The organism is Tractidigestivibacter sp. (genome assembly GCF_057241865.1).
On record NZ_DBHHPX010000021.1, the window covers coordinates 1 to 48,633 of the forward strand.

General features: G+C 60.0%; 38 protein-coding genes. 9 read left to right on the forward strand and 29 right to left on the reverse strand.

Annotated features, from left to right (window positions below):
• Nucleotides 1-486 precede the first annotated feature (486 nt).
• A complete protein-coding gene (locus ACO59D_RS07955; protein WP_130813099.1) occupies nucleotides 487-774 on the reverse strand; it encodes a hypothetical protein in 288 nt (95 codons plus the stop codon).
• A 969-nt stretch (nucleotides 775-1,743) separates the two neighbouring features.
• Between ACO59D_RS07955 and ACO59D_RS07960 the strand changes: the two genes are divergently transcribed.
• Together ACO59D_RS07960 and ACO59D_RS07965 are read left to right on the forward strand one after the other, a co-directional pair.
• Complete coding sequence (locus ACO59D_RS07960; RefSeq protein ID WP_130813098.1) at nucleotides 1,744-2,139, forward strand: TIGR04076 family protein; 396 nt, start codon at nucleotides 1,744-1,746, stop codon at nucleotides 2,137-2,139.
• Between the two features lie 36 nt (nucleotides 2,140-2,175).
• Nucleotides 2,176-2,736 carry a TetR/AcrR family transcriptional regulator gene (locus ACO59D_RS07965; RefSeq protein ID WP_130813097.1) on the forward strand — a complete coding sequence of 187 codons (561 nt, stop codon included), beginning with the start codon at nucleotides 2,176-2,178 and terminating at the stop codon, nucleotides 2,734-2,736.
• A 66-nt stretch (nucleotides 2,737-2,802) separates the two neighbouring features.
• Here ACO59D_RS07965 and ACO59D_RS07970 read toward each other — a convergent pair whose 3' ends face one another.
• A complete protein-coding gene (locus ACO59D_RS07970) occupies nucleotides 2,803-4,044 on the reverse strand; it encodes a glycosyltransferase (RefSeq protein WP_165443714.1) in 1,242 nt (413 codons plus the stop codon).
• Nucleotides 4,045-4,114: 70 nt separating this feature from the next.
• Nucleotides 4,115-4,900 (reverse strand): SAM-dependent methyltransferase, encoded by a 786-nt coding sequence (locus ACO59D_RS07975; protein WP_485126528.1) that lies wholly within the window; start codon nucleotides 4,898-4,900, stop codon nucleotides 4,115-4,117.
• Nucleotides 4,901-5,798: 898 nt separating this feature from the next.
• On the opposite strand from ACO59D_RS07975, the gene ACO59D_RS07980 reads away from it, so the two are divergent.
• Nucleotides 5,799-6,800 (forward strand): SPFH domain-containing protein, encoded by a 1,002-nt coding sequence (locus ACO59D_RS07980; RefSeq protein WP_485126529.1) that lies wholly within the window; start codon nucleotides 5,799-5,801, stop codon nucleotides 6,798-6,800.
• 18 nt (nucleotides 6,801-6,818) lie between these two features.
• A complete protein-coding gene (locus ACO59D_RS07985) occupies nucleotides 6,819-7,037 on the forward strand; it encodes a type II toxin-antitoxin system antitoxin (RefSeq protein WP_130813093.1) in 219 nt (72 codons plus the stop codon).
• A 169-nt stretch (nucleotides 7,038-7,206) separates the two neighbouring features.
• On the opposite strand, the gene ACO59D_RS07990 is transcribed toward ACO59D_RS07985, so the two are convergent.
• The 6 genes from ACO59D_RS07990 to ACO59D_RS08015 all read right to left on the reverse strand — a co-directional run bounded on the left by ACO59D_RS07990 (nucleotide 7,207) and on the right by ACO59D_RS08015 (nucleotide 13,351).
• Nucleotides 7,207-7,842 carry a flavin reductase family protein gene (locus tag ACO59D_RS07990; RefSeq protein ID WP_371683407.1) on the reverse strand — a complete coding sequence of 212 codons (636 nt, stop codon included), beginning with the start codon at nucleotides 7,840-7,842 and terminating at the stop codon, nucleotides 7,207-7,209.
• Nucleotides 7,788-8,810, reverse strand: coding sequence for a dTDP-glucose 4,6-dehydratase (gene rfbB, locus ACO59D_RS07995; RefSeq protein WP_130813092.1), 1,023 nt, complete (start codon nucleotides 8,808-8,810; stop codon nucleotides 7,788-7,790). Before rfbB ends, ACO59D_RS07990 begins: the two co-directional genes overlap by 55 nt.
• 30 nt (nucleotides 8,811-8,840) lie before the next feature.
• Complete coding sequence (locus ACO59D_RS08000; RefSeq protein WP_485126530.1) at nucleotides 8,841-10,316, reverse strand: sugar nucleotide-binding protein; 1,476 nt, start codon at nucleotides 10,314-10,316, stop codon at nucleotides 8,841-8,843.
• Nucleotides 10,317-10,334: 18 nt separating this feature from the next.
• Nucleotides 10,335-11,237, reverse strand: coding sequence for a glucose-1-phosphate thymidylyltransferase RfbA (gene rfbA / locus ACO59D_RS08005; protein ID WP_130813161.1), 903 nt, complete (start codon nucleotides 11,235-11,237; stop codon nucleotides 10,335-10,337).
• Nucleotides 11,238-11,454: 217 nt separating this feature from the next.
• Complete coding sequence (locus ACO59D_RS08010; protein ID WP_485126531.1) at nucleotides 11,455-12,258, reverse strand: YebC/PmpR family DNA-binding transcriptional regulator; 804 nt, start codon at nucleotides 12,256-12,258, stop codon at nucleotides 11,455-11,457.
• 388 nt (nucleotides 12,259-12,646) lie between these two features.
• Entirely contained in the window at nucleotides 12,647-13,351 is a 705-nt protein-coding gene (locus ACO59D_RS08015; RefSeq protein ID WP_485126532.1) for a DUF6580 family putative transport protein, read from the reverse strand.
• Nucleotides 13,352-13,513: 162 nt separating this feature from the next.
• Between ACO59D_RS08015 and ACO59D_RS08020 the strand changes: the two genes are divergently transcribed.
• Nucleotides 13,514-13,954, forward strand: coding sequence for a hypothetical protein (locus tag ACO59D_RS08020; protein WP_485126533.1), 441 nt, complete (start codon nucleotides 13,514-13,516; stop codon nucleotides 13,952-13,954).
• A gap of 26 nt (nucleotides 13,955-13,980) precedes the next feature.
• Here the strand turns inward: ACO59D_RS08020 and ACO59D_RS08025 are convergent, their stop codons facing one another.
• The 14 genes from ACO59D_RS08025 to ACO59D_RS08090 all read right to left on the reverse strand — a co-directional run bounded on the left by ACO59D_RS08025 (nucleotide 13,981) and on the right by ACO59D_RS08090 (nucleotide 37,009).
• Nucleotides 13,981-15,408, reverse strand: coding sequence for an ABC transporter ATP-binding protein (locus ACO59D_RS08025; protein ID WP_485126534.1), 1,428 nt, complete (start codon nucleotides 15,406-15,408; stop codon nucleotides 13,981-13,983).
• Nucleotides 15,405-16,271 (reverse strand): energy-coupling factor transporter transmembrane component T family protein, encoded by an 867-nt coding sequence (locus ACO59D_RS08030; RefSeq protein ID WP_485126535.1) that lies wholly within the window; start codon nucleotides 16,269-16,271, stop codon nucleotides 15,405-15,407. Before ACO59D_RS08030 ends, ACO59D_RS08025 begins: the two co-directional genes overlap by 4 nt.
• Nucleotides 16,272-16,308: 37 nt before the next feature.
• The gene (locus tag ACO59D_RS08035; RefSeq protein WP_485126536.1) at nucleotides 16,309-17,472 is read right to left on the reverse strand and encodes a DUF4430 domain-containing protein; all 1,164 of its coding nucleotides are present in this window, start codon (nucleotides 17,470-17,472) and stop codon (nucleotides 16,309-16,311) included.
• On the reverse strand, nucleotides 17,473-22,932 hold the full coding sequence (locus ACO59D_RS08040; RefSeq protein ID WP_485126537.1) for a DUF4430 domain-containing protein: 5,460 nt from the start codon (nucleotides 22,930-22,932) through the stop codon (nucleotides 17,473-17,475). It lies immediately after the preceding gene.
• 390 nt (nucleotides 22,933-23,322) lie between these two features.
• A complete protein-coding gene (locus ACO59D_RS08045; RefSeq protein ID WP_485126538.1) occupies nucleotides 23,323-23,805 on the reverse strand; it encodes a hypothetical protein in 483 nt (160 codons plus the stop codon).
• A gap of 920 nt (nucleotides 23,806-24,725) precedes the next feature.
• Nucleotides 24,726-25,568, reverse strand: coding sequence for a prolipoprotein diacylglyceryl transferase (gene lgt / locus ACO59D_RS08050; RefSeq protein WP_485126539.1), 843 nt, complete (start codon nucleotides 25,566-25,568; stop codon nucleotides 24,726-24,728).
• A 14-nt stretch (nucleotides 25,569-25,582) separates the two neighbouring features.
• Nucleotides 25,583-25,885, reverse strand: coding sequence for a NifU family protein (locus ACO59D_RS08055; RefSeq protein WP_130813082.1), 303 nt, complete (start codon nucleotides 25,883-25,885; stop codon nucleotides 25,583-25,585).
• A gap of 97 nt (nucleotides 25,886-25,982) precedes the next feature.
• Nucleotides 25,983-28,520 (reverse strand): peptidase U32 family protein, encoded by a 2,538-nt coding sequence (locus ACO59D_RS08060; RefSeq protein ID WP_485126540.1) that lies wholly within the window; start codon nucleotides 28,518-28,520, stop codon nucleotides 25,983-25,985.
• Between the two features lie 125 nt (nucleotides 28,521-28,645).
• On the reverse strand, nucleotides 28,646-29,863 hold the full coding sequence (gene tyrS / locus ACO59D_RS08065; protein WP_485126541.1) for a tyrosine--tRNA ligase: 1,218 nt from the start codon (nucleotides 29,861-29,863) through the stop codon (nucleotides 28,646-28,648).
• A gap of 274 nt (nucleotides 29,864-30,137) precedes the next feature.
• On the reverse strand, nucleotides 30,138-31,220 hold the full coding sequence (locus ACO59D_RS08070) for an acyltransferase family protein (protein WP_485126542.1): 1,083 nt from the start codon (nucleotides 31,218-31,220) through the stop codon (nucleotides 30,138-30,140).
• A gap of 19 nt (nucleotides 31,221-31,239) precedes the next feature.
• On the reverse strand, nucleotides 31,240-32,385 hold the full coding sequence (locus tag ACO59D_RS08075; protein WP_485126543.1) for an ATP-grasp domain-containing protein: 1,146 nt from the start codon (nucleotides 32,383-32,385) through the stop codon (nucleotides 31,240-31,242).
• 11 nt (nucleotides 32,386-32,396) lie between these two features.
• Nucleotides 32,397-34,997 carry an N-acetylmuramoyl-L-alanine amidase gene (locus ACO59D_RS08080; protein WP_485126544.1) on the reverse strand — a complete coding sequence of 867 codons (2,601 nt, stop codon included), beginning with the start codon at nucleotides 34,995-34,997 and terminating at the stop codon, nucleotides 32,397-32,399.
• A gap of 57 nt (nucleotides 34,998-35,054) precedes the next feature.
• Complete coding sequence (locus tag ACO59D_RS08085; protein WP_485126545.1) at nucleotides 35,055-36,062, reverse strand: NAD-dependent epimerase/dehydratase family protein; 1,008 nt, start codon at nucleotides 36,060-36,062, stop codon at nucleotides 35,055-35,057.
• Nucleotides 36,059-37,009, reverse strand: a complete 951-nt coding sequence (locus tag ACO59D_RS08090; RefSeq protein ID WP_485126546.1) for a glycosyltransferase family 2 protein — start codon at nucleotides 37,007-37,009, stop codon at nucleotides 36,059-36,061. The genes ACO59D_RS08085 and ACO59D_RS08090 overlap by 4 nt, the downstream gene beginning before the upstream one ends.
• 213 nt (nucleotides 37,010-37,222) lie before the next feature.
• On the opposite strand from ACO59D_RS08090, the gene ACO59D_RS08095 reads away from it, so the two are divergent.
• Nucleotides 37,223-39,991, forward strand: a complete 2,769-nt coding sequence (locus tag ACO59D_RS08095) for a YfhO family protein (RefSeq protein ID WP_485126547.1) — start codon at nucleotides 37,223-37,225, stop codon at nucleotides 39,989-39,991.
• A 39-nt stretch (nucleotides 39,992-40,030) separates the two neighbouring features.
• Here ACO59D_RS08095 and ACO59D_RS08100 read toward each other — a convergent pair whose 3' ends face one another.
• The 3 genes from ACO59D_RS08100 to rffA are packed head-to-tail and all read right to left on the reverse strand — an operon-like array spanning nucleotide 40,031 to nucleotide 41,923.
• A complete protein-coding gene (locus ACO59D_RS08100; protein WP_165443724.1) occupies nucleotides 40,031-40,381 on the reverse strand; it encodes an EamA family transporter in 351 nt (116 codons plus the stop codon).
• The gene (locus tag ACO59D_RS08105; RefSeq protein WP_130813075.1) at nucleotides 40,374-40,775 is read right to left on the reverse strand and encodes a DMT family transporter; all 402 of its coding nucleotides are present in this window, start codon (nucleotides 40,773-40,775) and stop codon (nucleotides 40,374-40,376) included. Before ACO59D_RS08105 ends, ACO59D_RS08100 begins: the two co-directional genes overlap by 8 nt.
• Before the next feature lie 8 nt (nucleotides 40,776-40,783).
• Entirely contained in the window at nucleotides 40,784-41,923 is a 1,140-nt protein-coding gene (rffA, locus tag ACO59D_RS08110; protein ID WP_485126548.1) for a dTDP-4-amino-4,6-dideoxygalactose transaminase, read from the reverse strand.
• A 394-nt stretch (nucleotides 41,924-42,317) separates the two neighbouring features.
• Here rffA and ACO59D_RS08115 point away from each other — a divergent pair, with 394 nt between their 5' ends.
• A complete protein-coding gene (locus ACO59D_RS08115) occupies nucleotides 42,318-44,594 on the forward strand; it encodes a transglycosylase domain-containing protein (RefSeq protein WP_485126549.1) in 2,277 nt (758 codons plus the stop codon).
• 48 nt (nucleotides 44,595-44,642) lie between these two features.
• Here ACO59D_RS08115 and ACO59D_RS08120 read toward each other — a convergent pair whose 3' ends face one another.
• Nucleotides 44,643-45,077, reverse strand: a complete 435-nt coding sequence (locus ACO59D_RS08120; protein WP_485126550.1) for an arginine repressor — start codon at nucleotides 45,075-45,077, stop codon at nucleotides 44,643-44,645.
• 625 nt (nucleotides 45,078-45,702) lie between these two features.
• Between ACO59D_RS08120 and ACO59D_RS08125 the strand changes: the two genes are divergently transcribed.
• Nucleotides 45,703-46,554: a hypothetical protein gene (locus ACO59D_RS08125; RefSeq protein WP_485126551.1), complete on the forward strand. Its 852-nt coding sequence runs from the start codon at nucleotides 45,703-45,705 to the stop codon at nucleotides 46,552-46,554.
• 23 nt (nucleotides 46,555-46,577) lie between these two features.
• Here ACO59D_RS08125 and ACO59D_RS08130 read toward each other — a convergent pair whose 3' ends face one another.
• Nucleotides 46,578-47,537, reverse strand: a complete 960-nt coding sequence (locus ACO59D_RS08130) for an undecaprenyl-diphosphate phosphatase (protein WP_485126552.1) — start codon at nucleotides 47,535-47,537, stop codon at nucleotides 46,578-46,580.
• A gap of 114 nt (nucleotides 47,538-47,651) precedes the next feature.
• Nucleotides 47,652-47,870: a hypothetical protein gene (locus tag ACO59D_RS08135; RefSeq protein ID WP_485126553.1), complete on the reverse strand. Its 219-nt coding sequence runs from the start codon at nucleotides 47,868-47,870 to the stop codon at nucleotides 47,652-47,654.
• A 128-nt stretch (nucleotides 47,871-47,998) separates the two neighbouring features.
• On the opposite strand from ACO59D_RS08135, the gene yihA reads away from it, so the two are divergent.
• The gene (gene yihA / locus ACO59D_RS08140; protein ID WP_485126554.1) at nucleotides 47,999-48,583 is read left to right on the forward strand and encodes a ribosome biogenesis GTP-binding protein YihA/YsxC; all 585 of its coding nucleotides are present in this window, start codon (nucleotides 47,999-48,001) and stop codon (nucleotides 48,581-48,583) included.
• Nucleotides 48,584-48,633 lie beyond the last annotated feature (50 nt).

Here is a 48,633-nt window from a genome sequence, read left to right on the forward strand (position 1 = left end):
TCGGTCGAACAAATCAGTCTCTAGGTCTTGACTTCATATAGCTGGTCTCCGTTCGCTTCTACAAATACTAAAGATATTCTACACGAATCACTTTATGCTTACTCTGAAGAGAAGCGTTGCAACCAAGTGCAGATAGAGCACAGCCATGTCAAAGGCAGTACTACCGAGACCGATGCTCTTCTCCAAGGCATACCCAATCTGAGTCAAAAGGACGATACGATTGCTCATCCAGCAAGACAACCCACCTGGAAGACGACCACATACCTCCGCTACTCGCCTTCCTTCTTCCTGTGGTCGCCGAAGACCATGAGGTCAAGCTCGCTCGAGAGCCTGTCGGTCTCGGCAACCTCATCGGCAGAGAGCCTGATGTCTGCCGCAGCAAGGTTCTAGCGCAGGTGCTCAGGCTTGCGGCTGCTCAGAATGGGCACTATTCAAGGCCTCTTTACAGATTACTCAGACAAGGGAGATCTATAAAGCCGCCACCTACTACAACATGTCGCCAGGGTGCCCACCGGAACTCTCTGAGACAGCCCACTCATCAAACTCGGGCTTCTGATCAAACTTCTTCAGAAGCTTCCGAATCCGTCGCTTCTCGGTCTCGTATGAGTTGAAGCGGCCGGTTATATAGAGAGCCGTCATCAGCACGAGAAGGCCAGTACAGGCGAAAATCGCGATAACCTGCTTGGAGGCAATCGCCACAAAGTCGCAGACGATGGCAGGCACCACCATGGTCTCGCCAGGATGGTTGGCGTCCTTCTTCTCACCATCAGGCATCTCATACTACATTGGCAGCTACTGCACCCGGAGGGTGTGGGGATGGCGGTGCCGGCTGAAGCCGCACCGCATGTCGTTGCGACCCACAGGGCAGCAGTTGGTGCCATGAACGCGACCGATGTACCGGCAGCAAGTTCCGCACCCGCACCGGCCGCAACGTAGTTTTCACCTCGGTTAGTCGCTGAAATACATCTGAATCAGATGGTACTCGAGCCGTAATGTGTGAGGCACTTTCAGCGCAGTGCCCAGTGACAAAATACCCCCGAGATCCATATTTCCAGGCCAATGCGGCTGTCCAGAGACTTTTGCCGGAGGCACCATGCACGAATTGACGGTTGGTGGCAGTTTTTGGCAAATTCTTGATGTGGTGCTGCTGGAGTCGCAAATCCCTAACCTGCGGCTCATCAGAGATGAAACCTCTTGATACTCGGGGCATGCTCGAAAAACTGCCACCAACCGTCAATTCGTGCCAGCGTGGCGCCGTGAGACGGATAGCAATGGGCGGGATTCCGAGTGGGTTGGCGCGTTTTTACGGTTGGTGGCAGTTTTTCGTGGTTCTCCTGAGTACAAACTGGTTCAATGTTTGGTAAACCGCAGGTTGGAGGATTGCTGCTTCCGAGATAACACATAAGGAATTTTCCCAAAACTGCCACCAACCGTCAATTCGGAATCTTGTGGCTAGCCCTACGGCTCCGGGCCAGTCCGCTGGCATCCCCTCAACGCACACAACGTGAGCGCACCGCGCCGAATTACACACGGCCGAGTCCAAGCTTCATGAAGACCTGCGGTTTCACCCGTCCGGGCCCCAGCCGTGTGTAATTCCATTGGGGCTGAGATAACGTGACCAATTACGCCGTGAGTCACATATCATACCGGTCGCGCGATGAGTGAATCGGAATCCTCCGACTGGTCTGCCAGAATGGTGGTGCGCATCAGACGTAACATGCCAAACGAGAAGGAGCACCAAGCATGAAGCATCGCGTAAAGGTCACCGTTCTGGAAACGAAACTGTACCCGGAGCTGCAGGAGCAATACTGCAAAGATCCAACGTCGGGCGTCTGCCCTGTGTACCATCCTGGAGACGAGTTTGTCTTCTACCGTGAAGGAGACCGGGATGACTTCTGGCACATGGGCCAAAACACGCTTGTCCACACCGATGCTGACCCCAGCGAGACAGCCGGCGGGCCAAGCAAGCCGTTCTGCTCGGAGGCCTGGGACGCCATCGCACGCTATATCTATACGGGCCTGCAGGGTGGCTCTATCATGAACGGTTGGATGAAGAACGAAAACGAGATGATCACCTGCTGCTCCGATGGCACACGGCCGGTGATCTTCAGGGTCGAGCGCTTGAACGTCGAGGAGTAGGGCGCCACAATCAAAGAATCCGTGTAGGTGGGGCGCATGAACGCGAAAAGGCTAATCCGGCAAGCTGCGGTCGACCTCATTCGAGCCTATCCGATTGAGAAGCTGAGCACGAAGAGAATCGTCGACACCGCTGAGGTCAGCAAGCAGACGTTCTACCGCTATTACACCGACAAGTACGAGCTTGCCAACAAACTCTATGCCGAGCCGACCCAGGAGGGCATCGTCGTCGTGGACAGGGCGTGCTTCCGGCCGGACTGGAAGCAGATGTACCGAAGGCAGTTTCGGGCCTTCCGGGAGAACCTCGACTTCATGCAGCACCCGTACTCATCGCGGGAAACGGGCTGCACGCTTGACTATGAGATCAAGTCCACAATGCACTCCGACAAAGGCCTGCTCGCACGCAACGGTGCAAGCATCCGCGACCCGCGCATCGCATTCGCAATCCAAGCGAAAGACGTTGACGGCACGTGGATGATGCGCGACTGGATTCTTGGTGGCATGCAAGCTACCAACGAGGAAATAGTCACGAGGTTCGAGCTGATCATCCCCGTGTGCCTCGCGAAGTACTACTGGATGGACGAGCCGATTCACCATTGAGAGCATGCGCACGTTCGTTTTCGTAACGGCAGCGTCGGAACGGGCATGTAACAAGATAGGCCCAAACTATCCTCCGGCACAGTATGCTTCGATTGCATCTGCGGCCTCGTTAACCCCATCCTCAAGCCTTATCCTATCGGCAACTTCCTGTGCTGCCCCATCGTATCTTCCGCTTGTCAGATCCTGCAGCGCCTCTTGCAGCTCATCTTCGGTGCATAGCCTCTTTCTTATGTAGAGCGGTGCGGGGCCGCACCCAAGCCGGTGATCCACTCTCCCATAGAAATACTGATCCAAGGCCAGCGGTATCACGAGGGTGGGAAGCCCGGCTCTAAGGCCCAGCCCATTCGTCGTGTTTCCGCCGTGGTGGACGACGGCTCTTACCTTCTCAAATATCCAGGCATAGGGGACCGCGTCGATAAAATAGAGCCTATCGGTATTTCTCTTTTCTTCCACAGGAATCTGGTCTGCCTGGATAACAACCCTAATGCCAGTTTTCTTGAGAGCTTCCAGCGTAAGTTGCTGGAGACGCGCAAGATTCGGTGACTCGGCCTTCCCAAAGGCCACGAAAATCGGTCGTTCGCCAGCTTCCAGAAATGCCTTCAAGTCATCAGGCGCGTTGTACTCCCGCTTTGATTCCTCCGGATGATACCAGTACCCCGTCACATGGATGTGATTGCCCCACGCTGGATCCGGAGGCATCAATGCCGGACTCGTGGGGTAAAACGTCAGCACCTTGCGACCATTCATCTCGGTATACGTGCTGCCCATTTTCCACTTGGGAAGCCCAACTGACTTGCGCCACTTGTTTAAGGCGATCATGGTCATCAGGTTCAAGCCGGTGGGCAGCCCGTCGTAGCTCTTAAGGACTTCTTCCGAGTCGTAGTCCTCACTGTAGAGGGAATACTGTCTGGTCGGATCCATGGGACTGAAAAAGAGTCTTGCGCAGGGTATGCCCAAATACTCCGCTGCGTGCCTGGCAAACGCCGCGCACGTGCCGTACATCACCAAATCCGAACCACATATGGCTTCAAGCGTCTGGTCCATAAAGCAGGGGTTCTCCCTTTTCAGCTTGAGCATTCCCCGCATGAAGTCCATGTTTGTCTTGTAGTCCGTCACGAGATACTGCATCGCATGGCCTGCATCCGTATCCAACCGGAAAAAGGTGACTCCCCTCTCCTCGACCAGCGGCCGAAATGCCTCATGCGTCAATATGCGGAAGTCGTGCCCACGCCGGGCCATCTCTTCGCCCAGCTCTGCCAGCGGACCCACATCTCCCCTGGTTCCAACTGCTACTGCCGTGATTACCATGGCTCCAAACCCCCTCTGTAGTGAAGCCGCCAAGGTAGCCCAATATGGACGAGACCACGCCGCCGAATGCCTAACCTGCCAGCCACCCTGCTGCATCCGCTGCCCTACGGCTGAAGTTGGCCACATATCCAAGGTCGCTCTTGTGGTCATTGAAGAAGTGGAACATGCGGGCGAACATCTCGAAGTTCTCCTGCTTCATCGCATTCAGCATGACTTTGAGGGCACCATCCACCCCCTCGTCGCGTACCATTCCCTGCGGGTCCAAGAGGGTCATGTCCCCAGACTTTTGCTCTGTGACAAAACCATGCTCCTCGATTCTGCTCTTCCAACCCTCACAGTCAAGCGGCTCGACACTCACGTTGATGGCGCGGCTAAGTCCCGTGCGCAGCTCCTGTTGGGTCTCTACGTCATCAGTCCTGTAGCATACGTCCTGCGTGAGCAGCAGCCCAGATGGCTTGAGAACGCGAGAGTATTCCACGAGTGCCCTGTTCTTGTCCCTATTCGAAAGCATAGTGAGCATGGCTTCGTTGATCACGATGTCAAAGCTCTGGTCCTCAAACGGTAGGTCAAACGCACTGCCCAGCACAACATGCAGCTTGTCCCCCAGATGGTTCTTCTGGATGTTGGCGCGGGCCTTATCGAGAGCCCTCTCATCCAGATCAAGCCCCGTCGCGCTGCACCCATACCTCTTGGCCAGCGCAATCATCGTCGTCCCCATGTTGCATGCGACCTCAAGGACCTTGGTATCGGGCTCAATATGGGCCTTGTCAACCAGCCAATCCGTGGCGTCAATCCCTCCGGGACGCAGTCTGGTCTTGCCAAGTCTTGCCAGAAAAGTATGTCCGGCCTCCAACATTGTGAAGTCTCCCTCTGCTGTACAGAAAGTTTACTTTTACTAACTTCACGGTATCACGTGGGGAGGGCTCGCTACGCGGAATGAAGAGGGCGCGCCCATTTGGGTTAGTTCGGTATGAGCGCTCTGCCAGGGCGGAAATCCATGCCGCCTCGCATTACGCTGGCTAGCCAACGAGCTGCCGCAGCTCCTCGGGCCGGAACACGTAGCCGCCCCGCAGAGCGATAGTGCGCATCGGCAGCGCTCGGATGCATGAAATGACGATATCGTACGGTTTTCGGGCGTACGCTGCATAAAATCGCGATATCGTCGGTGCCGTTACCAAATTTTAATCAATCATTGAACAATTAGATGCAGAATATTGCATAAACATGTGTAAAAATTAAATTCTATGCAATTATGGTTGCACCTTTGATATTTACAGCCAAAAAGTCCCCGCGATACCGCGATTTCATGCAGCAGTCCGAGAAAAACCGTTCGATAGAGCGGTTTCATGCACAGCCAGCCATCGGAGGGACGCCTTCCTCCCAGTCACGCGGCATCCACCGTACTTAGGGCTGCCCGGCAACAGTCTACCGAGGAACCTCTGGCATCCCACTGTGGTGACGTGGCCGGCGGTTAAGCCTGCAACTGTGATACAACGGCTCCCATAAAAAGCCAAGAAGCTCCTTCGCATAGTCCCAGGCTAAGCTTCCCAACGGCTACGTCTATAGGAACTCCAAACGCCCCATGACGATTTTGTGAACCATTACGCCACGTTTACACCAACACATTCGCAAATAATGTCTATATTCATATGTATTTGATATCACTTTGATGCCAAAGAAGAATCACGTAAGCACTTCCGCAAGAGTCGGTCGCAATGACGCCACAGCACCAAGGCTAAAAGAGAGGGGCACTTATGTCTACCGAGAAGATCATTCAGGTAAAGTCTGGCTGGGCTATACTCGCCATAAACGTACTCATGTACATAGTGACCTGCTTCTGCATGATATGGTCCATATCCCTTCTCGTCGCAGCGGACAACACCAAGCTGGAGGCACCGGCATTCACTGACCCCCTGTTCGCGGCGAGCTTTGTGCTCCTGTTTCTTTCTGTGCTCGTGAGCTCTGGCTTCATTGCCATACAACCGGGAGAGGCGAAGGTCTGTCTGCTCTTTGGCAACTACGTTGGAACCATCCGTGACTCTGGCTTCTACTGGGCAAACCCCTTCTACAGCCGCACCCTAGGCTCAGCTGGTACGGAAGAGGAGCCCTCAGACGAGAACGCCAAGCACAGGCCGGGAGCAGCCAACATTATCTCCACGAAGGTGTCCCTACGTGCGCGCACCCACGATGGCGAGCGTATCAAGGTGAACGACAAGCAGGGCAACCCCATCGAGATTGCGACCGTTGTTGTATGGCATGTGACCGACACGGCCAAGGCCCTCTTTGACGTAGACGATTACGTCTCATATGTCTCCATGCAGACCGAGACTGCCCTGCGCCACGCAGCCAGCATCTACGCCTACGACCACATGGAGGATGACGATGCATCCAACACCAGCATCACGCTGCGCTCCAACATCGAGGAGGTTTCAGCCAGCCTGCGCGAGGAGCTGGGGCGTCGCTTGGCTCCCGCCGGAGTCGAGGTGGATGACGCCCGCCTGACCCACCTGGCCTATGCACCCGAGATTGCGCCTGCCATGCTGCGCCGTCAGCAGGCCGAGGCCATCATCGTTGCACGCAAGAAGATCGTCGAGGGTGCCGTCTCCATGGTGGACATGGCGCTGTCCGAGCTTTCCGACGGTGGCATCGTCGAGTTTGACGATGACCGCAAGGCCACCATGGCATCGAACCTCATGGTGGTGCTCTGTGGTGAGTCCGAGGCACAGCCGGTCCTCAACACCAGTTCCCTGTACTAGTGCTGGTTGGTCGACCGCATGACACGGCGAAAGCAATATCCCCTGCGCATAGATTCGCAGGTCTGGGCAGCAATCGAGCAATGGGCCACAGATGACATGCGCAGTGCCAACTCGCAGGTGGAGTGGATCTTGCGAGAGGCCCTCAAGCGAGAAGGGAGGCTCCCGCAAACTGACGGGGCCTCCCCTAATGACGCGCAATCCAACATGTCGTCATCAGACATCGGCATGAGACGATAGGCCGTTCGAAAAAGGCATGGGACCAATTCGTAATAGCTCGATTCCCGAATGGCATCGTTGCTAGGGTAGCCCCGAACGGCACGCAAATCCACAGGTGCATCGCTGACGAACTCTACGGAGTAGCGCCTGTCCCCCATGGCCATTCACGGGAGTTCTGCTCTGGCAGCATCTACTGCCGCTGTGCCTTCTGGGCCAGCTCCTTGCCGGCGCTCCATGCCTGGCCAACCTTCTGGTTCACGAGGTAGTAGCCCGACTGGAAGTTATCAAAGGCCAGTGCGTTTAGCTTTTCGGGATCAACCTTGCCATTCTCGCCAATGACCTTCTCGTCTGCGCTCACGTTCACGATGGTGCCGACAATGGCGTGGATGTTCTCGGTTTGAACGACTTCCGCCAGCTCGCACTCCATCGTGACCGGGAACTCTGTGATGATAGGGGCATTCACATGCGCACTTTTCTCCGCATGGTAGCCTGACTGCGCGAACTTATCGGGAAGCGTGTTTCCGGTGGCAATGCCGTAATAGTCGGCAACGTCCATGTGGTCGCGGTCGGCGATGCTCACAGTGAACGCACCCGTCTGGTGGATGGCTTTTGTGGTGGCATGCCTCTCGTTGATGAAGAGCGCAATCTTGTCTCCGCTGGAGATCATGCCCCAAGCCGCGTTCATCACCTGAGCGGTCCCGCCCTGGTCGTACGCCGCCGCATTGGGTAAGCTCTCGCGGCTGCGGCGATGTCCGTCGGAGCCAGCCGCCCCTACTGCCCTTGGGCTGCGTACTTCTTCTCGGTTGCCTCCTTGGCCGGGCGCCACCAGTCCTCGTGGCTACGGTACCACTCGACGGTCTGGTCAAGCCCCTCGGAGAAGTCGGTGTGGATGGGCTTCCAACCAAGCTCGGTCTCCAGCTTGGTTGGGTCAATCGCATAGCGACGGTCGTGGCCGGGACGGTCGCGGACCCAATCAAACGCATCGGCAGGCTGACCCATGCGCTCAAGGATTGCCTGCAGCACGTGGATGTTGTCCTTCTCGCCATCGGCACCGATAAGGTACGTCTCGCCCATGTGGCCCTTGGTAAGGATGTCCCACACCGCACGCGAGTGGTCCTCGGTGTGAATCCAGTCGCGGACATTCCTGCCGTCGCCGTAGAGCTTCGGGCGTATGCCGCAAAGGATGCTGGTGATCTGCCTTGGGATGAACTTCTCCACGTGCTGGTAGGGACCGTAGTTGTTGGAGCAGTTGGAGATCGTGGCACGCACGCCATACGTGCGGTGCCAGGCACGCACGAGAAGGTCGCTCGACGCCTTGGTGGAGCTGTACGGGCTCGAGGGCTTGTAGGGGTCGTCCGGGCGGAAGCGACGCGGCTCGTCCAGAGCAAGGTCACCGTACACCTCGTCGGTAGAGATGTGGTGGTAGCGAACGTCGTGCTTACGGGCCGCCTGAAGGAGCCTATAGGTGCCCACGACGTTGGTCTGCACGAAGGGCTCGGGATCGAGAATGGAGTTGTCGTTATGGGACTCGGCAGCATAGTGCACGATGGCATCGTGGCCAGGGACGAGACGGTCGAGGAGCGCGGCGTCGCAGACGTCACCCACCACAAGCTCCACCTGCGACTCCGGCAGGCCCGCGATGTTATCGGGGTTGCCCGCATACGTAAGCTTGTCAAGCACCGTAACGTGGCACTCGGGATGGTTCTCGGCGACCCAACGCACAAAGTTGGACCCAATGAACCCGCAGCCACCAGTGACGATAATGTTGTGCGGCTCGAACAATTCCTCAGACATCAGAGGGCTCCTTGTCAGTTGCCTTGCTTCCTAGTTGGGCAGGGTTTCGACGTACTCCGCAAGCTGATCCTCCCACTCCCTCGGGACAAAGCCCGTCGAGGCAAGCTTGTCGAGCGACAGGGTCGAGAGGTGCGGGCGTGACGCAATGGGCCCGCTGGCGTTGGCGTAGTACCTCTCCGTAGAGACAGGCGTGACGGCGCCGGCGTTATGGTTGCGGAGCTCAAAGACCTTGGCTGCAATCTGATACCAGCTCTTGGTGGCACCAGAACCAGTGAGGTCGTATATGCCATATGGGGCAGGGTCAACGCACACCAAACCGCCACGGTACCCAAGGAGGTGGAATATGCCCTTTGCCATCTGGTCTGTGAACGTGGGACGTCCAGACTGGTCATCCACAACGGTCACTGCATCCAGTGAGTCATGGGGGTCTGCCACGCGGTCCGAGAGCTTGGCCATGGTCTTGACAAAGTTGTGACCATCGCCGATCACCCAGGAGGAGCGGACGATGTAGTGGAGCGGCCACGCCTCGACAGCAAGATCACCTGCCGCCTTGGACTGGCCGTAGACGGAGAGCGGCGCGAGACCCTCCTCCTCCGTGTGCGGCGCTTGCGTACCGTCAAAAACGTAGTCCGAGCTCACGTGCACCATCACGATGCCGTGCTCCGCGCATGTGCGCGCCATGAGCGCGGGACCCGTGGCGTTGGCGGCCCAACAGGCCCTCCTGCCCTCCGGCGTCTCGGCCTTGTCCACTGCAGTAAAGGCGCCGCAGTTGATGACCGTACCGTACAGGCCCCAGTCATACTTGGCATAGTCCTTGGGGTTGGACAGGTCGAAGGTGTCGATGTCGCAGAAGTCGAAGGTGTCGATAACGCCTATCTGTTCCGCAAACGCATGCACCGCGCGGCCAAGCTGCCCGTTGCAGCCGGTCACCAGCGTGCGGGGCGCCTCCATGGGAACAATGTCTGCAAGCATGGGGTGGTGCTTGTCGGCCTCCGAAAGCTCGGCCTCGGAGAGCGGAATGGGCCACTTGATGTCGAGCGTGGGGTCTGCGAGGTTAACGAAGGTATAGGTCTTCTTGAGTTCGGCAGACCAGTGCTTGTCGACGAGGTACGTGTAGGTTGTGCCGTCTTCCAGTGCCTGGTAGGAATTGCCCACGCCGCGAGGAACAAAGATGGCCCTGGAGGGGTCGAGCGTGGCCGTAAAGACCTGGCCGTAGGTCTCGCTCCCCTCTCGCAGGTCCACCCACGCACCGAATGCGGACCCCGTTGCAACGGAGATGAACTTGTCCCACGGCTCTGCATGGATGCCGCGCGTGACACCTCGCTTTGAGTTGAAGCTCACATTGTTCTGAACGTAGCGGATGTCGGGGATGCCCAGCGCACGCATCTTCGCACGTTGGAAGTTCTCCTTGAACCAGCCGCGGTTGTCACCGTGAACGGCAAGCTCGACCACCTTGAGTCCCACGATGCCAGTCTCGGTGACGGACAGCTCTTTCTCAAATTCCACTTGTCCCACAGCCTCCGTCTAATTGTCATATGGACGGCCAGGAACGATCTTGCCCTCCGCCACAATACGTAGATGCTTTCCGTAGTCGCTCTTGCCATAGCGATCCGCGCACCCGAGCAGATGGTCCCGAGAAATCCAGCCATTCTCGAAGGCAATCTCCTCGGGGACAGAAACGGGCAGGTCTTGGGCCTTTTCGACCGTACGTACGAACTGCGAGGCCTCGTAGAGCGACTCCATCGTTCCCGTGTCGAGCCAAGCGTACCCGCGGCCCAAGGTGATAACGTCGAGCGAGGCGTCCTCCAGATACATGCGGTTGAGGTCGGTTATCTCGTACTCACCACGTGCAGAGGGGCGCACCTTGGCCGCAAGCCCCGTGACACGCGCATCATAGAAGTAGAGGCCCGTAACCGCGTAATTGCTCTTGGGATGGGCGGGCTTCTCCTCGATGGAGATGGCGTTGTAGTCCTCATCGAACTCGACGACGCCAAAGCGCTCGGGGTCATCAACGCGATACCCAAAGACCGTCGCCCGGCCCTTCTCGGCAGATGCAACCGCACGGCGCAGATGCCGCGAGAACCCGTTGCCGTAGAAGATGTTGTCCCCCAGCACGAGGGCACAAGCCTCCCCCTCCACAAAGCCCGCGCCGATCACGAACGCCTGGGCAAGACCATTGGGCTCGGGTTGCTCGGCGTAGGAGAGGGAAACGCCAAAATCAGACCCATCGCCCAAGAGGTGCTCGAAATTTGGCAGGTCCTTGGGGGTGCTGATGATGAGAATGTCCCTAATGCCCGCAAGCATGAGCGTCGAGAGCGGATAGTAGATCATCGGCTTGTCGTACACGGGAAGGAGCTGCTTGCTCGTCACCGTGGTAAGCGGATAAAGGCGCGTGCCGCTGCCTCCCGCAAGAATGATCCCTTTTATTGCTGCCTCCACACCTTATAAGGCCACACGTCCACGTACTGATGATAGCAATCATAAACGACCCGGCCCCGCATTGGGCACATGGGGACACTTACGGCAGGACCCCTCCGGACTTGCAGAGGCGGTCGGCGGCGTGGGGCTGCCCTATGCGCTCCTAGATAAAAAACGGCGCCTGGACCTTGGGGCCTCCAGCGCCAAACGGTGCTCTATAGGCGCGTTAGTCCTCGTCCGCCGCAAGAGCCTCGGCGATTTCGTCGGTGACGTTCATGGTGCTGTAGACGTTCTGGACGTCCTCGTGCTCCTCAAGGCGATCGATAAGACGCTGAACCTTCTTGGCGTCATTGACCGAGACGTCCGTAGGGGTGGTGGGAACCATCGTGAGCTCGGAGCCCTTGACCTCGATGCCCTGGGCCTCGAGCGCCTTCTGGACATCCTGCATCTTGTCGTATGCAGTGTAGACGATCCACTCCTCGCCGGCATCCTCGTAGTCCTCGCCGCCAGCCTCGGCAACGGCGAGCATGAACTCGTCCTCGTCCACGGCATTCTCGCGGTCGGGCACCTTCTTCTCGTCGGAGCGAATCACCTTGTCGACGGCCAGCGAGCCCTTGCGCTCGAACTGGAACGCAACGGAGCCGGAGGTACCAAGGTTGCCGCCAGCGTGCGTGAAGGCAGAGCGAACGTCCGCCGCAGTGCGGTTCTTGTTGTCGGTCAGGCAGTCAACGTAGAGGGCAACACCCGCAGGGCCGTAGCCTTCGTAGGTGATCTCCTCATAGATGGCTGCGTCGGCACCGGCACCAAATGCCTTGTCGATTGCCGCCTTGATCTTGGCGTTAGGCATGGAGACCATGCGAGCGCGCGCAACAGCCGCGGCGAGCGACGCATTGTTGTCCGGGTTGGGGTCCCCGCCAACCTTAGCTGCAACGGTGATGTTGCGCGAGAGCTTGGAGAAGAGCGACGAGCGCTTGGCGTCGATTGCCGCCTTCTTGTGCTTGGTGGTAGCCCACTTAGAGTGTCCGGACATTGAGTCTCCTATCCACAACGGGCGCGGGCCCGCGTCCGCGCGTCTAACCTGATACGGATACGGGTGCGACGGTGCGCGGCCAAACCATCTCCTGGGATGGGATGGCGGGCTGCGGACGCGGTCGATACCCATGTAACCCATGAAATTTTACTCTCTGACGCTCTGGGTGCAAGCGAGAGGGCACACGGGGTTTGGAGGCGCTGCGGGGAAGTCCGGGTTTCTTCACAATTGAGGCAGACAAGGGCTTCTCAACGGCAAAGGCCGCATTACGAGACGAACGTGTGACAACCCGCAACACAATCGTCGACGAATGTGTTGCGACCTGCGCTCGTCACACATTCGGAGACGAATGTGTGACAGCCCGCAACACAATCGGCAGCGGCAAGCCCTACAACCCATACTTCGCAACGGCATGTCGGATTCGCGCGCCCCAAGGAATCCATATTACCGCGAGAAAGCCCACCGTCGCAGCCCCATGCAGACAATCCCACGGCAGGCCTGCTGCATACGCCGCAATCACGGTCGGCCAGGTGATGGGCTCAACGTAGCCAATCACGTACCAGCCGTTGAGAATGAGCCCGTACATGAGCGCCGAGAGGAACCCGTACGCGTACAGCACGCCGCGTCGCTCGAGAAGCCCATGCTCCCCCAGCACGCCTGCGAGATACCCCACAAGGCCCCACGCATACATCTGCCAGGGCGTCCACACGCCCTGGCCAAAGAAGAAGTTCGAGACGAGCGCTGCCAAGGCACCCACCATGAAGCCCTCGCGCCTGCCCAGCGTTGCTCCGGCAACGATCGCGACAGCCGAGACGGGCTTCACATCGGGGATGGGAGCAAAGAGGATGCGCCCCGCCGCAGCGAGCGCCGCCAGCGTGGAAGCAGGCATGACTTGTCTGAGCGCCGGTCTCGAAGTCTCGTAGCTTGCGAGGAAGAGGGCCACGCAGAGCACTACCACGAGCAGGGTGAGACCGGCAGCTGCCTGTACTCCCGTCACGGCACAGAGCGCAAGCACAACGGAGACGGCAACAATCGAGGGAACCTCGAGGGCGGCAAAGACGCGCTGACGAACTGTTGTGTTGCTCGCCTTCAAAGGTCACTCCCCCTCAATTCCAGCACACCTTCCCGGTTGCCTGCGGCCTTCACACAAGACTTTATGTCACAGCATACCGCCCGCTTGCGGGAAACCACACCCAAGCTGCGTCGAATTGCCTAAGATGGGCTTGTGCAGCACCTATCGACCGGAGGAGGCCCCATGCTCTACGTTGGAAACTTCAGCTACAACGATGACAAGGACCAGGCAAACAACTACTGCCTCATGCCGTGCGTGGTAGAGGCAGATTCGGCAGATGAGGCGCTCGAGAAGTTCGCGTCCAAGTTCGCGAGCGTGCGCGCCGAGTCGGACCTGCTAGAGGGCGCAAGCGAGATCTACCTCGACTCGCTCGTCGAGCTTGAGGGCATACCGCAGGACCCCGTGATCACCCAGTGGCAGAAGATCGTACCCGCCATCGACGGCCTGTGCTCCGTGACCAGCGCGCTTCCCGACACGAGTGTGGACGAGCTTTTTGCCAGCGCATATGGCTGGGGCGAGGACGACGGTGACGAGATCGAACTCGAGGACATGGAGGACTTGGATGGTCTTGCCGAGGACGACCTCGAGGAGGAGGGCATGGAGGAGCCGTTCCTCACGTTCTAGCGCCCAGCGGTGGCGCAGCCCGCGCCTTACGCGTGGTACAGCCAGGACCCGGTGAGAAACTCGTCGGGTCTTTCTGTGCAGGTGACGGCCCCATCAAAGAGCAGCGACACCGAATCTGCCGCGGCCGCGACAAACGCAAGGTCATGCGTGGCAAGGAGGACACTTTTCCCCTCTTTGTGCAAGTCTTGGATGAGAAGCGCGAGCTTGGTTCGTGCCGCAGCGTCAAGGCCCTTGGTAGGCTCGTCCAAGATGAGCAGGTCCGGCTGGGCCAGCAGCATCTTGCCGAAGGCAACAAGCTGCTGCTGGCCACCGGAAAGGTCGAGCGGGTTTCTCGCCGCCACGCCTGCAAGCCCGAGCCGCCCCATCATGGCCGTGACGTCGGCCTCCCCATAGCCAACGCCCTTTGACCAGAGCATGAGCTCATCGCGAACGGTCTGCGCCGAGAGGATTGCGCGCGGACTCTGTGGCAAGTACGCCTGCGAGGTGGCATGCGGGCGCGAAATGCGACCGCGCTGCGGCGTCAGCGAGGCGCACGCAAGCTGCAAGAGCGTCGTCTTTCCGGAGCCATTGCCACCCACGATGGCCGTGACCTGGCCTTCGGGTGCCCCGAGGTCAAGGCCGCGCAGAACCCAGTCGGCCTTGCGCTCGTAGCGAAACCACGCGTCGCAAAGGGAAAGTGCGGGACGTGATGTCGCCCGCGCGGCAACAGGCGTTGCCTGCCGGATGCTCTCCGGCCTAAACGCACAAGCGGCTACGGCCTCGTCCAGGGAAAGCTCACGCACACGACCCTCCTCCATGCGAAAGGCGCACGTAGCCACATCGCGCATGGGCGCAGGAGCATGGGTTGCCACCACGACGGTCACCCCAAGCTCGCGGTTTGCCCTAAAGAGCATGGCGAGAAAGTCCTTCTCGGCAACCGGGTCGAGCATGGAGGTGGGCTCGTCCAGAAGCAACAGGCGCGGGCGCATGGCAAGCGTGGCCGCAAGCGCGAGCATCTGGCGCTGCCCGCCGGAAAGACTCGTCGTCTGCCGACGAAACCACGGCTCCATGCCAAAGAACATGCAGGTCTCGGCCACGCGGCGGCGCATCTCGGGCACAGGCGTCCCCAGGTTCTCCAGGCCGAAGGCCATCTCGTGCCACACGGTGTCGCACACAATCTGGCTGTCGGGACTCTGGAAGACGAGGCCCACGGCCTGCGCCGATTCAATCGGCAAGAGCGATCGAACATCCTTCCCAAATTCGAGCACGTTGCCGACAAGCGTTCCCGTGGGAGCAACCTCTGGCTTGGCCAGGCGCAAAAGCGTTGACTTGCCGGAGCCGGTGCCCCCTGTGAGCAGTGCAAACGCACCTTCGGGAACGGCAAGCGAGACATGCTCGAGCACGGGTGCCGGATGCGGCTCCGTATCGGTGGCAGGGTAGGTGAAGCTCACGTCCCCAAACTCGAGCGCGTTCATGCAAGCCTCTCCCACCTTGCGCGTTGTCCCAGGTCGAGCGCCGTAGGGAGGAGTCCCAGCACGACATAGGGGGCATAGCCCCACCAGGCGACAAGCCGAGGCATGGTGGGATAGAAATGCCACTGGGAGCAGGCCACGTAGACGAGAAATGCGCTCGCGGCTGCCAGCGCTGCAATGCCACAGAGCGAGAGCGCGTCAGAGGTGCGGAAGGCATCCGGCAGGTAACAGCTGCGATGCTCCCTGGCACCCCACCCACGCGCCCGCATGGCATCGGAGCGCTCGATCGAGTCCTCCATCGACCAGCTCATGAGTTGGTCGGCAATGCGCACGCCACGCTCGCGCGAGCCCGCGGGTGCTGCCGCCGTGGTGGCGAGCGTCGCAGCACGCACGGTCTCTGACCTGCGCAAGAGCTGCGGCACCATCTGGGCGGCCATCGAGGTCACCAGGGTCACCGTTGGGAGCGCTCGGGCACCCAGCTGGAGCAGACGGTCCTGCGTGAGCACGCAGGCAGCGTCCTCGAACCATAGGACAACCGCGACGAGAAGGATGCCAGCGCATGCGCCGTAGGCAATGCTCTCCCGGTAGATGGCCATGGGCCCAAGGTAGGCAACAAGCGTGGACCCCGATGCCGAGAAGAGCGGATTGGCCACGGCAACGAGCGCCACCATGGGCAACTGCCAGCAAAGCCCGCCAAGCGTGCGGCGCCAGCCCCGGGCGGCAAACGAGAACGCAAGCGCTCCGACAAGCGAGATGCCCACACAGACGGGCTGCATCGCGAAGATTGCGATGAGGATGGTCGCGGCGAAGTACGTCGCGGGCACGACAGGGTGACAGGTGTCGAACGCGGTATGTGTGTCTCGCATGGTAAGCATGGGAAGAGTATGACGTACCTTCCTGGCACTATGTCGACGTGACGTAGACCCACGTCACCGTATCGCCATCCGAAAGCGTGCAGTTGGCTGCCGAGTAGCCGGGGTAGCTGCCGTTAACTGCGTACTTCCAGCCGCTCGCACCGCCTTGGTCCTTCTCGGCATAGCCATCGATGGCGGCAACGTATGTGCCGTAGACCGTGTTGCGTGCATTCACGCTGGCACCTGTGGCGAGAAGCGCGTCATAGGCAGAGGACCCCGGGGCAAGCGAGACGGAGTAGGACTGGGTCGAGCCGCCGTCGGCAGACGCGTTGATGGTCACACTCACGTGGATCTTTGCGTCCTGGCTGGCCGAGGAGTCAGAAGGCGAACCCGTAGGGCTGGTACCGGACCCCGCAGAGCCTCTGCCGGACGAGGTGTCACCGGATGTGGCTGCGGTACCCGAGTTGACCGTTTCCTGACGGCTGGAGACGTCCTGAGACGAGAGCTCCTCGCCCCCAGACGTTATGCCGCCCTCAACGAAAATTTCGGTGCCATCCGGCAGCAGCGGGGCTGTGCCGGCGGACTGCGGTATGGTAGCGTCTTCGAGCTTGGCGTACGCGTCACCCGAGATGCGATACCCCTCGGCAGCCGAGAGAATCTGCGCAGTGCCTCCCGAGGTTGGTGCGGTGCCCGCCGCCATAGCGAGGGCCATGCGAACGGCGCTGGCCCCGTCCTCGCAGATCCAGGTGACTCGCAGGCTGGCACCCCTGCTTGCTGCCCACAAGGACAGCGCCGCCGCGCGTTGGGAGGTCTTCTCCACCATGTCCTGGGCGTCGGCGGAGCTTGCCTCCTCAACCCAGATGCCCTCGGAGGAGAGGACCACCTTGGCATCGTCCTTGCCGAGAGAAACGTCCTTGCCATCAAACGAAAGCGAGGTCAGAGCCTGTATGACGTCATCTGCCGTCACCGTGGTGGCCGTGGCATCACCCGCGGCAGGCTGCTCGCTGTCCGATGCCTCCTGCACGGTCTCGTCTGCCGTGGTCCGAAGCGCACCAGACGCGTTGGCCCATGCAAGGGGGTCACCACCTTGCACGTAGACGGACATCGCCCACACGCAGAAGACCACGAGCACAACGGCCAGCGCTGCGACGACAGCGCGGACGGCCTTCCTGCCGGCACCCATCCGCACTTCCTCCTTGTCACGTTCTGTCATCTAGCTGCGCCTCCCATTGGCATCCTCGTCGCCCTCTCGACGACGCGTGACGGCAAGCAGGAAGAGCGCGGCAAGGCCGACGCAGGTTCCCACGATGGGCCAGATGGGAAGGTTGAAGAGGGACTCCGCCGAGAGATCCTGCCCAGGCAAGCCGGTAGAGGTGTCGCCTACGCCCGTGGTGGCGGTCGAGGTCGACGTCACGCTCGTAGACGAGAAGCCACCGAGAAGCGACTCCTCGGATGCCTGAGCGGTGCCGCTTGCGGAAGTGTCCTTGGCGGATGCAGGCGTTTGGGGGGTGTCCTTGCCGACCGGATTCTTGCCGCCATTGGGCACGCCGCTGGCAGGAGGCTGGGCATCTTGCTGCTCGTCAGTCTCGTCTCCAGAGGGCTCCGGAGGCACCGGCACCGTAAGGCCGGCATCAAGCTTGAAGAGGTATCCGGAGTCGTTGTAGAAGTATAGGTTGCCCTTGGCGTCACATGCGATGGAGCTCATGCAGTACTGCCATAGCTCCTGGGCAGGCCTGAAGAGCGTGGTTGCCTTGGCGTCGCCCAGTCGGTAGGCGTATGCGCCACCAGGCGCACCGTTGCAGGTGAAGTACACGTACGTATTGCCATCCGCGGCAACGTTCACCAGAGGGGCGCTCTTGACGTCACCGGTTCCCACCTGGCCCTTCACCTCGGTAGTGGGAACCAGGACCTCGTGCTCCACCCTCCAGGAGGCAAGGTCGATCACGAAGAGCGCGCCGCGGGTAAGGTCTCCCGCAGAGGAGCCGCCTACGTACATCTTGCCATCGCAGATGGTAGGTGTCGACGTAGAGAAAGAGCCAAACGTCAGGCTGCGCCCAGCCGTCAGCGAGCCGTCGGCGCCCAGGAAGATTTCATGCAGTGCGCCATCAGTCGTGACCGCGTATGCCGTATTCCCGCTCATCACGATCTGCGCACGGCAGCGCGTGCCAAGTGAGAGAGAAGAGACCACATTGCCCGTCATGGCGTCGAGAAGGTACACGTTGCCGGCATCGTCGGCCGTGAGCATTCCCGCACTAGTGGCCGTCACGCCCGTCCAGTAGTAGCCAACGCTCTCGCTGTTCTCGCGCTTCCATACAAGGCTACCGTCCTTTAGGCTCACGCAGGCAACGTAGCCGCCGCACGAGTCTGCGCCCTCAGGGGCAACGGTCGAGAAGTACGCATGCCCGTCATGCACGGTAATCGAGGAGAGCGTCTGCTGCTCAACGCTTGCGCCGCTCGAGCTCGTCGAGGCCGGGAGCGCCTCAGAGATCCAGACCGTTGTGAGCTTGTCGGCGGTAAGGGCCTGGATGCGACCGTTGTGGAGCGGCACCAGGATGAGTCCGTCGGTGTATTGCAGACGCGCTGTAGAGTCAACAGTCTCTGCGAGGCGAGCCTCTGCAAGCACCACGCCCGTCGAGGCATCGCGCCGGTAGAGCTGCTTCTGCGCAGCGTCGTAGACGTCCCCGTTCACAATGATTGCGTCGCTCGCGTTGACGAACATGGACGTCACAGAACGCGACTGCGCCCAGTCGAGCTTGGCATACGTGCCAGAACCCGGTATGGGAGTAGCCAGCCCGCGCACCACACCCGTGCCGTCATTGCCCTTGTAGCCTGCCCAATCTGCAAGCAGGTCTGTGGGACGCGCGGCTGTGGGGTCAAGAACCACGGCGTCGCTCGCGGGCAGCGAGTCTCCGTCGGCCGCGTAGTACCACACGACCTCGTCGCCATCGGCGATGGCAACCGAGCCGGCGCCCTTGTCGGAGAGCCTGCCGTTTACAAACAGCTGCCAGTACCTCTTCGTTGAGCTGTCCCAGCCAAGCGTGCGTCCGTCATGCGGCGAGGTGATGCTGCTCAGGTAGTAGCCCGCAGTTACCGATGACTTGTGGGCGAGGCTCTTCTCGGCAAACACTGCCTCGGAGAGGTCGGCGGCCGTCGAGCCATCGACGAGCGTCAGCGAGGTTGTGGTGGCCCAGACCTGATCGTTGCCAGAGGCGTCCTTCCCGATGACCTTAACCGACCCGGTGACCTGGCCAGGAAGGGAGTCTCCCCACTTCGAGTAGTACCAGACGACCTTGTCGCCTTCCTTGAGGATGTAGTTCGAGGCCATGACGCTGGCGGACTTGCCGTTGATGAAGAGCTGCCACCACGTGTTGGTGGCAGCGTTATAGCCGACCGGGCTGCCATCCTTGGTGAAGGTGTAGAGGTCGCTGTCGTAGGTGATGCCGTTGGCGTCGAGGACCCTCTTCGTGAGCTCCGCCGCAGTGGTGCCAGGCTCAACCGCGAGAGAGGTCTCAGGTGCCCACGAGGTGTTCTCACCGGAAGCGCTGGGACCGATGACCGAGCAGCTTGCCGTGATGCTCTCGGGTGCGTCCTCGCCAGAGGTGCCCTTGATCGTGAACGTGGCCGAGACGTCCTGGTCCACGAGGCTTGCCAGCTTGGCCTTGAGCTGGTCGCTTACCGTAGGGTCATCCTTGTAGTAGGCATAGTAGGCCTGGTAGCGCTCGTCGGAAAGGCGCGAGGTGATGGTCACCCGCGTGGTGTCCGTGGGCTTGGTGTAGGCGAGAACCTCGTTCGAGATGATGTCCGGACGGCTCGATCTGAACGTACGCCAGGCCATACCGGCCATCGCGTCATAGCCGGGCAGCTCAACTGCCACGATGCCGGGGTGCGCCGACTGCGTTGCACGGTCGCGCGCCCACGCAAGGTCACCAGACTCGTTCTCATAGGCGCCGAGGAAGGCGTGAAGGCCTGCCGCAATGTCGCTTGGGTCCTGCCCGTCGAGAAGCGCTTCGGCATATCCTGCCTTGGCCTTCTCCATGAGCGAGACCGCCGTGTCAATGTCCTGCTCGCTTATGGGCAGAAGCGTGAACTCCAGGGACTTGCTCGCCGTGATCTCGGGGTTGGACTTGTCGGTAATCGTACAGGTCAGGGTCACGGTACGTGACGCACCAAGCGGGCGAACCACCGTCGCGCGATATCCGTTGGGGATGACCAGGGCATCGCCGCTGCTGTAGGAAACCGAGTTGTGCTTGCCATCAACGCCCAGCGTGCGCGTCGTGGGAAGCTGCAGGTCCGTGGAGACGGCCGCGTGGTCAACCGCATCACCAGTAGAGAAGGCCGTCACCTTGTCGTAGGTGAAGCCCGCCTCGAGCCTGGCCCCGAGGCCTGCCTTGGCAGCGGCCACCGCCTCGGGGTCCGCCTTGACGGTAATCGGGAAGTCTTTGGTAACCGTGACGTCTGGCATGCCATAACCGGTGAAGGAGACGGTGGCCGCAAGGGTCACAGACTTGTCTGCAGAGCCGCGCGTGACCGTGGCGGTGAGCGAACTGTCCCAGCTCTCACCGGTTACGGACACAGAGCTGTCATTTGAGGCCCACGAAGCCCGGGCGCCGTTGAGGCTTGCAGGCAGCGTGACAGGCTGCGTCACCGAGGCCGCGGAGTCGCCGTCCGCAAAGCCAAGCGCGATGGCATCGACCTTCTTCTGCAGGATGGAGCGTGCGGCATCCTCGTCCCAGGGCACCTGGAAGGTGCGGCTGGGACTATACGTCACGGTCTCGTCGCCGCGGGTGAGCGTGAACTCGATCGACTTCACCGTCTGGAGCGACGAGATGCTCCAACTTGAGACCTTGTCGGTGTCACACGAGAAGTACGTTATGGTGCCGTTGTCGGCGTCTGCAGAGGAGATTCCCACCTTTGCACTAGCGTTAGCGCCCGAGAAGGACACGCTGCTCACGCGCACAGTGAGACCTGTGGTGTCAACGCCGTCCTTCGCCAGCTTGGCGAGAAGCACGTCGTTGATGTTGGTATCCGTGCCGTACGTGAGAGAGGGGCGCCAGTTCTCGTTTTGGAGGCGCGTGGTGGCCCCCGCGAGCGAGTCTCCGCTCACGACCTGCTGGGCGAAGCCCCCAGAGACGGAAGTGGTACCGCTCGTCGCTGTGACCTTAAGGTACTTGCCTGCCGCGGCCGCCGGAACCTGCAGGCTGGCAGACGTGCAGCCGACAAGCGGCTGCCACTCTGCCGACGGCGCGTCGGCACGTGCCGCGACATACCACTGCAGGTTGACGCCGTCCTTGCCGGTCACATCCGCGTTGCTGCCCGAAAGCTGCGATGCATAGACCGTGGCCTTTGCGGTGTCGCCAGCAACCAGCGTGCCCGAGGAGGGCGAGAGCACGACGTGGTGCAGGTCGTAGGCTCCCGTAGCCTTGACCAGGGTCTTCTCGCCTGAGGCCGATGCCATGAGGGAGCTGCAGGTGACCCACACGTACTTGCCCTCGAGCGGCGAGGAGAGCTCGAGCGAGGTCCCGTTGGCGCCGTCTGCAGCCGTGAGCTCTCGGGCGTTGGTGCCCGCTGCATCATCCGCAACGTACCAGGTGCACGTAAGCCTGGCGTCCGAGGGAAGGTCTGTCTCGTACGAACCCCAGCTGCTTGCCTTCTCGTACTGGGGCTTCGCCGTAAGCGTCGCGCCTACCTGAGCGTTTGTGGCCGTGGAGGAGAGCTTCACGCTCGAGACGTCGTAGCCACCGGCAAGCGCCACGGGTCCCACGGGGTCTTGCGAAGAGGCTCCGTAGTTAGACGGAACGCTTGTAGAGACCACAAGGTTGTTGCTCGTCGCCTTGACGCGCAGGTACTTGCCGAGAAGAGACGTGCCGTCGGTGAGCGTCTGGGGTATGGTGAACGTGGCGGAGGTGGCGTCGGGGATGTCCGTGAACGCGGAGTCCGAGGTGGTCTTGGCCGACGCCCACTGCCATTGGTAGTGCACGATATCCGTAGAGGATGCCTTGGCATAGGAGCCGGTGTAGGCAGTGGCGGTAAGGGTCTGGCCAACCTTCGCGGAACCGGACGCATCGGCCGTCACCTTGTACAGCGTGACGGCCCCCGCCTCGGCGATAGGTCCGGCTGCAGGGCTCTTGGTCGCCCCAAAGCCACCATCCGCGCTTGCGTAGATGTACTTCCCCAGGAGGTCGGAGGTGATGGTGAGCGAGGAGCCCGTGGCGCCTTCGATCTTCTCGCCAGTGGCGTATTCCGAATTAGCCGCGTACCATGACCAGCTCACGCCGGCGTTAGAGGTGACGTCCGCGCCGTTTGCGCCCTTGGCCATCGCGATGACGGTGTCACCCGGCACGAGCTTGTCGGTCGTGCTCAGGGATACGTTAACGATGGTGACTGCGGTGGCAGCAGTGGCTGCCGGGGCCGCAGCGGTGACCGCAGTCGAGGCACTCTCCTCGACCGGGGCAGCCTCGGTCGTCTCGGCGGTCTCCGCCGGCGCCGATGCGGTAGTCTCGGCGCCTTCTGTTGGAGTCGACGCGCTCGTCTCAGCAGGCGTCACCTCCGAGACCGCCTCTGCCAATGCGCTGGTGGGCACCATCGATGCCGCCATCAACAGCGACAGGACGCCCGCCAAGACCCTATCGCGCAGGCGACGATTGGCCATAGTCGTGGACTCTGTGGGATTCATACCCCGCCCCCTGTTCCTTGCTCCTGTTGGAGCAGCGAGGGCAGGCAGGGCCGTCGAGTGTTGACGGTAGCCTCAAGGCGCGGCACCAGCGATTGCGTGGCGTACGCACGACTGAGCACAGTTCCGGTTGCTGACCCGGAGTAGAACCGGGATCCATTTGCAGGCCTCACAGCCGCCCAAACCGTGCCCTCGGTCTGAATGTTGGCTAGAAGTATAGACGAGAAGAGGACACCGTTCTCGCAGCATGACCGCCCGCAACGCTTTCGTGCACGAATGTGTGACACACCCAGGTCGCAACACATTCGTCAACGAAACTGTTACGACCTGCAACACAATCGCATGCCCAAGCAGCATGCCGAGCGCCAGAGTCCAGACCGGAACGCTCTGCCTTTACTGCGAGAGCCCGCCCTCCCAGTGCAAGAGTCTCTCCCTCAGCTCGTGGCGGCGCGCCCTTGCCTCTCGTGACATGTCAATCTCCCCTGTTCCAAGCTGTCGTGAAAGCTGCATGGCGAGATGATCCATCCTCGAGTCGCTGATAAGGTGCTCATGCACCGCGACAAGCACCTGCTCCCCATGGTCGAGAAGGTCATTCCGGCGGAGGTTGTCCGATACCATGTCATGCGGCATGCTGTGGTCAGGACCGCCAAAGTACTCAAGAATGACCTTCCACGTTTGCCACCAAAGATCAGGGATGTAGTACTTCATTCCAAACTCGTCAATGTAGCAGCGCTTGTTAAGGCAAGGCGGTGGGAATCCATAGCCGCCTACCTCGGCGTGTAGCATGAGCACAAGCACCAATACCGTCTCCATCGGCGAGCCAGAACCCGGCAGCAGGTATCGCAAGGCCCAACGAACCTTCTTGACGCCACGCATTCCATCTCGTCCCGCCAACGATAGACGCAGTGCCTCTGGCGTCATGCATGCCGGGCGCCCGTAGGCAACGCGTCCGCCTCCAACTGGAAAGCGGTATGAGCCACACAGCTCGAATCCTAGAAGCAGTAGCTCAAGCCCATCAAAGTTGTGAGCAAGCTGCAGAAATGTATCCTCCGGGGAAGAGACGAGGACGCTATTCTCGGAAGCCAGGAACTTCCCTCCCCACTTCCAGTAGCGAGGACAGGCAGTCGCGGTGCCAGTGCGACGAGAAGAGCCATTCACGAGTACCTGCAAGGGAAAGGTAAGCCCTGAGAGTGGAGGAAGGAGAGCCCTCGTCTCCCGCTCCCTGGAGAAACTTGACCCAAGATGATCTAGGCAAACGAGCCGAGACGCATCGCCTGGCGGCCAGTCGTAGCGACGCCAGTACTCTAGGGCTGATGTATGTCCAAGGTAGATTGCCATGCTCCAAGCTTATGGACGCGAGCCGAATGTCACTTCGAGTTTCCAAGAAAGTTCGACAGCAACCTCGCACGCTGCTGTCACGCATCTGACAGCAGGTCTCGTTTGCGCTGAAATACGGGGGCGCAAAACAATGAAATACGGTTATCGTCACCAAGGCACAAAGGGGCGCTGTCCACAAAATGCCTGCTCAGGGCTGGTGCAGAAAATGGAAAACCTGTGGATGAGCGGAGTGCGCAAAAAGGGCCGTCATCCAAGGACCTCCGCTGTCATGTCGAAAACTCCGCCTAGGATGACGCCCGGCTATGGCGTTGATGCTCGCGAATGTGTGACGAAACGCAACACAATCGTCGACGTTTATGTGACGACCAGCGCGCGTCACACATTCGGGACCGAATGTGTGACGGACTGCAACACAATCGCGCGCGAGAGCACAATCGCGCGAGAAAAGCGAGACGCCCCTATGCCGCGTCATCTGTCGCGGGCTCAAGGCGACCCACCTGGGAACGGTCGTACCGCCGCGCAAACACAAGCACCACGATGCCCGCCACAATGAGTGGCAGGCTCAACACCTGCCCCATCGTGAGCCAGTTGGTGCCGAGAAGGTATCCCAGCTGCACATCAGGCAGCCGCACAAACTCGATGAGAAACCTAAACACACCGTAGAGCGTGAGAAACGTCCCAATGAACGTCCCCTGCGCCCGGGGCGGCCGTCGCCGCGACAGCGCGAACAGCACGCAGAACAGCACCACACCCTCGAGCAGCGCCTCGTAGAGCTGAGAGGGATGCCGGTACACGTTGCCGCCCGAAGAAAACATGACGCCCCACGGCAGCGAGGTCTCCTTACCCCACAGCTCGCCGTTCACAAAGTTGGCGCAGCGGCCAAAGAAGAGCCCGATGGGAGCGCCAATCGCGGCAAGATCGGCCACCGTGAGCACCGAGAGCTTCCAGCGCTTGCACGCAATGGTGCCACCAACAAGTGCGCCCACAAGCCCGCCGTGAAAGCTCATGCCCCCCTGGTTGAGGGCAAAGATCTCAAGCGGATGCTCGAGGTAGTATCCCGCACCGTAAAACAGCACGTAGAAGATACGCGCACCCACGATGACACCCACGGCAACATCGATCATGATCGAGAGCACGTCATCGGTAGCAAGGTCAAGCTTCCAGCGTTTGGCCACGCGCGCAATCACCAGCCCCGCGCACACGAACCCCGCCAGGTACGCGATGCCATACCAGCGCACCTGGAAGGGTCCGAGCGTGAATGCAACGGGATCAAGCGAATGATAGAGATCGTTCAGCCACACGGACGGCACCCGGCCTAGAGAAGCGCAGGTTGCACGCGTGTAACGCCCGGTACGTGCTCCTTGAGGATGCGCTCGATACCCTCGGACATATCGTAGGTCGAGAGTGGACAGCCAGCGCAGGCGCCCTGCATCTCAAGCGTCACCACACCGTCATCGGTGCAGTCGATAAGGGCGACGTCGCCACCGTCGGCCTGCAGGCTCTGACGGATGATGTCAATGGTCTCGGACAGCAGCTTGCGGTTAAGCACCGGCTTTGCCTCGGTGGTCTGCTCACCCTTCTCGGCACCCTCGGCGCTGGGGGTCTCGTTCTCTGCCATGGTCCTCTCCTCCCGCGCGGGTGCCCCCGCGCCTGTGCTCGCGCGAATTTCCTCTGTCGCGAATTCCTAGTGTAATGATAGGCTACAAGGTCTCATATTACCCAATGCCCGAGAAAAGATGCCCGGAGGTTGCGCCCTGCACACGAGGAGCAGGCCGCCTCCCAGCCGCAACCGCCACTAGTGCGCGCACCACTCGCTCGACGGCAAACGCGCACTCCTCGGGCGAGAGAAGCGTCGCATCGGCCATAAGACGCGTGATTCCAGCCGCAACAAGGGTATCTGCCTGCGGCGTTGCATCCAGCGGATGCGCTGCCCAAATACGCGACCGTCCATGCACGTCGGTTCGCACCGGCAAGAGGTTGCCATCGATGTCGCGCAGCGAGAGACGTCGGCGGCGCAGCTCGCAGTTAGGGCAATCGTGAATGCAACGGCCAGCCGCCTGCAACACGCAATGCTCGCTGGTCATGGCGCGTGCGCGTCCGGAGACCACAAGCCCAACCGGCACCGATGCCGTCCCCGCAAGCGCGCAGACCTCCTCCAGCGTAAGCTCCGGAGAGAGCCAGAGCCCAGCGGTACCCGCCTCCTCCAGCGCCACAAGGCAACTCTCGTTGTGCACGGGAATGCAGGTGCGCACCTCGGCGAGAGCACCACGCGACGTAGCAAGCGCAAGCTCGGAGACGTTGCCCACGCCCACAGGCTGCCCGGCACGCACCCACGGGTCCAGACGGGCGTGGTCGCCCTCGCGGCACACCTCGTCGAGCCAGGGAATCACGCCCTCGGGCCACACGGCCCCGTCCTCCAACGCGTCCGATGTCGCGTAGACGCGTGTGGCGCCGGCATCAAGCGCGGCGCGCGCTGCCCTGGCCGTAGCCACCAGCGCGCAGGCCTCGGGCGCGGGCCTCGTCCACGCGTCCGGCGCGGCAAGGCCGTCCCTCTCGCGCACCTCCGCCAAGCGCGCGGCCACCCCGCGTGCCGAGGGCGCAACGGCAAGCCCCTCACTGCGGGCCTCGTACGGGGCAAGCACCTTCTGCTCAAGCGCCTTGCACGCCTGCGCGCGCACCTTGTGCACGGCCGAGAAGCCCATGCCCACGCCCTCGTCCATCTGGACCTCAAACGAGAAGGGCTCGAAGGGACTCTGGCCCATGCGACCCACGTGCTCCACGAGGTCCTCCCTGGTCACGGCCTTGGTGCGCGCCGACTCCACCTCGAATCCCTCCGCAGTTGCCACGGCGCTGCCGTCAAGGCAGGAAAGCGTCACCGAGAAGGGCTCGCCCAGGCGCGCCCGCACGCTCACCGTGACGGGACGGCGGCGCGGCACGTCCAGCCCAGAGACGCGTGCCGCAGCGTCCATCGCGGCCTGCGAGCGAATCACGCGCACCGCCGCGCCTGCCGGGATGGGCCGAGAAGCGCGACAGGCGATGGTCTCGCCGGCAGCGGCCGCGCGCTCGGAGCGCACCGTAAGGAACTGCGAGGGGTCCTCAACCGGCCGCAGCTCGAGCAGATCGCCCTCCCCCACCGGCTGGCCCAAGCGAATCTCGACGTCCGCGCGGGTGAGGCGCCGCATGCGCTCGCGCCCGCCGTCCGATCCTCCGCGCCGAACGAGCGCGTCCTCCAGGCGGCGGGACGAGACGACCTCGCCCACCAGCTCGCCGCGGTTGTTGGAGCGTTCGTAGCTCATCATCTCGTCGCCGGAGCGGCCCCAGAGGTACGCATCGGTGAAGTCCCGGTTGAAGACGCGACGCAGCGTGCGGTGGCGTGCGGCGCTGGCCTTCTCGCCATCCCTGCCGGCCACAAGCGCGTCGAGTGCCCCGCGGTAGGCGGAGATCACCGCGTGTACGTAGTCCGGAGACTTCATGCGACCCTCGACCTTGAGCGACGCCACGCCGGCATCGCGCAGCTGGGGAAGGTCATCAATAACGCAGTAGTCCTTGGGACAGAGGGGGCGCGTGCGGCCAGGAGCCTCGATGGCGTGCCCCTCCTCGTCCACCAGGTCGTACGGCAGGCGGCACGGCTGTGCGCACATGCCGCGGTTGGCCGAGCGCCCGCCTGCAAGCGAGCTCATCATGCACACGCCCGAGTAGCAGAAGCACAGCGCGCCGTGGCCAAATGCCTCCAGCTCCACGCCTTCGCGCGCGATGGTGCGCATCTCGTCCAAAGAGAGCTCGCGTGAGAGCGTCACACGAGCCACGCCCAGCTCGCGGCACCAGGCGACGCCACGAGCGTCGTGCACGTTAGCCTGCGTAGACACGTGGCACTCAATCTGCGGCCAGCTGCGGCGAACCTCGGCGAGAAGGCCCCAGTCCTGGATGATGAAGGCATCGGCTCCCAGCACCCAGGCACGACGTATAAGCTCAAGCACCTGCGGAATCTCGTGCGTGGCAACGGCGACGTTCACCGTCACGTAGACGCGGGCACCTGCGAGGTGCGCGCGCCGACACGCTTCGCCAAAGGCCTCGTCGGTGAAGTTGTGCGCGCCGCGGCGGGCGTTGAAGCTGTTGCCCAGCCCGCAGTAGATGGCATCGGCACCAGCTGCAAGCGCAGCGCTAAACGCCTCGGGGCCGCCTGCGGGGGCCAGGAGCTCCGGCACGGGATGGGTGTCTCTAAAATTGGAGAAGTGCATGAAGACCTCTTGCATTGCTCGCCTCCAAAATTCGTCCGTGACCCAAAAGGACGCGGGCCACGGACGAACCATTCTGAAACTCTTGGAAGCTCGGCGGAGCCGGACACGCCATACGTGCGAAAAGACCACGTCCGCAGGCACTACACCAGCTTTGCCCAGCGCTTCTTGCCGCTCTGGAGAACCGTGCCCGCCGAGAAGAGCGAGGGGTCCATGTTGTAGCACTTGGGTTCGACAGCCTGGCCGTCGATCCTGACGCCGCCGCCGTCGATGAGACGGCGCGCCTCACCCGTGCCGCTGGCAATCCTCACGTCCACCAGGAGCTTGGCCAGGTAGACCTTACCCTCGTCGTTCACCTGGACCGTGGAAAACGGGAACTCGGCGATGTCCTCGGGCACCTCGCCCTTCTTGAACGTGGCGTCGAAGGCCTCCTGGGCAGCGTCACCTGCGCCCGCGCCGTGGTAGAGGTCGCAGATGTTGCGGGCAAGCTCGCGCTTGAGGGCGTACGGGTCGGCCGTCCTATCTTTGAACTGCTCGTCGATGGCATCGATATCGTCCACGGGAAGCGTGGAGCACAGGCGGAAGTACAGCGGGATGAGCTCGTCGGTGATGGACATGAGCTTTCCGTACATGTCGTCAGCGGGGTCGGTGAGACCAACGTAGTTGCCGTAGCTCTTGGACATCTTCTTCACGCCATCGGTGCCCACGAGCAGCGGCACAGTGAGCGCCACCTGTGGCTCCATGCCCATGGCACGCATGAGGTCGCGACCGGCAAGAAGGTTGAAGATCTGGTCATTGCCGCCCATCTCGAGGTCAGCCTTCACCACGACGGAGTCGTAGGCCTGGAGCACCGGATAGATGAACTCGTGCAGGGCGATGGACTGGCCGTTTGCGTAACGCTTGTGGAAGTCCTCGCGCTCGAGGATGCGTGCCACGTTGAACTGGCTCATGAGCTTGAGCATCTTGGAGAGGTCCAGGGGCTTTAGCCAGTCGCCGTTGTGCACGATGGTGGTCTTCTCGGGGTCGAGGACCTTCATGGCCTGCGCCACGTAGGTCTTGGCGTTTGCCTCGACCTGCTCCTCCGTGAGCGGCGGTCGGGTAGAGTCACGGCCGGACGGGTCGCCGATAAGGGCGGTGCCGTTACCGATGATGAGCGTAACCTTGTGCCCCAGGTCCTGGAACTGGCGCATCTTGCGCAGGGGCACGGCATGGCCGAGGTGAAGGTCCGGGCTGGTGGGATCGACACCCAGCTTGATGTTGAGCGGCACCCCGCGCCCAAGCTTCTTCCTGAGCTCGTCCAGGGGCACGATCTGCAGGGTGCCCGAGGTGATGACCTTCAGCTGTTCTTCGACTGGCAGCAATGCTCTGTCCTCCGTGTGTGTTCGCGTGTCTTCGCGGATTGCGCCTGCGACCGGGGATATACAAGCATAGCGCAGGTTGAACTATGCTTCCACGGCCTCGTAGGCAGACGCGTGGTATGCATAACGTTACATGCCATCATCGATGTCCCGATTACCTCAGGATGTTCTCACCATGGCAATTAAAGAACGGGTGTAATTGGAGGCCCTGCAATTGCACCCTTCCACGCCCCCTCGAGGCGATACGCTGCCACATCCCCCAATTGCCAATAACCATCTACGAACTCAATGCATTTACTGTACCTTGTCCAGCATACTTCCAAGGTCTGCTGATTCTTCCGAAGCCTATTGCTTTCAGTAACTGAGAGATGCCAATCGAGATACAGAGAGATAGCAGCACGAAAATGAGGTAGCAGCCAATAAAGGAGGGGAATACGGCTCTCGATACAAGTAGCGGAATGATTCCTTCAGTCATGTACTCGACTCCAGCAAAATCACCAAATTTCTTAAGAACCGCTTTCAACACCCTTGTTTTTGACAGCACGCATATTTCAAGAAATATCAGCGACAATCCCAGCAGTGGGTCTGCTGGCAATGTCACAATCGCCCGGATTGCAAGCGTCAACAGGATGAGTGCAAGCGAGCAAATTCCTGCCAAAGCTGGTCTCTCCTGCGACATCATTTCTGCAATCGCCAACAAATCCCTCTCCGATAGGTAAATACCGACAGAAAAGGAGAAGATGTAAAAGAGAAACCAATCCGTATGCATGCCAGTATCACCAATTGCCATGTAAGCGACCCAGGGGATAAAGCAAATGCAAAGGAAGAAGAGACCCGTGTGCTTGACCCCCCTGTATAGCAGGGGGAACAACAGGTAAAAGATTATCGCTGCTGACATATACCACCAGGGACCAGAAAGAGTTGGCATTCGAAAAAGCTCTGCCATACCTAATATATCAAATAATAGATTACCAACTGGCCCAACACCGCCTACGCCATAAACGGATTGAAGTGTTGCACCAGATAGGAAATAAGTAGTCGCTACGACAAGATAACATGCCCAAAACGAGGAGAGAAGTGTCCAAACGTGTCGCAAAACGAAACGTGGCTCGCTAGTCGTTCTTCTTTTCCAGCCCTCCGTAAGGCCATATCCGCTCAGTATTGCAAAGACCGCAACGCAAGCCTTACATGACGTAGCAATGAGAGTTGGGACTGATAAGTTGCCAAAATCCATTGGTATCCCTGGGCTATTGGGATACAAATGATGCAAGGACAGCGCCAAGATGGCTACGCCCTTTACGACTGAAGTATCGACCTTCGTAAAGGGTGGATACTTTGTAAGCTTATCGCTATCTGCCATACTACATTCCTCAGTTTTGTTATCTGATTGGCAGGTACTTCCATAGTTGAGAAAGCGACTGCCCCCGCATGATGAAGAAGCCGAATCGATTGGAGCTGTCTGTGACAGCATGATCAAACGGCTCGATCTTGCTCACGTTGCAGAGCAGCTCCGGACAATCCTTCTGCGCCTGCACGAGGGCATCCAGATCCTCTTGCGAGAAAATAAAGCGAATCATCGAGAATCCCTTTGGATGCTGGGGTGTTAGGTCTGGCTTAAGGCCGAGCGCCACATCGGCAACCCCGCCCACAAAGTCAATCCCCGTCGAAAGCTCTACGAGGTCGCTTCCAATGCAGTCACCACCCATGCGACTGCCAATCTCAACTATCCAAGGCTTCCCACTGCGGTCAATGATGACTTCTGAATGAGAGGCACCATACTGGACACCCAGGCTACCAAGAGCATGCGAAACAACGGCTTTTGTCCGCTCGACAAGCTCATTTGAGATTAGCGCCGGCTCGAAGTGGCCTGTCTCAATGAAGTGGGGAGCTCCTGTCGTGAACTTCTTGGTCATCTGCAGGAAGTGATGCTCCCCCTTCCACGAGATGTACTCAACGCTGAACTCCTCACCAGTCACATACTCCTCTACCACAGCCGCATGCTCCCACGAGCAGGAGAAGGCATCATCGAGCGCCGACTGCAAATCCGCTTGCTTCTCGAGGCGGGTAATACCACGGCTACCAGACCTATCGGTGGGCTTCACGATGAGTGGGAATCGCATCTCGGAAATATCGACGCTCTCACGGTTCTCCGGAGTCACGAGGATGCTTTTGGGCGAAGAGTCCCCATGCTGTGCAAAGGTCTCTCGCATAAGGTGCTTGTTCGTGGAACGCTCCACCGTTTCCACAGAGTTTGCCGTAAGGCCAAGCTCATTGGCGATATAGGTAGCCGTGATGTTGTTGAAGTCAGAGCCAATCGCACAAATCCCGTCGATGCCAATTTCGCGGCAAATGTCCAGAATCTTGTCTTTCTCAGCAGTGCTCACGGGATAGAAGTGGTCTGCGGTCTTCTCGCCAATGTCACCGCTCCGCCAAGCGAAGACATGCGTTTCGTACCCCTTTTCCTCTGCCTTGAGAATCAACGGGTTTTGAAAGTCGCCTGCACCGAGAATTGCGAGCTTCTTCATGCTCCATCCCCTTACTTTAGGGAGTCGAGGATGCGGCAGATTGAGGTCCCATAGCTTTCGCTCGACGCCCATGTGCCGGATAGCTTCTCTACGGTTTTGGCGGAACCGCGCTTGACGTACTTGAAGCGGACGTCTACGAGCGTGTTGTTTACGGCATCCGTCGAGGCGTATGCCTTCAGGTGCTGCGCCTGGGCGAGAAGGCCCGTATATACATCTGGGAAGGTATTCGCGGAAGTCGGACTGCTATCCACGGCACCAAGCCCACCAAAGTTGCATTGTTCGGCTTTGACAGCACCACCAAACTGGAGGTATCCGGTTTCAATCATTGCCTGAGCATACACAACTTCGGGACGCACCCCTTCTGAGTTTGCCGCTTGGCACAGAAGAGAGACGAACTCTTCGATGCTTGCTGCTCCCTTAGAGGAATACACATCCGATGGGTAGCTGTATCCAGAGCTCTTAAAGTTAGCAACCATCGCAGCTTCAGATACTTCCTGCGAACCCATGATGGGATGTCCAACACCGATGGATACCGTTACGTAGTCGTCCGCGCCGAAGCTGGACCAGGCGCCGGCCACGTAGGCCTGCACGAGGAAGGTGTAGCGGGTCCCGTTCTCGAGGCCGCCGGCCACGTAGGACTCGCCGGCGCAGTCGTAGGTGTAGGTGCGCCAGCCGCCGCCCTCCATGACGGCCACGGCGTACCTCTCGGCGCCGGGCACGCGGGCCCAGGAGAGCGTGACCTCGCCGTCGCCCGCGACCGCCGACGCGGAGGGCCTCGTGGTGCCGGACGGCGTCGCGGAGGCGCACAGGGCGGCGGACACCTGCGACCAGCGCCCGCCGACGCGGGCCTGGACGAGGAACGAGTGGCTCACGCCGTTGGCGAGGTCGGAGACCACGTAGGAGGTCGACGCGCAGTCGAGGGTGTAGGTCCTCCACGACCCGCCGACGAGCTCGGCGACCGCGTACGCGTCGGCGCCCTCGACGGCGTCCCAGGAGAGCGTGACCTCGCCGTCGCCGGTGGCGGCGGCGGTGACGTTGGCCGGGGACGTGGAGGCGGAGGGCGTGGCCAGCACGTAGTCGTCCGCGCCGAAGCTGGACCAGGCGCCGGCCACGTAGGCCTGCACGAGGAAGGTGTAGCGGGTCCCGTTCTCGAGGCCGCCGGCCACGTAGGACTCGCCGGCGCAGTCGTAGGTGTAGGTGCGCCAGCCGCCGCCCTCCATGACGGCCACGGCGTACCTCTCGGCGCCGGGCACGCGGGCCCAGGAGAGCGTGACCTCGCCGTCGCCCGCGACCGCCGACGCGGAGGGCCTCGTGGTGCCGGACGGCGTCGCGGAGGCGCACAGGGCGGCGGACACCTGCGACCAGCGCCCGCCGACGCGGGCCTGGACGAGGAACGAGTGGCTCACGCCGTTGGCGAGGTCGGAGACCACGTAGGAGGTCGACGCGCAGTCGAGGGTGTAGGTCCTCCACGACCCGCCGACGAGCTCGGCGACCGCGTACGCGTCGGCGCCCTCGACGGCGTCCCAGGAGAGCGTGACCTCGCCGTCGCCGGTGGCGGCGGCGACGTTGGCCGGGGAGGGAACAAGGGTAATCCACCGAGCCCCAGCGTCTATTGATGACCAAGAGCCCCCACGATACGCCTGCACAAGAACCTGGTACGTCTTGCCGTTCTGGAGGGGACTCCCATCAGGCATGGACGCAAGTCGAATGGAAGTGCTGGTGTAGTCCTCCGTATACGCCTTCCAGGAATCCGCATCGTCCTCTCGAATATAGACTGCGTATTTCTCTGCGTTCGTGGATGCCCAGGCTATGTCCATCTCACCGTTGGACATAGAGGTTACGTACAAATGTGGCACATTGGGACCAATTGAGAGCCCGTAGTACGCAGCTATCTCGTCTGCCTCGGTGCTCCCAATTGTCATGAGTTTGCTCGTGCTAGACAGTTTGCTGGCATCGGAGTAGGTATCGATAAAGCCACATTCTGCCAAGATCGCGGGAATGCCCCGGAGCCTTGAGTTTCGGATTACGGATAGATAGTCCTGCGCACTGCCATCAGGATATGTCGACGACAGTGACCCCGTCTTTATGCCCCTGCTATTAAATCCCAGGGAAACCAGTCCGCTGAGCGCCCGCTGGCCTACGGCCAACCCAACCGTTCGGCAGTTGTAGTTATACGAACTCGCATTTGGTACGTAAACCTCGGCTCCAGTCCCGCCACCCGCATTGATGTGCACGCTCACAAACAGGTCTGCGCCGGCATTTTTAGCAGTCTCGGTTCTTCCCATCAAATCAAGCGTCTGGTTAGGGTATGCCCCCCATGAGGGACGAGTCATCACTACGCTCACATCCCCATACTGCAAGAGACGCTCCCTCATCGCATCAGCAATTGTGGAGGTTAGCTCTGATTCCTTTAGACCGTTACCTGAAGCACCATAATCGCCCAGGACAGAACCGTGGCCAGCATCGACAGCAATGACTACCGAGCGAGAGGAGGGCGTATAGGGGTCAGCGACCCCAGGCTGAGTCGAGCCATACGCCCTGCCGGGCCACGCCACTGCCACAACGAGCAGCGCCAGCATGGCGATAATCCTTACGGAAGATTTGTGACTCATAACACACCTTCGCTCTCTCAACCCGGCTGCCCAATGCACCCAAGAAGCGCTTGCGACCTAATCGTCTGCCGAGACCAGCACTTCCCAGCGACCACTCTCGAGCTCCTTCTTGTAGTCGAGCATCATGGTCTTGTAGTCCGTGTACTTGGGGACAAACCCAAAGTCGTGCTTTGCCTTCTCCATGCTGTAGAGAAAGGACGGGGTGTTGTTTGGCTTATCGGGACGATAGACGATCCTGGAACCCTTGCCCTTGCCAAATACCTCGATAACGGCCTGCGCCTGATCCTCAAGATCAAGCTGCGTCGAGCTCGTCATGTTGTAGAGCCCATAGGTCTCATCACTTGCCAAGGCCAGCCTGAACGCACGGGCAACGTCCTTCACGTAGATGATGTCGCGCTTGATGTGAGGATCTCCCCAGAGTTCGATGTCCTTGCCCTGCTCAGCGTTCTCGATGAAGGTCTGAATGCCAGACTTGTAGGGCTTGCCGTTCACCATAATCGTCCCGTGAGGGCCAACACCATAGACCGGCGGGAAACGGAAACTAGCGCCCTGCATGCCGTGCTGCTGGTTGTAGTACTCGATAGTGTCGTTGGCTGCGTTCTTGCTAATCACATACATGGCGTGGTCGCCCGTAAACTTGAAGCCGCGAGGCTCGTCTTCAGTGATGGCATATCCCTTGCCCCAAGAGTTCGACGTATCCCCGTAGCTGCAGCACGAGATAACCCTCTTGATACCATTCTTGCGGCAGTACTCTAGGACGTTGACCGTGCCGATGCAGTTGACCTGAAAGTAATCCGCGGCATTCTCGTTATCCACAAGGTCCGCTTTGGCATTGGCAGGAAGCAGGGCCGCAAGCAAGATCACGCCCTCAATGTCGGTCGTGGGGAGCTTGGAGAAATCGCCCTCGTTCGTAATGTCAAGCTCGACATAGTCCGCTCCCAGCGAGCGAACCATGGGCTCGAGCTTGCGGTTCCTGCCAGTCGCAAGGACCTTCTTGCCATGGCGGACAAGCTCGTCAATCGTGTACATGCCAATAAAGCTCGTGCCACCGATGACCAAGATCATTTCCCATCGTCTCCTTCGCTGCTGTTGAGGATGGTTTTCACGACGTACAGCGGCCTGTTTTTGGTTTCGTCGAAGATGTTTCCTACATACAGGCCAACGATGCCAACAACGCCAATGTTCAACCCGCCCATGAGGAAAATGGCACCAATGGTACTGGTCCAGCCAACTGCCACATCAGGCACTACCGCATGGTAGATAAGTAGGAAAATCAGGTAAACGAGCGAGATAAAGAACACCGTGAATCCAACGTTGACCGCCAGCTTGAGCGGCTTTGTAGACTGCGATGTGATGAGCTCAAACGCCATCCGCAGCTTCTTGCGCATGGTGTAGGAGGACTCGCCCTCAAAGCGTTCATCACCCTCAACGTCAATGGCAGCCTGGTTGAAGCCCAGCCACTTGATGAATGTCGTATAGCCCCGGTTGTGTTCCCTCATGCGGCAGTATTGGTTCACAACCTGTCGCGAGGCAATGCTGAAGTTGGAGATTGTGTTGTCATAAGAGCCATCGGTGAAGTGCTCGTACACCTTGTAGAAGGATCGCGAAAGGAACTTGGTGGACTCCTTGTCCTTCCTGTTGACGCGTCGTACGAACACGGCATCGTAGCCCTCGTGGGCCTTGTCCCAGAGCTGCGGGATGGCTTCCGGACGATCCTGGAGATCACAGTCCATTACCACAGCCCACTCACCCCGCGCATGATCAAGCCCACAGGTGATTGCCCGAATCTGCCCAAAGTTTCTCGAGAAGTGAATCCCTACGACCCGCCTGTCCGTCGCGCAAATCTTCTTGATTTCCTCCCACGAGTTCTGTGGGCAGCAATCATCCACGAGCACAATCTCGAAGGTCTTGCCCATCCCCTCCAGGGTTGTCACAAGGCGCCGATGCAGCTCTGGCAGAGCGGCACGACACCCGTAGACGGGAATTACTATAGAGACGTCTACCAAAGACACGACTTTGCTTCCTCCCTCTCAGGCGATGCCCCCAAGAGGGCCCCTAAAGGTAGAATTCTAGCGCACAATCAAAATGCGCTACGCTCAGCCTGCACCTCAATGCGTACTTCCTTATCATGGCTAGTTGTGGGCAAGCTCGTATTGAGCCGCACGCGCAATCGTGATGAGCAATATGCCATGTCAGCTTCACATCGTCGGAATCGGAGAAAGCCAATGCTCGACAAGCTCTCTGCCGCAATCGACTCTATGGATGAGGACGGTCACAAGCGAAGGGGCTTCCTCGTCTTCCTTGTGGTGCTGCTTCTCATGACCTGCCTTACGTACTTCGACTTCATCTGTGGCAAGCGCGCGCTTGTCTATGTGGAAGTTGGCGCGGACTCCTACGCGCAGAGTGTTCCGTTCTTCCTGAACGCTGCCTATCGCTTCTCGCATGGGATATTCTCAACCTGGAACCCATCCCAGTACCTAGGAACGGTGACGCTGGAGTCTTGGAACGCCGAGTATGTCGTCTCACTCTTTGGATTCGAGGGAGTCCTTTGGGGCATGCTGTGGTGCCAGATTGCAAAAATAGTTCTAGCCGGCATCTTCTGCTACCTGTACACAGGCTGGCTTGACGCAAGGTGGAGGACCCGCTTTGTCATCAGCCTGGGGTGTGCGTTCTGTGGCAGGATGCTTGCCATCTCGGCCTGGACGGCATATACGATGGAGGTCACCTTTGCCGTGATGCTCCTCTGGGCATTTGAAAGATTCTTCCATGACCAGCATAAGTTCATCACGTTTCCCCTCGCTCTCGCGCTCATGCTCTCCATTCTTAACCTCTACGGACTTATTCTCTACAGCGCGGTGCTGTTTGCTTATGCTCTCTGCAGGTTTGGCTACGAGGGTGGCACGCCCCATCACAATCGTCCCATCCATGTTGCCGTACTCCAGCTGGTTGGTCTGTATATCGCTGGCGTGATGCTCGCCTTGCCGCTTTTGCTCCCCATTGTTCGCGTGTACGCGACAAGCTCGCGAGTGGGCTCCAACATCACCGGGAGCACAGGCTCCTCTGGCATGTCTCTCCTCCAGCTACTTTCCCTTTCGGATGGCACCACCGTTGCTACGGAACTTGTCAACACCTTCACGACGGGAGGGCTTGGCTATCTAGCCAAGTACGTGGGTCCGACCAGCCCACTCAATGCCCCTTACTACTACTGCGGCCTGCTGACGATAGTTGCGACCCCGCTAAGCCTTATGGGCAAAGACCGACGGCAGCGCATTTGGCTCCTTGTGCCTGCGCTCTTCGCCCTCCTCTACTGTCTGTTCCCTGGCCTTCGATATCTCATGAACGGCTTTGCGGTAGGCAATGACGATTTCAGGATGTCATCGTTCTTTGTCGTATTGGTCATCATGTATCTGGGGACTCTTGGGCTAGAGAATCTCTGGGAGCGCGCTAACACGAAGACCCTTATCGCTGTTTTCGGCGTGGCCCTTGCTCTCCTCGCAACGAGTACGGCTATCCTGTACCCAGACCATGTTGCAAAAAGGCCGATTGCGCTTGCGGGGGCACTTCTCATCGTCTACGCCGTCATTCTTCTCGTGCCCAGGCGCACTGGCCGCAGCGCATGGGTTTCGCTTCTCGTGATTGTCGTCCCACTCGAGCTTGTCTTTGCTGGATATCGGGTTGTCAACAACGTGCCCACCATCACTCCGGAGGACTTTTATAACTCGTTTTCCAACACCTCCGCCCAGGCCTTGGAGGATGCCGGGGTTACCGTTGGGGAGCAGCGCATCGACGACCAGGGAGGCCTGCTTACTTCCTCAATGGCAGGCTCGTACCTATCCACCAAGATGTACATAGGCGGAGCCGGAATTAACAGCCAGACCACCGATTTTCTCGCCAGCATGGGCAACGACTACGTTGAGCAATCTGGCTACTCGCGCTACGCGTATGGCGTCCGTAGCAACGTACTCAATGACCTTCTCGGTGTCGGCTATCTCGCCATACCCAACAATCATGACGGCATTGCTCCTGCCGTACCATACGGATACGGCCAGATTTCCGACCAGGGCGACTGGTATCTCTATAAAAACGAGTACGCCCTCCCAATGCTGTATGGCTACACGTCATCTGAGGCCATGTCCCGATCCGACTTCCTGAGCATCGACAGGGAGGACAGGCCTGCCGCAATGCTCGCGAATGTCATCCTGCCAGACAGCATTGCCCAAGATGACAACGTCACCTCGGCCACCTACGAGTCTGTCTTGAACTCAGAGTGCACGCAGCTCTCGTCCACTGCAGAGACGCTCAAGCCTGGTGGAGTCATCAACATGGGCCTTCCGACTGAGGGGCGTCAGGAGTACCTGGTGTTTGACATGGACCTTTCTGCGACGTCCACGGAGAGTGGCAATCTCTATATAAACATTCCCCTCTACCAGAACGCAGGCGATGCCACACCCGTGTCTCAAGCCCGCTATCGGACGGCGGCAGGCAACGAGCACATCCGCATTGTCGTGGCCGACAAGGGTTACGAATACGCCTGCGTCACCATCTCTGATGTCAACAACACGCAAGACGCAACGGTTACCAACATCAATGTTTCAAGCACTTCAGAGAGCTACTTTGATTTTTACAAGCAGGGATACGAGGCACGCATGTCATCGAATCCCACTGTTACGAGCTATGGGAACGACCACATCGAAGGAACCATCGATTTGGATTCAGATGGCTATGTGGTTGTACCGTTCAGCTGGGAGCAATCCTGGCATGCATATGTCGACGGCGAGGAGCAGCCAGCGATTGTCGCTAATCTCGGTTTCCTGGGGGTACGTGTACCAGCGGGATCTCACACGGTTCGCTTTGAATACCATGATAGCGAGCGCACCATTGGCCTTTGGTGCGCTGGAATGTCGGGATGTGCCCTTGCCGGATGCTGGATTGGGCTTCGCGTGCGCAACCGAAAGAGGCGGCACGAAGACCAGACTGCAATCAGCAACGGATAGGCAAGCAGGGGCTCTCCCACAAGCAGGAGAGCCCCTTTCCTACACACCGAACGAATAAATGACAATGCCACCTATGATGAGCGCAAGCGCTAGGAACTTGCGTTTGGAAACACGCTCATGGAAAATGGCGACCCCAAAGATCGTGACGTATACATAGCTCGTAGCCTCAAGGACCGGTCCCATCGAGAGTGGCACGACCTTATACGCAAGCAGCGTGCATAGCGTCGCTGCGAAAAAGATGGCATACCCCGTAACAACAAGGGGGTTGAGATATTCCTTTATGGGAGAGTCATACGTCTTCATGGCAGACTTCTTGAGCAACACCTGTGCAAGCGCGCTGATGAAGGTACCAAAGAGATAGACCAGAGAATAAACGACTAGCTCACTCATTGGCATTGCCGCCCTTCTCGGAATCGGCGCTGCCATCCGTTGCATAGAGGACGATGCCACAGATGATAATCACGGCACCCACCAGCATGACCGGATTGACGCTCTCGCCAAAGAAGAGGTAGCCCCAGACTATGCCCCACACAACCGTAATTGCACGGTTAGCATAGGCGAAGGTAAGGGGGAGCCGCTTTATGACCTGCTGCCAAACGAGCGCGTAGAACGCCAGGATAACCAGGACCGCCCCATAGAGCAAGATGAAAGCGAGGGACATGAACGGTTGGCGTGAAGCGAGCTTGGAACATACACCAGAGAGAGACAGAACGAGCAGGACCCCATGAAGGGCGACGAGGGTCCTCGTTACCTTTCCAGCATTCTTCTCAGACTTCTCAGACACGAATCCCCCTAGTATCTGCCCGCATAGAAGGCGTGAATCGCCTCCACGACGGTGTTGAGGTCACAAGGCTTCAGCCCATAGTACATAGGAAGCCTTGCGAGGCGGTTGCTCTCGCGCGTGGTATAGACATCCTCACCAGAGAAGCGCCCAAAGCGGAGGCCAGCTGGCGAACTGTGTAGCGGCACATAGTGGAATGTAGACTGAACGCCACGCTCCTTAAGAAATGTGATGAGGGCGGTACGCTCCCCGAGGTCCGCTGCCTTGACATAGAACATGTGAGCATTGTGCTTGCAGCCCTCAGGGCTGGTTGGAATCCCCAGGACGCCCACGTCAGCAAGGGGCTGGAGCGCACGCTTATATGCATCCCAGCTGGCAAGGCGGTTCTCGTTGATCTCGTCTGCACACTGGAGCTGTCCCCAGAGGTACGCAGCGTTGATGTCGGAAGGCAGGTAGCTCGAGCCCCAGTCGACCCACGTGTACTTGTCCACCTGTCCGCGGAGGAAGCGAGAGCGATTCGTGCCCTTCTCGCGTATAATCTCGGCCCGCTCGAACAGCTGAGGGTCATTGATGAGGATGGCACCACCCTCGCCCATAGAGTAGTTCTTAGTCTCGTGGAACGAGAAGCACCCAAGGTCACCAATGGAACCAAGTGCCTTGCCATGGTACGTGCTCATGACACCCTGCGCAGCATCCTCCACGACCCTTAGGCCATAGCGCTGGGCAATGTCCATGATGGTGTCCATCTCGCAGGCTACGCCAGCGTAGTGGACGGCAACAATGGCCTTGGTCTTATCGGTAATGGCGGCCTCGATCTTGGACTCGTCGATGTTCATCGTGTCGGGACGCACGTCGACAAACACGAGCTTGGCGCCGGCCAGCACAAATGAGGTAGCCGTGCTTGAGAACGTGAAACTGGGGAGAATGACCTCGTCTCCGGGCTTAATGTCGCAGAGCCATGCCGCCATCTCCAGCGCAGATGTTCCGCTCGTGGTAAGGAGAACCTTTGGAGTCGAGAAGCGGTCACACATCCACTGCTCACACTTCTTGGTGAAAGGACCGTCACCACTAATCTTACGGTTGTCCTCCACTGCCTGGCGAACATACCCCATCTCGTTTCCCACAACTGGCGGAATGTTAAAGTTGATCATCGAAGCCTACTCTCTGGTATCCGGGACTTCCAGACGTCCTAATAGCCAAACAATTTCCCTTTGCCGGGACTTCTCGTTCTGCACCGCCACGAGAACGTCAAACGCAATCCCTTGCAAGCCAAGCTAACGTGGCGTACGAGGGCTATGGCGAAGCAAGCGGCAAACAGCGCTGAAAAGCGCCAGAACGCGAATATTCTAAACCCATTTCAATTCCCCAGAAGCAATTAGACGCTTTCGAGCAAGTACCCCATAGTTCCAGCTCCATGCTTGATAATGGTTCGGGTAGATTGATGATTGGCTTAACCCACGTCCCCTCAGAACAGACACAAGCCCACGAGCCCCTTTCTCTACTTTCCCTATAATGAGTACGATTGTGTCCACACAAGGAGGTTCCATGGGCATCAGGACCCGCAGGGCTCGAAAGCATTCAAGCACGCACGCCGTCGGTTTTGGCATCGCCGGCGTTTTTGGTTTCATAGCGCTCTTCGCTTTGGCGCTCGCTCTCTCGCTGGGCACGATCGTCGACTCGTGGCTGCAGGACCTGCCGGACTACGAGTCGGCAGACGCATACCTCGTTGCCGAGCCCACGATTGTCTATGCCGCGGACGGCACAGAGATTGCGCAGTACTACCTCCAGAACCGTCGCTCTATCACACTCGACGAGATTTCCGACTACGTGAAAAAGGGCACGGTCGACGTCGAGGACGAGCGCTTCTACCAGCACAACGGCGTCGACCCCCAGGGCATCCTGCGCGCCATCGTGAGCCAGCTCAGCGGCCGTTCCGAGGGCGCTTCCACCATCACGCAGCAGCTCGTGAGAAACACGGTCCTCTCGTCCGAGCAGTTCGACCAGACGCTCAAGCGCAAGGTGCGCGAGGCCTACATCGCCATCCAGATGGAGAAGACCTACTCCAAAGACCAGATCCTCAACATGTACCTCAACACCATCTATTATGGCGAGGGCGCCTATGGCATTGAGGCGGCAAGCGTCACCTACTTCAACAAGCACGCGAGCGAGCTTACGCTGGCAGAGGCGGCAACGCTTGTGGGCATCCCCAACTCACCCTCCTACTACGACCCATTCGTGAATCCTGACGCCTGCGTCGAGCGCCGCAACAAGGTTTTGGGCAACATGCTTGCACAGGGTGACATCACGCAGGAGGAGTACGACGCGGCCACGCAGGAGGAGCTCATCTTGAACCCCGGCTCCTTGCAGGATGAGACTTCTGGCTCCTACCCCTACTTCACCGACTACGTGAAGTCGCTTCTCCAGAACGACTTTGACAACGACACCATCCTCAAAGGCGGTCTGAGGGTCTACACGACGCTCGACCCCGCGAAGCAAGAGGCCGCTGAGGAGGCGGTAGACGATCTCGTCTCCATGTCCGGAAACGACCAGCTCTCCGCAGCACTGGTGTCTATCGACAATACCAACGGCCACATTGTTGCCATGGTGGGCGGCACCAACTACGGCTATGACGAAAGCCAAGGCCAGAGCTCCATCAACCTCGCAACCAGCCAGCGTCAGGCAGGCTCCAGCTTCAAGCCGTTCATGCTCATGGCGGCGATGATTGACGGCATGAGCCCCACCGTTATCCTCAACTGCAACTCCCCCATGCAGATCACCTCCACCTGGACACCTCACAACTACGAGAACGCGCAGTACGGCTATGTGACCCTCGCCCGCGCGACCGAGCTCTCCTCGAACACGGGCTACGCGCAGGTGGTCATGGCGGTTGGCGTCGACAAGCTCATCCAGACTGCCCACCTCATGGGCATCGACTCGGACCTGCAGTCCGTCCCCTCGCTGGTCCTTGGCTCCTCGGGTGTTACGCCGCTCGAGATGTGCGAGGCCTACACCGTCTTTGCTACCAACGGCGTGCATCGCGACGCCATCGCAATCACCAAGATCGAGGATCGCAATGGCAACATCGTGTACGAGCACGAGGATGACCCCCAGCAGGTAATCGACGAGGGCGTTGCCCAGGATGCGCGCGAGGTCCTCGAGGGCGTCGTGGACGCAGGCTACACGACGAACTACGTGCACAGGTACTTCACCGCCAACCAGCCCGTAGGCGGCAAGACCGGTACCTCGGATAAGGCTGACAACCTCTGGTTCTGCGGCTTCACCCCCCAGCTCACCACCACGGTATGGGTGGGCAACCGCGACAACAACCGGGCCGCGTACTATAGGGGCGCGCTTGCAACGACGCCCACCACAGCCCAGCCCATCTGGACCAACTACATGAACGCTGCGCTGTCGGGTGTCGCACGCGAGGAGTTCCCCGTCTCCACGGAGACCGCAACCTACAAGAGCAACAGCTCGTGGACGTTTGTGGGTACCTCTACATCCACGAACTCGAACTCGACCCCGCACAGCACCGTGAGCGACAACACCACAACCACGACTACGACAACCAGAAAGACGACCACAAACGCCACCACAACAGAGACGAACGGCTCCACGACCGAAAACAGCAGCGACGACACCGGCGCTGGCACTGGCGGGAACGGTTCCGGCGGCGGTACCGGCGGGACCGGTGAGAACAGCGGGAACGGCGGCGGCACCGGCGAAAACGGCGGCAGTGGTAATGGCGAGAACACCGGTGGCGGTACCGGCGATGACAACACCGGTGGCGGTACCGGCGGCACAGGGACCACAGGCCAGTAAAAATGAGACAAGAGGCAAGGGGGCTGTCCCCTTGCCTCTCCCTTGTCTCTACTTCGAGCTGCCGAGCTTCTTCACGAGGGACTGCAGGGCGGCCGCATGCTGACCGTCAATCGCAACCACAAGCACCGTATCGTTACCAGCCACAGAGCCCAGTGCATGTGAGAGTGCCGCGCCGTCAATGGCCGCAGCGATACCGGAGGCGGTACCGGGCTGGCACTTAATCACCACGAGGTTCTCAGCACGCAGCACGTCTATCACGAACTCCGAGAGCATACGCTGCAGGTGCAGGTCCTCAGAGAGCACGTAGATGCCTTCGGGGAGCTTGCGCAGGCCCATCTCGGTAATATCTCTTGAGACCGTGGCTTGCGTGCACGAGAAGCCCATGTCTTGAAGCTCCTTCACCAGTGCGCGCTGGGTGCGGATTGCCTTGTCTCGGATAATCTGCCTGATGGCTTCCTGGCGATTGTTTCTCTGCTTTGCCACGTGATGCCTCTCAACCTGTGGCCCTGCCCGAATGGCACGGCCACCAAACAACGATGAATACTTTCTTCGGATTATACGTATCAAATTTGCGCCATATCCACATGCCCGTACCGGGTCACGCAAGCAACATACCGGCGAGTTAGTGCGATTGGCTGTCGGGATTTGTCTGCTCATGCCACTTATGGGCCCGTAGGCATGCGCCGGCACCGTCTGCACAACTCTCGCACGACGAGAAAGCAACACTGCCTTATAGTGCTATAAGGCATGTGAGGTGGCACTTTGTATGGCAAGCCCAATAGCGCGCCATTCGCAAAGCTGCATCGAGCCTTGGGACGCCCATGTACCCACGCGAGGAGGAACGATGGAGTACTCCGACGACAGGTCTCAGAGACCCCAGCGAGGCACGAGTGTGTCGCGCGGCAGCCACGGCAGTCGCTCCCACGGAAGCGGCAACAGCGCGCCTCGCCGAGGACACAGCTCGCATGGCGAACGTGGACGGGGTGCTGGATTACGCCCGCGCCGGCAGTCGTCGCTGAGCTATGGGTCACAGGGACGCAGCCGCCAGCGGGACTATGAGCTGAGAAGCCGCAGCATTGGTTTTGGGAGTGCCGGGCGGTGGCGCGTCATGGGCCTTGATGCGCGCATGGTGCTCGCCCTGGTGCTGGGCGTTGTCGCTATAGTGCTCTTCATCTTCGCCATTTCCAGTTGCGTTGCCAACAGCGCCGCCCAGAGGCAGCCGGAGGCCGAAGCGGAGAAGCCCCGCGTGGCAAGCGGGATCTCGGACACGCTCTCGCAGGAGCTCACCGCGCGCCTCGACCAAAATGACCAGATTGCGCAGATTGCAGCCAACGCCGACCGGTACGGAGACGAGCGCCTGGTTGAGCTGGCCCTCGACGAGCCCGATGCGGCATCTCTCGTCGCGGGCTACCTTGACTCCGACAAGACCGCGCAGGCATACGATGAGGATGCCTCCATTGGGAGCTATCCGCAGCTCTACGACTGGGACTCCCGTTGGGGCGCGGTTGACTACGCAGGCAGTGCGCTCGCAATCACGGGCTCTGGCCCCACTGTGATGGCGATGGCGGTCATCGGCCTTACCGGCTCGACTGACAACACCCCTGCAACGATAGCGGCTCTGGCCGAGAAGGACAGCCTGGCTACGGGTGACTCGTACCTGAGCGGGGACTTCTTCACGACCGAGTCCAACTCGCTCGGCGTGGTCTACCACGCCTACGACACCTCAGCCGAGAACATCTCGGCAGTGCTCGCATCGGGGACCGTACTGGCCATGGAGGTCAAGGCGAACTCGCTCACAGCCTACGACCACTGGATCCTTGTGGTCGAGAAGGGCTCCGACGGCACCTACACCGTACACGACCCAACCTCAAGCGCCGTGACGGCAAAGACCTGGGACGCAGACACGCTGGCAAATGCGTCTGCGGGGAAGCTCTACGCACTCACGAAGATGGCGTCGTAGCGGGTGAACGGTGCCGCCGGTACCTACGCCGCGACCAATGCGAAGTATGCGATGACAACGGCGCCCAGCGCAATGCGGTACCAGCCGAAGGGCTTGAAGTCGTGCTTCTTCACGAAGCCCATGAGGAAGCGGATGGCCGCAAGCGATACGAGGAAGGCCACGATGCAGCCCGTGAGCAGGATGGCCGCCTCGGGGGTGGTGAAGGTGTTGCCCTTGAGGAAGTACTTCACAAGGCGCAGGCCCGAGGCCCCCACCATCACGGGAATCGCCAGGTAGAACGTAAACTGCGCAACCACAGTGCGCGAGCAGCCCAAGATGAGACCGCCAATGATGGTGGATCCGGAGCGAGACGTGCCCGGGACAATCGAGAGCACCTGGAAAAGGCCGATGCCCAGTGCCGTCCTCCAGTCGAGGTCGGCGAGGTCATGGATGCGGACGTCTGCGTCTGCTGCCTGCGAGACCGTGAGCTTCTGCTGGGGTGCGGCAGACGAGAAGTGACGCGGGCGATAGGGGCCTGCGGCCGTAGCTGGAGCCGTGACGGGCATGGCCATGAGGCATCGGGCGCGACGCTCGCGCATGGACTCGATCACGATGAACACGATGCCGTAGACGATAAGCGCGGCGGCAATCACAAACGGGCTTCCCAGGTGGTCCTCGATCCAGTTGTCAAGCGGCAGCCCCACCACCGCGGCGGGGATGCAGGCAACGATGGTCTTGCCCCAGAGCGTCCAGGTGGAGCGGCGCTCGCCCGCAGACTTGGCACCCGAGAACGGGTTGAGCTCGTGGAAGAAGGCGACAAGCACGGCGATGATGGCGCCAAGCTGGATCACCACAAGGAACATGTCCCAGAAGTCCTTAGAGACGTTGAGCGGCATGAACTGCTCGAGAAGGAGCATGTGTCCCGTCGACGAGACGGGCAGCCACTCGGTGATGCCTTCGACCATGCCATAGGCTGCTGCCTTGAGAAGCTCGAGAAGATCCACGTTTCCCCCTTTGTGCGCGGGCCACCGCATGTGCGGGCGCGCGTGCTTACGAACGAGTCCATGATGAAGGGTGCGCAGCACGAGCGACGGGGCCGGTGGGCTTTCAGCGAAAAACTACGGCTCGGGAACCTGTTCGCTGGGGCCCTCGGGCACGTCCTCCTGGACGGTCAATGCACCCTGCTGCTGCTCCTCCTCGTGCCCTCCCATCCTGAGCAGCACCGGAACACCCCAGGCGAGAAGCCCCGCAAGCAGCGCGATTGCCGCGGCGAGAAGGAGCGTGACGAGAAGGGAGTGCTTGGGCGGCTCGTCAGGCTTTTGGTCCTTGGGGTCCACGCTTGTCTCCGTCCTTCTCGCCGGCTCCACTCATAGCGTCATTCTACTCCGTGAGACAGAGGGACAGTTCCCTTGTCTCATTCGGGTAGAATGACGCCCTAGGAAATCGTTAAAAGGGGACTCCAACCATGGCGCTCAACCTCCAGAACGCTCGCTTCATCGCCTCGTACGGAACGGTCAACGGCCTCCCTGCGCCCACCACGCCGGAGGTTGCCTTTGTCGGCCGCTCCAACGTGGGCAAGTCGTCACTGCTCAACAGGCTGCTGGGGAGAAAGGCCCTGGCCAAGGTCTCGTCTCAGCCGGGCAAGACCGCCAACGTGAACTTCTTCGAGGCCGACGGCATCAGTTTTGTCGACCTGCCCGGTTACGGCTACGCACGCGTCTCGATGTCCGAGCGCCAGCGCTGGGCCAACCTCATCTCGGGCTACTTCGCGCAAGAGCGCAGCTTTAACCTGGTCATTGCCCTGGTCGACGTGCGCCTAGAGGCTCAGAGGCTCGACCAGGACATGCTCGGGTTCCTCCATGAAAACGAGCTGCCCTTCGTAGTCGCGCTCACCAAGGCCGACAAGCTCAGCCGCCCTAAGCAGGCACGCCAGGTGGAGCTCCTTTCTCGCCAGCTCGAGGTACCGCGCAAGCAGATGCTACTCACCTCTGCGCAAACCGGTCTTGGCATCGACGAACTGCGCAAGCGCATCGAGAGGGCCTGCGACTAGACACAACTTCCGGGGTTTCTAGGTAGCACCATCAGCCCTTGTGACCGGGT

Bases quoted from the DNA above. Each gene is read 5' to 3' on its own strand.
- ACO59D_RS07985 (WP_130813093.1), top strand. From the start codon at position 6,819: ATGACACGGCGAAAGCAATATCCCCTGCGCATAGATTCGCAGGTCTGG.
- ACO59D_RS07970 (WP_165443714.1), bottom strand. From the start codon at position 4,044: ATGGTAATCACGGCAGTAGCAGTTGGAACCAGGGGAGATGTGGGTCCG.
- ACO59D_RS08070 (WP_485126542.1), bottom strand. From the start codon at position 31,220: ATGGCAGATAGCGATAAGCTTACAAAGTATCCACCCTTTACGAAGGTC.
- ACO59D_RS07965 (WP_130813097.1), top strand. From the start codon at position 2,176: ATGAACGCGAAAAGGCTAATCCGGCAAGCTGCGGTCGACCTCATTCGA.
- ACO59D_RS07980 (WP_485126529.1), top strand. From the start codon at position 5,799: ATGTCTACCGAGAAGATCATTCAGGTAAAGTCTGGCTGGGCTATACTC.
- yihA (WP_485126554.1), top strand. From the start codon at position 47,999: ATGGCGCTCAACCTCCAGAACGCTCGCTTCATCGCCTCGTACGGAACG.
- ACO59D_RS08115 (WP_485126549.1), top strand. From the start codon at position 42,318: ATGGGCATCAGGACCCGCAGGGCTCGAAAGCATTCAAGCACGCACGCC.
- ACO59D_RS08045 (WP_485126538.1), bottom strand. From the start codon at position 23,805: ATGCGTGGCGTCAAGAAGGTTCGTTGGGCCTTGCGATACCTGCTGCCG.
- ACO59D_RS08080 (WP_485126544.1), bottom strand. From the start codon at position 34,997: ATGAGTCACAAATCTTCCGTAAGGATTATCGCCATGCTGGCGCTGCTC.
- ACO59D_RS08010 (WP_485126531.1), bottom strand. From the start codon at position 12,258: ATGTCCGGACACTCTAAGTGGGCTACCACCAAGCACAAGAAGGCGGCA.
- ACO59D_RS08085 (WP_485126545.1), bottom strand. From the start codon at position 36,062: ATGATCTTGGTCATCGGTGGCACGAGCTTTATTGGCATGTACACGATT.
- ACO59D_RS08075 (WP_485126543.1), bottom strand. From the start codon at position 32,385: ATGAAGAAGCTCGCAATTCTCGGTGCAGGCGACTTTCAAAACCCGTTG.
- ACO59D_RS08100 (WP_165443724.1), bottom strand. From the start codon at position 40,381: ATGAGTGAGCTAGTCGTTTATTCTCTGGTCTATCTCTTTGGTACCTTC.
- ACO59D_RS08035 (WP_485126536.1), bottom strand. From the start codon at position 17,472: ATGACAGAACGTGACAAGGAGGAAGTGCGGATGGGTGCCGGCAGGAAG.
- ACO59D_RS07960 (WP_130813098.1), top strand. From the start codon at position 1,744: ATGAAGCATCGCGTAAAGGTCACCGTTCTGGAAACGAAACTGTACCCG.
- ACO59D_RS07955 (WP_130813099.1), bottom strand. From the start codon at position 774: ATGCCTGATGGTGAGAAGAAGGACGCCAACCATCCTGGCGAGACCATG.
- ACO59D_RS08095 (WP_485126547.1), top strand. From the start codon at position 37,223: ATGCTCGACAAGCTCTCTGCCGCAATCGACTCTATGGATGAGGACGGT.
- ACO59D_RS08040 (WP_485126537.1), bottom strand. From the start codon at position 22,932: ATGAATCCCACAGAGTCCACGACTATGGCCAATCGTCGCCTGCGCGAT.
- ACO59D_RS07975 (WP_485126528.1), bottom strand. From the start codon at position 4,900: ATGTTGGAGGCCGGACATACTTTTCTGGCAAGACTTGGCAAGACCAGA.
- ACO59D_RS08025 (WP_485126534.1), bottom strand. From the start codon at position 15,408: ATGAACGCGCTCGAGTTTGGGGACGTGAGCTTCACCTACCCTGCCACC.
- ACO59D_RS08030 (WP_485126535.1), bottom strand. From the start codon at position 16,271: ATGCGAGACACACATACCGCGTTCGACACCTGTCACCCTGTCGTGCCC.
- ACO59D_RS08125 (WP_485126551.1), top strand. From the start codon at position 45,703: ATGGGCCTTGATGCGCGCATGGTGCTCGCCCTGGTGCTGGGCGTTGTC.
- rfbB (WP_130813092.1), bottom strand. From the start codon at position 8,810: ATGTCTGAGGAATTGTTCGAGCCGCACAACATTATCGTCACTGGTGGC.
- ACO59D_RS08060 (WP_485126540.1), bottom strand. From the start codon at position 28,520: ATGCAAGAGGTCTTCATGCACTTCTCCAATTTTAGAGACACCCATCCC.
- rffA (WP_485126548.1), bottom strand. From the start codon at position 41,923: ATGATCAACTTTAACATTCCGCCAGTTGTGGGAAACGAGATGGGGTAT.
- ACO59D_RS08055 (WP_130813082.1), bottom strand. From the start codon at position 25,885: ATGGCAGAGAACGAGACCCCCAGCGCCGAGGGTGCCGAGAAGGGTGAG.
- ACO59D_RS08020 (WP_485126533.1), top strand. From the start codon at position 13,514: ATGCTCTACGTTGGAAACTTCAGCTACAACGATGACAAGGACCAGGCA.